Consider the following 57,671-nt stretch of genomic DNA (forward strand, 5'->3'; position numbering starts at 1 on the left):
ATCGCATCGTGCAGCCCCTTGGCGCGCTCCGCCTTTTGCGCGGCGCGGCGGTCCTGCTCGGGCATGTCCAGCCCGGCGACCTGCGCCAGTTCCTTGACCGCGTCGATGAAGGGCAGGCCGCGCTGGTCGGTCATCCAGCGAATGGCATCGCCATGCGCCGAGCAGCCGAAGCAATGGTAGAAGCCCTTGTCGTCGTTGACGTAGAAGCTGGGCGTCTTCTCGTTATGGAAAGGGCAGCAGCCCTTATATTCCCGGCCCGCCTTTTGCAGCTTCACCGTCTTGCCGATCAGCGCCGACAGACTGGTCCGAGCGCGAAGCTCGTCAAGGAATTGCGGGGTCAGGCTCATGGCGTCCGCGCGATTATAATGTGTAGCGGGATGGGGGTGTTTTGGCAAGGGTGTAGGAGGTGTGGATAGTCCGGGATTGCCCTCCCCCAGCCCCTCCCGCCTGCGGGAGGGGAGCCTGCATGTTGTGGGGTTAGGGCCGTCCGTGCCTCAAGCGCTTCCCCTCCCGCAGGCGGGAGGGGATTGAGGGGAGGGCCTGTCCGCGAGCGCCTGCTCGATGGGTTGGACGACGCCCTCCAGGTTACGCAGAACGTCGTTGTTCCAGAAGCGGATCACACGCCGGCCTTGCGCTTCGAGATAACGGGTTCGCGCTTCGTCATAAGTGGCGCGTTCGTCATGCTGGCCGCCATCGACTTCGACGATCAGTTTTTCGGAGCGCGCGGCGAAGTCGGCGATGTACGGGCCGACCGGGACTTGCCGGTTGAATCGAACGCCTGCCACTTGGCGCCGCGATAGCGCCCGCCACAATCGCCGCTCGGCATCGGTCGGATTGAGGCGCAATTCCCGCGCTTTTCTCGTAGGCCGGTTTTCGCGGAAGGGCCGGGGGCCCTCCCCTCGGTCCCCTCCCGCCTGCGGGAGGGGATGCGCGTTGGGTGGAGGACAGTTCTCTCCGCCGAGCGCTACAGGCTCCCCTCCCGCTGGCGGGAGGGGTTGGGGGAGGGGACTACGCTCGCGATCGAAATCCCGCACCAGCCCCACTCCCCAACAGCAACTACGCCAGCGAAGCCTTCACCAACCCGCTCGCCTTGCTCATATCCAGCACCGCCGCATGCCGCGCCTTCAGCTCGGCCATGACGCGCCCCATGTCCTTCATGCCCGAAGCCCCGATCTCCGCCTTGATCGCCTCGATGGCGGCCTTGGTCTCGTCCTCGCTCAGCGTCTGCGGCAGGAAGCGCTCGATCACCGTGACCTCGGCCTTTTCGGCATCGGCCAGTTCCTGGCGGCCGCCCTGTTCGTACATGGCGATCGATTCGCGGCGCTGCTTGACCATCTTTTGCAGCACTTCGATCACGACCATGTCGTCATCGGCGGGCGCGGTGCCGGTGCGGAGTTCGATGTCGCGGTTCTTGATGGCGGCCTGGATCAGGCTGATCGCCGCGCGGCTTTCCTTGTCGCCCGCTTTCATGGCGGCCACCTGCGCGGCCTTGATGTCGTCGCGAATCATGTTTTGTCCGTCTTGTCTGAAAGGCGGGGACGATAGCGCAGACAAGCATTTCCGTGAACCGGTTGACGGATGGTCCCATGGGGTCTAGCGGACGCCACTTAGCGACATTGCAGACATTTTAGCAGGAGTGCCCGCCGATCATGGCCGACGCCAAGCCATTCGCCATGCCCGAAAAGCCTGAAGGCGCCACGGGTGTTCTCGTTCTGGCGAACGGAGACGTGTTATGGGGGCGCGGCTTCGGCGTCGAGGGTGATGCCGTCGGCGAGGTGTGCTTCCACACCGCGATGACCGGCTATCAGGAGATCATGACCGACCCGTCCTTTGCGGGCCAGATCATCACCTTCACCTTCCCGCATATCGGCAATGTGGGCGCGAACCCCGACGATATCGAGGCGGACGCACCGCACGCGCTGGGCATGATCGTCCGCGAGGACCCGACCGCCCCGTCGAACTTCCGCGCGATGGAGAACTTGGGCGGCTGGATGGCGCGGCACAATCGCATCGGCCTGGCGGGCATCGATACCCGTGCGCTGACCCGCCGTATCCGGGCCGCCGGTGCGCCCAACGGCGTGATCGCGCATTCGGCTTCGGGCGAGTTCGACATCGCCGCGCTGCTCGAAAAGGCGAAGGCCTGGCCGGGTCTGGAGGGCATGGACCTCGCCAAGGACGTGTCGACCGAGCTGCATTATGGCTGGGGCGAGACGCGTGAGGGTGGGTTGTGGCGGCTGGGCTTCGGCTATGCCGGGGCCGAGGGCACGGATCGCCCGCACGTCGTCGCGATCGATTATGGCAGCAAGCACAACATCTTCCGCAACCTGGTTCAGGCGGGCGCGAAGGTGTCGGTGGTCCCCGCCACCGCGTCCTATGAGGATGTGATGGCGCTGAACCCGGACGGCATCTTCCTGTCCAACGGCCCCGGCGATCCGGCGGCGACGGGCGAGTATGCGGTGCCGGTGATCCGCCAGCTGCTCGACACCGGCAAGCCGCTGTTCGGCATCTGCCTGGGTCACCAGCTTCTGGGTCTGGCGGTGGGCGCCAAGACCACCAAGATGCACCAGGGCCATCGCGGCGCGAACCACCCGGTCAAGCGCCTGTCCGACGGTCTGGTCGAGATCACCAGCATGAACCACGGCTTCGCGGTCGAGCGCGAGACGCTGCCCGCCAACGCGCGCGAGACGCATGTGTCGCTGTTCGACGGGTCGAATGCGGGTCTGGAACTGACCGACCGCCCGGCCTTCTCGGTCCAGTACCACCCCGAAGCCTCGCCGGGGCCGCAGGACAGCTTCTATCTGTTTGAGCGGTTCGTAGGGGCGCTGCGGTGAAAATTCGGGTCGTTCCAGATGCCCGGAACTATTATCCCCAGTGGATTGAGCTTGCAAAAGTTCTGACCGAAGACGACGTTGTTGATACCTTAACATTCAAGGTTCGGTCTACGGCCGAGATGAGCATCGAAGATGCGGGCGATGCTCTACTTGCTCTGTACGCTTGGCGCTCTGTAACCGGTAATACATTATTGGCTGAGAGCGGTGCTATGTCAGGCATGCAGGACATGAGTGAACTGGCAACGAGGTTGGGGCTTGATTTGGCGCTAGGAGGCGTTGCGTCTATTTGCGTGCAATTGGAAGCAGAAGACTACATCCTTAATGATATCCCGCCATCTGAGGTTACGTCTCCGGGGTATTACGCCTTTTTGAATGGCGGGGGATTGGAACGCGGCTTGTCCGTCTTGGGGCGCATGTATGAGGAGAGGGTTTACCCGGCCAACTCTTTTGCCCTTTCTGCCTCCGGTCCCGTTCCCCTTAATCATAATAACCCCGAAGTTGCACAGGCCATTGAACTTGCGAAGTGTGCAATCGAGGTCATTAGAACGTCGAACACGATTTCAGCAGACGACAAGGAAACGTGGATTTCGCATCTGCAAGCCGGTGTTTCGTTGTTGTCGAAGCCAAAAGTGTATTTGTCCGCAATATCGCTTCTCATATGCCAGCCGCTGTACAGCGCGTTTTCGTCTGTCATTGAGGATAGCGCAAAGCCGGTAATTCAGGCGGCGCTAAATGCGATTAGAGCTCTGGTAGGTTTATAATGCCAAAACGCACCGACATCTCCTCCATCCTCGTCATCGGCGCTGGCCCGATCGTCATCGGTCAGGCGTGCGAGTTCGACTATTCGGGCACGCAGGCGATCAAGGCCCTGAAGGAAGAGGGCTATCGCATCGTCCTGGTCAATTCCAACCCGGCGACGATCATGACCGACCCCGAGCTGGCCGACGCGACCTATGTCGAGCCGATCACGCCCGCGGTCGTCGCCAAGATCATCGAGAAGGAGCGCCCCGACGCGGTCCTGCCGACCATGGGCGGCCAGACCGCGCTGAACACCGCGCTGGCGCTGTTCGAGGACGGCACGTTGGACAAGTTCGGCGTCCAGATGATCGGCGCCGATGCCGAGGCGATCGACAAGGCCGAGGATCGCCAGAAGTTCAAGGTCGCGATGGAGAAGATCGGGCTGGAATCCGCTCGCTCGGCGATCGCGCATAGCGAGAAGGAAGCGCTGGAGGGGCTGGAGAAGGTCGGCCTGCCCGCCATCATCCGCCCCAGCTTCACGCTGGGCGGCACCGGCGGCGGCGTGGCCTATAACCGCGAGGAGTTCATCGCGATCGTCCGCGCCGGGCTCGACGCCTCGCCGACGACCGAGGTGCTGATCGAGGAATCGCTCCTCGGTTGGAAGGAATATGAGATGGAGGTCGTGCGCGATCGCAACGACAATTCCATCATCATCTGCTCGATCGAGAATATCGATCCGATGGGTGTCCACACCGGCGACTCGATCACCGTCGCGCCCGCGCTGACCCTGACCGACAAGGAATATCAGATCATGCGCAACGCCAGCCTGGCGGTGTTGCGCGAGATCGGCGTGGAGACGGGCGGCTCGAACGTGCAGTTCGCGGTCAACCCGAAGGACGGCCGCCTGATCGTTATCGAGATGAACCCGCGTGTGTCGCGCTCCTCGGCACTGGCATCGAAGGCGACCGGCTTCCCGATCGCCAAGGTCGCGGCCAAGCTGGCGGTCGGCTATACGCTGGACGAGATCGAGAACGACATCACCGGCGCGACCCCGGCCTCGTTCGAACCGACGATCGACTATGTCGTCACCAAGATCCCGCGCTTCGCCTTCGAGAAGTTCAAGGGCTCGGAGCCGGTGCTGTCGACCGCGATGAAGTCGGTCGGCGAGGTCATGGCGATCGGCCGCAACATCCACGAGTCCATGCAAAAGGCGCTGCGCGGTCTGGAAACGGGCCTGAGCGGCTTCAACGATGTCGAGCATCTGGTGGGTGCGCCGCGTGCCGAGATCGAGGCGGCGCTGGCCAAGGCGACCCCGGACCGGCTGCTGGTCGCGGCCCAGGCGCTGCGCGAAGGCTTCACCGTCGCCGAGGTCCATGCGATCGCGAAATACGATCCCTGGTTCCTGGAGCGGATCGCCGAGATCGTCGCCGCCGAGGCCGAGGTCATGGAGAACGGCCTGCCGCAGGACGCGGCCGGTATGCGTCGCCTGAAGGCGATGGGCTTCTCCGACAAGCGGCTGGCCTATCTGGCGCTCCAGTCGGCCAATCTGCGCGGCATGGATCGCGGCATCGCGCGTGGGTCGGGCCTGATCCACGAGGTCGTCAAGATGATGACCGGCGGCGTCACCGAGCAGGAGGTGCGCGAGCATCGTCACAAGCTGGGCGTGCGTCCGGTCTTCAAGCGCATCGACACCTGCGCCGCCGAGTTCGACGCCAAGACGCCGTATATGTATTCGACCTACGAGGCCCCGACCTTCGGCGAGCCCGAGGACGAGGCGGTGCCCAGTGACCGCAAGAAGATCGTCATTCTCGGCGGCGGTCCGAACCGGATCGGGCAGGGGATCGAGTTCGACTATTGCTGCTGCCACGCCTGCTTCGCGCTGGCGGATGCGGGCTATGAGACGATCATGGTCAACTGCAACCCGGAAACGGTCAGCACCGACTATGACACCTCGGACCGGCTGTATTTCGAGCCACTGACCGCCGAGGACGTGCTGGCGATCCTGGACGTCGAGAAGACCAACGGCGAGCTGGTCGGCGTGATCGTGCAGTTCGGCGGCCAGACCCCGCTGAACCTCGCCCGCGCGCTGGAGTCGGCGGGTATCCCGATCCTGGGCACCAGCCCCGACGCGATCGACCTGGCCGAAGATCGCGAGCAGTTTGCCGCACTGGTCGACAAGCTGAAGCTGCACCAGCCCAGGAACGGCATCGCGCGCAGCCGCGAGGAAGCCCTCATCGTCGCCGAGCGCGTCGGCTATCCGGTGCTGATGCGCCCCAGCTTCGTGCTGGGCGGCCGCGCCATGGAGATCGTCGACGGGCCGCAGCAGCTCGAGGATTATATCCAGACGGCGGTGCAGGTGTCGGGCGACGCGCCGGTGCTGATCGACCAGTACTTACGCGACGCCATCGAGGTGGATGTGGACGCGATCTGTGACGGCGACCAGGTCGTCGTGGCGGGTGTGCTCCAGCATATCGAGGAGGCGGGCGTCCATTCGGGCGACTCGGCCTGCTCGCTGCCGCCCTACAGCCTGTCGGCCGAGATCATCGCCGAGATCGAGCGTCAGGCGGAAGCACTCGCGCGTGGCCTGAACGTGCGCGGCCTGATGAACATCCAGTTCGCGGTGAAGGACGGCACGGTCTACCTCATCGAGGTCAACCCGCGCGCCAGCCGTACCGTGCCCTTCGTCGCCAAGGCGATCGGCACCCCCATCGCCAAGATCGCCGCGCGCGTCATGGCGGGCGAGAAGCTGGCCGACTTGCCGCAGATCGATCGGCACATCGATTATTATGCGGTCAAGGAAGCGGTCTTCCCGTTTGCGCGCTTCCCCGGCGTCGATCCGGTGCTGTCGCCCGAAATGAAGTCCACCGGCGAAGTCATGGGCATCGACCCCGACTTCACCACCGCCTTCGCCAAGGCGCAGCTGGGGGCGGGCACCGTCCTGCCGACCGAAGGCGCGGTCTTCATCAGCGTGAAGGACGGCGATAAGGAACAGATCGTTCCCGCCGCCCGGATGCTGTCGGAAGCGGGCTTCGCCATCGTCGCGACGGGGGGCACCGCCGATTATATCGACCGGGCCGGTGTCACGGTCGAGAAGATCAACAAGGTGGCGCAAGGGCGCCCGCATATCGTCGACCGGATCAAGGACGGCGGCATCACCCTGATCTTCAACACGACCGAGGGGTGGCAGAGCCTAAAGGACTCCAAGCCGATCCGCGAAGCCGCGCTGGGACAGAAGATTCCGTACTTCACCACGGCGCCCGCCAGCGTCGAAGCGGCGAAGGCGATTGCAGCTGCGGGCACCCGTGGTCTTGAAGTACGTCCCCTGCAATCCTACTATTCGCGTTCGCACAACTGATCCCGACATGAGAACATGATGTGCTGGCGGACCGCTCTCCCGGTTTGGGAGGGCGGTCCGTACCGGGAATGCGTAAGAATTGGGGACTAGGAATATGGCGACCGTCGAAAAGATGCCGATGCTCCAGGAGGGCTATGACAAGCTCACCCAGGACCTGCGGCGTCTGAAAGAGGAACGGCCGCAGATCGTCGACGCGATCGAAGAAGCGCGTGCGCATGGCGACCTGTCCGAAAATGCCGAATATCATGCGGCCAAGGAGCGGCAAGGCCAGATCGAGGCGTCGATCGCCGACATCGAGGACAAGCTGAGCCGCGCGCAGATCATCGATCCGAAGGACCTGTCGGGCGACAAGGTCGTGTTCGGGGCGACCGTCACGCTGCTCGACGAGGACGACAAGCCGGTGACGTACCAGATCGTCGGCCAGACCGAGGCGGACGCCAAGACCGGCCGGATCAGCTATAACTCGCCGCTGGGCCGTGCGCTGATCGGGCGCAAGGTCGAGGAAGAGGTCGAGGTGACGGTGCCGTCGGGTGACCGCTATTACCTCGTCAACAAGATCGAATTCATCTGATCCGATGAACTGGACAGCGGCACGGGCGACGACGGCCATCGCGGTCGTCACGGCGATCGTGTCGCTGATCCTCATCCTGACCGGCATGGTGCCGGATGCGGCGGTCGCGGCGGGGTTCATCCCGCTGCGGTTCGAGGGCGCGGCGCTGCCCCCTGATTTCGGCTTTGCCGTGCCGACGCTGCTGACCCCGCTGAGCGCGACGCTGGTCCATGGCGGCTTTGCGCATATCGCGTTCAATCTGGTGATGCTGGTCTATTGCGGTGCGCAGACCGAGCGCGCGCTGGGCCCTCGTGGCATTGCGGTCCTGTATGTCGTCGGGGCCTATGCCGCCGCGATGGCGCAATATTTTCCGGACCCGTCCTCACCCATGCCGATGATCGGGGCGAGCGGCGCGATTTCGGCGATCGTCGGGGCCTATGCGCTGCTGTTCGGACGGCGGCGGGCCACCAAAGGCATCGCCGGGCTGTCGGCCGAGTTCACCCATGTCCTGTGGCTGGCGGCCGGATGGATCGGCATTCAGCTGTTGCTCGGCTATGCGGGCATGGGGATGGGCGCGATCGCCGTCGCCGCCCATATCGGCGGGTTCATCGCCGGGCTGGTCTTTGCCAAGCCGTTGCTGCTGTGGCGCTATCGCAACGCCTGAGGTCGGACGCGACTTTACTGGCCGTCCGCAGACCATGTCTTTGCGGGGAAACGGGGGGGCAACTCGCCGCCCCCAGGCGAAGTCGAAGGCCAAGCCCCCGACCTCGCCCGCGATCGGATCAACCCAGCGTCGGCTCGAGCAGGCGGTGCAGGTGCACCACCACGAACTTCATCTCGGCGTCGTCCACCGTGCGCTGCGCGGCGGCGCGCCAGGCCTTTTCGGCGCTGGCATAGTCGGGGAAGATGCCGACGACTTCGAGCGCCGAGGGGTCGGCGAAATCGAGGGTCTGCGGGTCGCTGACGCGGCCGCCGAACACGAGGTGCAGCTTGCTCATGGTGTCTCCTGAGGATTTACGCTTTCCCCTAGCGGCAAGTGGAGCGCGATTGAAGACGCTCTTTCGCCACTGCAACGCTTTGTCATGCGCATTGGCAGGTGCCGTCTTTCCATCCTAGGGAAACCGGATGAACCATATCGCCCATTCGTCTTACGACATCGTTATCGTCGGCACCGGCCATGCGGGCGCGCAGGCCGCGATCGCGCTGCGTCAGGAAGGGTTCGGAGGCAGCATCGCGATGATCGGCGAGGAAGCCCATCCCCCCTATGAGCGCCCGCCCTTGTCCAAGGAGTATCTGGCCGGGGACAAGCCGTTCGAGCGTATCCTGATCCGGCCCGAACGCTTCTGGGACGAGCGCGCGATCACCCTGCGGCTGGGCGAGCAGGTCGTCGCGGTCGATGCCGAGGCGCGGTGCCTGACCACGGAAGCGGGGGCGGTGATCGACTATGGCACGCTGGTCTGGGCGGCGGGCGGTCATGCCCGGCGGCTGAGCTGTGGCGGCCATGACCTGGCGGGTGTGCACGGCGTCCGCTCCCGTGCCGATGTCGACCGGCTGATCGCCGAACTGCCCGCCGTGGAGCAGGTGGTGGTGATCGGCGGCGGCTATATCGGGCTGGAGGCCGCCGCCGTGCTGACCAAGTTCGGCAAGGCGGTGACCATCGTCGAGGCGCAGGACCGTGTGCTGGCGCGGGTCGCGGGCGAGGCGCTGTCGCGTTTCTACGAGGATGAACACCGCGCGCATGGCGTGGTGGTACGGTTGAACGAAAGTGTCGCCTGCATCGAAGGCGAGGGGACGGTCGGCGGCGTCCGGCTGGCCGATGGAGCGGTCCTGCCGTGCCAGATGGCGATTGTCGGGATCGGTATCGTACCCGCCGTTGAACCGCTGATCTCGGCAGGCGCGGCGGGGGACAATGGCGTTGCCGTCGATGCGCAAGGGCGCACCAGCCTGCCCCATATCTATGCGATCGGCGACTGCGCGGCGCACGCCAACAATTTTGCGGATGGCGCGGTGATCCGGCTGGAATCGGTGCAGAACGCGCACGATCAGGCGACCGTGGCGGCGCGCACGATCATGGGGCGCGACGTCGCCTATCATGCGGTGCCCTGGTTCTGGTCGAACCAATATGACCTGAAGCTGCAAACGGTTGGTCTGTCGATCGGCCATGACCAGGCCGTGCTGCGCGGCGATCCGGCGACGCGGAGCTTCTCGGTCGTGTATCTGCGGCAGGGACGGGTGATCGCGCTCGACTGCGTGAATGCGATGCGCGATTTCGTGCAGGGCAAGGCGCTGGTCGCTGACGGAGCCGATGTGCCGGTCGAAACGCTGGCCGATGCGAGCCAGCCGCTCAAGACCTTCTGGCCCCACGCAAAGAACTGACGCCTGCAAAACAAGCGCTTGCGGAGCGACCGCCGCCTATGTCAGACTTAATGCAAAGGTTTGCAGGAGAGGTCTGAATGCGCTGGCGGAATGCGATTCTGGCAGGGGTGGGGTTGGCTGCGCTGGCGGCGCCCGTGTCGGCGAAGGTGACGGCGCCCGCCGGGGCCAAGGTCTTCCGGCTCGATGGCGGCGGCGTCACCTATGCGATGGGGGTGGACGAGAAGGGCTATCTCCAGCCGCTTTATTGGGGGGCGGCGCTGGCGGAGGGCGATCCGCTGATCTCGGGCGATCCGGTCAAGACGGGCGACCCGATCGTGCTCAAGGCGCCGGGCGAGCTGTCCGGCTTCGACCCCGCCGGATCGGTCACGCTTCAGGAGTTTCCGGGGCAGGGCGAAGGGCTGGTCAACGATCCGGGCGTCAAGGCGCTTTTCGCCGACGGCAATCGCGACCTCGTCCTGAAATATCGCAGCCACCGGGTAAGCGGTGAGACGTTGACCGTCGAACTGGCCGATATCCGCCGGCCGCTGTTCGTCACCCTGACCTATACCATTGATCCGGTGACCGGCATCGTCGCCCGTTCGGCGAGGGTACGGAACGACGACGCGAAGCCGGTGCGCGTCGACCAGCTGGCGGCGGCGGTCTTTTCGCTGCCGGTCGGTGACGATTATCGGCTTCATTACCTGACCGGCCGCCACGCCGCCGAATGGACGCAGAAGACGGTGCCCGTGGAACCGGCCGCCACCGTGCTGGAGAGCCGTCGCGGATCGACCGGCCATGGCAACAACCCATGGTTCGCGATCGGCCGGGAAGGCCTGACCAGCGAGGAGCATGGCCCCGTCTGGTACGGCGCACTGGCCTGGTCGGGGTCGTTCCGCATCAGCGTGGCGTCGGACAATCTGGGCCGGGTGCGGATCGCGGGCGGCTATAACCCTTATGACTTTTCCTGGACGTTGAAGCCGGGCGAGTCGCTGGAGACGCCGGTCTTTTATGCCGGTTATTCAGGCGACGGGCTGGGCGGGGCGTCGCGCACTTTCCACAAGTTCGAGGTCGCCAACATCCTGCCGCATGGCACCAAGGCACGGCTGCGCCCGGTCCTGTATAATAGCTGGGAGGCGACCGCCTTCGACGTGACCGAGGCGGGGCAGATGGCGCTGGCCGAGAAGGCGGCGAAGATCGGCGTCGAGCGTTTCGTGGTCGATGACGGCTGGTTCGGCGCGCGCAACAACGACAAGGCGGGTCTGGGCGACTGGACGGTCAACCCGACCAAGTTCCCCAATGGCCTCAAGCCCCTGATCGACCGGGTGAAGGGGCTGGGCATGGACTTCGGCCTGTGGGTCGAGCCGGAGATGGTCAATGTCGACAGCGACCTCTACCGCGCGCATCCCGACTGGGTGCTGAACTTTCCCGACCGGCCACGCACCGAGGGGCGCAACCAGCTCGTCCTCAACCTGGCGCGTATCGATGTCCGCGACCACCTGCTGGCGGTGCTCGACAAGCTGGTCAGCGAAAACGACATCGCCTTTCTGAAGTGGGACTATAACCGCAACTGGACCGAGGCGGGCTGGCCCGAGCAGCCGGTCGCCGACCAGCAGCGCGTCTATGTCGATTATGTCCGCAACCTTTATCACATCCTCTCCGAGCTGCGGCGGCGTCACCCCAAGCTGGAAATCGAGTCCTGCTCGGGCGGCGGGGGGCGCGTCGATCTGGGCATCATCGGGCTGACCGATGAGGTCTGGCCCTCGGACAATACCGATCCCGCTGACCGGCTGACCATCCAGGACGGCTTCACCCGCGCCTATCCGGTTGCGGTCATGATGGCCTGGGTGACGGACAGCCCCAATTGGGCAAACACCCGCGTCACCAGCCTGGACTATCGCTTCCTGTCGTCGATGCAGGGCGGGCTGGGCATCGGCGCGAACCTCGACAAGTGGAACGACGCCGATTTCGCCACGGCGCGCAAATGGGTGGCGGCGTACAAGACCATCCGCGAGACGGTGCAGCGCGGCGCGCTCTATCGGCTGGAGTCGCCCAGCGGCGACAATGCGACCTCGGCGACCATGTATGTCGGGCAGGACAAGCGGCAGGCGGTGCTGTTCCAGATGCTGCATTCCTCGATGTGGCGCGACAATCCCGCTGCCATCCATGCGCAGGGGCTGGACCCGGCGCGGGTTTATGCGGTGCGGATGCTCGACGGCGCGGCGCGACCCGCAGGGGTGCCGGAGCGGGCATCGGGGGCATACTGGATGAACCGGGGACTTCGCGCGCCGCTGAAGGGTGATTTCGTCGGTGCGGCCTTCGTCTTTGAGGCGGTGGGCTAGGCTTGACGGGACGCCTGGCGTTGGGCGACCCTCTTGCGGCGTAAAGGGGGAACGCGACGATGGGCAGGATGATCGCGATAGCGCTGGCGGCCGTGCTTCTGACGTCCTGCGAGCAGCGGACTGTCCATAAGACGACGGAGAAGCTCCGCACCTTCGATGTCGCGGAGCCCCCGTCGGCCCCGGCCGCGCCGGGGGCCACGACCGGGCCGCAGATCGCCTATAGCTACACCGTCTCCTATGCGTTCGACCGGCCGACCGTGGCGCAGGTGCAGGGCGACCAGCTCGCACTATGCCGTCGGATGGGCAGTCGCCATTGCCTGGTGGTGCGATCGACATTGCATACGCCCGGCCCCAACGAGCATGTCGCCGCCGACGAGGCGATGCTGCTGGTCGATGCGCGGATCGTGGCCGGGCTGAACCAGCGGCTGGACGCGCTGGCGATAGCGGGCGGCGCGCGGCTGTCGGAACGGCAGCTGACCGCCGAGGATGTGACGCGCGCGACGATTGATGCCGATGCCAAGGTCCGGGCCAAACAGGCGCTGGCCGAGCGGCTGTTGGCGATCATCCGGTCGGGCAAGGGCAATGTCGGCGAGCTGGTCCAGGCCGAACGCGCCTATGCGACCACGCAGGAGGAACTGGACGCCACCCGGCAGGAGCAGGCCGGCCTGGCGCAGCGGGTCGCCATGTCGTCGGTGACGATCAACTATCTCTATGACGCCACGCCCGGTGCCCGGTCCGCCGTGTGGAACAGCGTGCGGTCGGCGGGCGATACGCTGGCCATCAGCCTGGCCGCGCTCGTCAGCGCGGTGGTGGCGGGGCTGCCCTGGCTGATCGTCGGCGGTGGTGTCGTTCTGCTCTTGCGCCGGATGGCCCGCAATCGGGGCTGGCGCCGTCCGTGGGGCAGGTCGCCGCCGCCATCGCCATCGCCATCGGGGGATCAGGTTCGCGACGACGCCATGCTATAGGCCGCGCGAGTACGGGCGCAGTGGGGATTCGCGTGACGAAACTGGCCGACGCCGAGGGGCGTCTTGTCGACCGATACGGGCTGACCAGGGCGATAAGGCGGCTGGGCCGTCGCCTGGAGCTGCGCGCGGTCAGCCTGGTCCCCGAGCATTTGAACCGTGCCGAAGGGTATCGCGCCGCGCTCGCCGTCGCGCTGCCGCTGATCCTGGCGCTCGTCACGGGACGCGTCGCATGGGGATGGGCGGTCTATGCCGCCTTCTGGACGTGCCTGTGCGATACGCCGGGGCCCGATCGCCTGCGCCGTCGCCTGCTCGCGATCTTCATGGCGAGCGGGACGGTGATCGTACTGGTCGGCTCCTGGGCCGCATGGCTCGTGCCGCAGGGCAGCCTGATCGTCGGGCCGCTGCTGGTCTTCATCGCGACGCTGGGCGCGGCGCGGCTGGCCTTTGGCGGCTTGGTCGGGACGCTGTCGGCGGTGGTCGCGGTGGTCGCGGTCGGCTTTCCGCACCCCCTGACCATGGCGTTCCCGCTGGCGATGGCGTTCCTGGCGGGGGCGGCGTGGAGCTATTTGCTGATTACCGTCTTCTGGCGGATCGATGCTTTCGACCCGCTGCACCGTGCCGGTCGGGCGGTCAGCGCACGTCTGGCGGACATGGCGGAGTATCTGGCGGGACTGGGCGACGGTCCGCACCGCGACGCGCGCTGGCATAGCGATCATGCCGAGCATCGCCGCGCGGTGCGGTTGGCGATCGAGCGCTTTCGCGATGCGCTGGTCCGCTATGAGGGCGAGGCGTCCGGCCCGGTGACGGCCGCGCGGCGGGATCTGGCGGCGGCGGAGACGATGTTCGGGGCGCTGCTCGCGCTGGATCAGGCCTGTGTCGACCGCTGGGGCCCGGTTGGGGAGCATGTGGCGCTGGCCAACGCCTGCCGCCGGGTGGTCGCAAGCGGGAGGCTTTTTGGGGGCGACGCCATGGCCGAGGTGCGCGGCCCGATACAAGGGCTCCGTGCGAGCCTGACGCAGGATGTATTCAAGGGGTGTGCGGCGGCGCTCGAAGCGGCGCTGGATATCCTGATCGATCCGAACGCGGGCCATGTTGCCGATCCGGCGCCGGGGGACGGCGCCGCGCCGCCAGCCGACCGGTCGTTCGCGATGGTGCAGCAGGGGCTCCGACAAGCGGGCGGTGTGGTCGCGGTCTATCTGGCGGCGGCGGCGTTCGGGCTCGGCTATCCCTATTGGGCGGCGATGGCGGTGATCGTCGTGTTGCAGGGCGATGTGCGGGTGACATGGTCGCGCTGTCTGGAGCGTATCGCGGGTAGCCTGTTGGGCGGCGCGCTGGCATTGGCGCTGCCCCTGCTGGGCGGCGGGGCGATCGTCCCGGCATTGGTTGCGGTCGCGCTGGCGGCGATCACCATGGCGCTGCGGTCGGTCAATTACACCATCTTCGTGATGTTCCTGACCACCTTGTTCGTCCTGGTCACCGACATGCTGCATCCCGCACTCGGCATCGCATCGGCGCGGATCGTCGACAATGTCATCGGCAGCATCGCCGCGATGCTGGCGGTGTTCGCCTTCCGGCCGGACTTTGGATTACCCTTGCCGAAGCGGATCGCGGCGGGAATCGCGGCCAATCGCCGCTATGGCGAGGCCGTGACCCATGGCGAGCCGATCGCCGTGATCGAGGCCGCGCGCCGGGCGGCGGGACGGGCCAGCGTCGATGCCGAGATCGCCCTGCACGACCTGGGCGGCTGGCTGCACCGGCTGACCCATCGTCAGGCGGATGTCGCGGCGTTGCAGGATATGCGCAACCTGGCCGGTCGTGCGGCCATGGCCTGGCATGCCAGGATGGCGAACCCGCGTCCGGGCGAGGGCGTGACCGGACCGGTGGCGTAGAACGGGGCGGGGTCAGCGCGCCAGGGCGCGTTCGGTATCTTCGCGTGCCTGTTCGACCAGTATGATCGTCGCCGCCCGCGCCGCCGCTGCGTCCGCATCCGCGATGGCGGCGAAAAGCTGGCGATGTTCGGGCATGGAGTCGCGTGGCACCCGCGCGCCGCGATGCTTGTAGAGCGTGGTCCAGCGCACCGCCGCGCCGATACTGCCCGACAGGCTGATGAGCAGCTCGTTGCCCGTCGCCTCCAGGATGATGTTATGGAACAGCTGGTCGGCGGCGCGCCCCTGTTCGGTGTGCAGGCCATGTTCGCCCATCGCCTCCAGCGCGGCGCCCATGCGCGAGAGCTGTCGCGTGTCGCGCTTGATCGCGGCCAGTTCGGCGGCGGCGGGCTCGACGATCAGGCGGAGCTGGAACAGGCTGGTGACGAACCCGGCGGGCGGCTCGCCCTCGAACATCCAGGCGAGCAGTTCGGGGTCGAGCAGATTCCATTCCAGCCGCTCACGTACCCGCGTGCCCGCCTTCGGCTTGCTGACCACCAGCCCCTTGGCCGACAGCATCCGCAGTGCCTCGCGCACCACGGAGCGGGACATGCCGCGCTGCTCGGCGATCTCGACCTCGCCGGGCAGGGTCGATCCGGTGGGAATCCGCCCGGTCACGATGGCGACACCGATGTCCCGCGCCAATGCGCTATGGGCGGGGCCGCGCCGCTTCAGGATCGTCACTCGGTTGGTTCCTCCCCAGGTGAACGGAGCCGCGCCCCGTTGTTGTCAGACCATTGTATGGAGCGAAGCGAAGAAAGGAAAGCGCGGCGGTGACATAGGCCTGACTTGCGTCGGCAATGATACCCTGTATCATTTCTCAATCCGCCAGTTGCCCCGAACCCCATGTCGCGGCACGATGCCGTATCAACCGATCCAAGAGGGGGATCTGTCTTCATGCGTTTTCGTAACCTTCTGCTCGCCGCCAGCGGGCTCGCCATCCTGACGCCCGCCACCGCGCAGCAGGCGCCCGCGACGGACCAGCCGGTCAAGGTCGTCACCAATTCGACGGTCAGCGACATTCCCGCCCATTTTACCCCGCCGACCGACGTGGCGGAACGCGATTACATAAAACGCGAAGTGATGATCCCGATGCGCGACGGGGTGAAGCTCTACACCGTCATCGTCATCCCCAAGAACGCGGTGAACGCGCCGATCGTGCTGACCCGCACCCCCTATAATGCGGCGGGCCGTGCCAAGCGCTCCGACAGCACCAAGATGATCGAGGCGTTGCCGCTGGCCGATGAAGAGTTCGTGAAGGCGGGCTATATCCGCGTCTATCAGGACGTTCGGGGTAAGTATGGCTCGGAGGGCGAATATGTCGTCACCCGCCCGGTCATCGGCCCGCTCAACGCCACCAAGGTCGATCACACGACCGACGCCTATGACACGATCGACTGGCTGGTGAACAAGGCGAACCTGCCGCAATCCAACGGTCGCGTCGGCATGATCGGTTCGTCCTATGAGGGCTTCACCGTCGTCATGGCGCTGCTGGGCCCGCACCCCGCCCTGAAGGTTGCCGCGCCCGAAAGCCCGATGATCGATGGCTGGATGGGCGACGACTGGTTCCATTACGGTGCGTTTCGCCTTGCCAATATCGGCTGGATCGGGTCGCAGACCGGCTACAAGGGCGATGGCAAGGCCCCGCCCAGCGGCGGCTATGACGATTACGAGAATTTCCGCTACGGCTCGGCGAACGACTGGGCCAGGAAGTCGGGTTACGATCAGCTGCCCTTCTGGCTGCGGATCGTGCAGCATCCGGCCTATGACTTCTACTGGCAGGATCAGGCGCTCGACAAGCTGCTCGCGGCCAACCCGTCCAACGTACCGACCATCTGGGAACAGGGGCTGTGGGATCAGGAGGACATGTACGGTGCGATCACATCCTGGGAAGCGCTGAAGGCCAAGGGCAAGCTGGGCAACAACTTCCTGGTGATGGGCCCGTGGCGGCATAGCCAGATCAACCGCACCGGCACCAGCCTGGGGCCGTTCCAGTGGAATGGCGACACCGCCAAGCAGTTCCGCGAGGACATGGTCCTGCCTTTGTTCAACCAATATCTGAAGGACGGTCCGGCAGCGAACCTGCCCAGCGCCGCCATCTACAACACCGGCGAAAATCACTGGGACAAGCTGACCCAATGGCCGCTCGCCTGCCAGAGCGGGTGCGCCGCGCCGCTGACCCCGCTATATCTTGCGGACGATAAGGGGCTGAGCTTCGACAAGCCGGGCGCAGGCGCGGACAGCTATGTTTCCGATCCGGCCAATCCGGTGCCGCATCTGTCACGGCCGGTGAATTTCAACGACGGCCGCTGGGGTGACTGGCTGGTCAGCGATCAGCGGCATGCCGATGGCCGCACCGATGTCGTGACCTATACGACGCCGGTCCTGACCAAGGCGGTGCGCGTGTCGGGCGCGCCGATCGCCGACCTGTTCGCGCGGACGACCGGCACCGATGGGGACTTCGTCGTGAAGATCATCGACGTTCTCCCGCCCGAGGACGCCATCGATCCGAAGATGGGCGGCTATGAACTGCCGATCAGCCTCGACATCTTCCGGGGCCGCTATCGCAACAGCTTCTCCAACCCGAGCGCGATCCCGGCGGGCAAGGTGCAGGAATATAAGTTCCGCCTGCCGACCGTGAACCATGTCTTCCAGCCGGGCCACCGGATCATGATCCAGGTCCAGTCCAGCCTGTTCCCGCTTTACGACCGCAATCCGCAGACCTTCGTGCCCAATATCTTCACGGCCAAGGCCGGCGATTACCGGAAAGCGACGATCACGCTGGAGCGCGGCGGCGCCAATGCCAGCCGGGTCTGGTTGCCGGTGGTGCCGGTCGACCAGTCGGCGGTCATGGCCCGCTGAACCATCGGGCGGGAGGGGGCCTGGGTCGCCTCCCGTCATATTTGCCGAAACAGGTCTTGGAGCGACGGGCGGGCGAGGTTATCTTGCCGTCCGTGGCTCTCCCACCACCTCCAGCACCGCCTTTGCCGCTGCCCGGCGAAGCGACCGGAACGGTTGCGACCGGTTCTGCCGATGCGCGACGCTATCTGTCGCTGGTGGCCGCCGCCACCGACCGGCTGATGGCCGCCGACGATCCTGGCGCGATGATCGATTCGCTGTTCGCGCTGATCCGCGACGAGTTGCAGCTCGATGTCTTCTTCCATTTTCGCCGTGACGGTGATGCCGTACGGCTGGAGACGTCCGGCGGCCTGACCCGTGCCGAGCGGCTGGCCGCGGTCGATCTGGATGTCGGCTCCTCGGCCTGCGGTCAGGTGATGCGCGAGCGTCGGACGCTGCATCTGACCGATATCCAGACGAGCGGGGCAGCGGACACCGCCTTCATGCGGACGCTGGGTGTCGAGGTCTATCTGTGCATGCCGTTGCTGCACGGCGCCGATCTGCTCGGCACGCTCGGCTTCGGGCGGCGGGCCCCGCTGCCCTTTGACGAGGAGGAGCGGCGGCTGTTGCTGCTGCTGTGCCATTATGCCGCGCTGGCGCAACACCGGCTGCGGATCGAGGAGGCGCTGCGGCATGGGATCGATACCCAGGCGCGGTTGCTGGCCGAGCTCAACCACCGCGTCCGCAACGCGCTTCAGGTCGCGATCGGCCTCGTCTCGCATGAGGGGCGCGAGGCCGCCGAGCCCGCGACGCGGGCTGCGCTGATGCGCGCGGCCGAGCGGCTGCAGGTGCTCGCGAGTGCCCACCGGCCGCTTTACGCCACCGCCGATCCGGGGCTGGTCGATCTGCCCGCGCTGTTCGGCGACGTGATCGCCCAGTTGCGCGGCGACGCGCCGATCGTGCCGATCATCGGGGAGGAACCCGTCGCGGTGCCGATCGAACGCGCGGTCGCCGCCGCGCTGCTGCTCGATGCGTTGATGGCGGAGGGGCTGGCGGTGCCGCGCATCGGCTTTGCCGTCACGGGTCAGGCCGGGAACGAAATGCTTCGCATCTCGTTTCACGCGGGCGGATGGGGACGTATCGCCGATCTGGCCGACCGCAATCGGCTGGTCGCGCGTCTTTGCCATCAGTTGCGCGCGACGTTGACGAACGAGGATGATGGGTGCCTGATCTTGGTCATGCCGCATGACGGCGGCGCACACGGCGTTCGCCACACATTCCGCTGATAATCTGTCGGATGACACGCCGCTGAACCTTCTCATCATCGAGGACGAAGCGCTGGTCGCCATGCTGGTCGAGGATGCGCTGACGCTGCACGGCCACCGGATCATCGGCATCGCCGATACCGTCGCCTCCGCGATGGAATTGGTCGAGGGGGAGCGCCCCGATCTGGCGCTATGCGACGTCAAGCTGGCCGATGGCGACAGCGGGCTGACCGCCGCGCAGCTGCTGGCCGAGCGGGGCATTCCGTGCGTATTCCTCAGCGGGAATTGCCCCGATCATGGCGGCCATCCGCTGGTGATCGGCTGCATCGCCAAGCCGTTTCGCGCAGGGACCTTGGGCACCGCCGTTCGTGCCGCCTATCGGACGGCGAAAGGACAGCGGCCCAGCGATCCGCCGCCTACGCTGAAATTCTATCACACGGGGCGATAAGCGCCTTCGGTCAAAACGGTAGATCGGGGATCAGACGGCGAAGGGGGTTCTTCTTGGGCACGGCACGACGATCATGCTCCGGAACGAACCTCGCCGGGCGGCCCCTCGATCCGCGTTTCGATCGCGAGTTCCAGCCGGTCGAGGATGCGTGCGAAATGCGCCATGTCCTCCTCGGTCAACAGGCTGAACGCCCCCTCGATCAGCTCGCGGCGCAGCGGCTCGGTCTGTTCGATCACCTGGCGGCCCTTGTCGGTGATATCCAGCCTTTTGGCGCGTCGGTCGATCGGATCGGGCACCCGCGCCACCAGTTCGTCGCGCTCCATCGTGTCGATCGCCTGGGTCACGGTGCGCGGCGCCAGATCGAACCACTCCGCCACGTCCGCCGCGCGCACCGGCGCGTTGTTCGCGATGAAATGCAGCATCTTGGTCCGCGCCAGCGATGCGCCCTCGGCCGCCATGCGCCGGTCGAGCAACCGGTGCAGGCGCATATAGATGCGGCCATAGCGGATGGCCAGTTGATCGTGATTGGGCATAATATGAGGTAACTCAATAAATGGTCTTGCCTTATTGTGCAAGGGCGAGCAAATGCACCCGTAAGTTCTATTGATTCCATCGACAGGGAGGCCTGGATGGCCGACGCTAACCAAGTGCATGAGGGGCAGGACGCCGGGCGGAATGATGCGGGCGTGACGGACGGGGCGGACGACACGCCCCCCGTTTCGCCGTCGAAGAAGCGGCGGATTCGCATCATCCTGCTGGTCGTGGCTGCGGCTGCCGTGATCGGCGGCGTGTTCTGGTACGCCAATTACAAGAGCGTCGGCCAGTATATGCAGACGACCAACGACGCCTATATCCAGGCCGATGCGGTGACCGTCGCGCCCAGGGTGTCGGGCTATGTCGACAAGGTGTTCGTCGGCGAGAACCAGCAGGTCAAGGCCGGTGATCCGCTGCTCCAGATCGACACGCGCGATTATCGCGCCCAGACCCAGCAGATCCAGGCGCAGATCGGCGTCGCCCGCGCCAATGCCGAGGGTGTCCAGGCCCAGATCAAGGAACAACAGGCGGCGATCGACCGCGCCCAGGCCGATCTTCGTGCCGCGCAAAGCGACGCCGCTTTCGCCCAGGCCGAGGTGGCCCGCTATACGCCGCTCGCCGCATCGGGGGCCGAGAGCCGCGAGCGTCTGTCGCAGCTGCAGAACCAGGCGCGTCAGGCCAATGCCCGCGTCGCCGCCTCGTCCGCCGCGCTCGCCGCCGCGCGTCGCCGCGTCGGAACGCTCGAGGCGCAGGTGCAGCAGGCCCGCTCGCAGGGGCAGGCCGCCAAGGCGCAGCTGGAGGCGGCAGACGTCAATCTGAACTCGACTCTGATCCGCGCGGCGACCACGGGCCGTGTCGGCAACAAGACGGTACGGGTCGGCCAGTTCGTTCAGGCGGGCACCCGCACCATGTCGATCGTCCCGGTCAGCCAGCTCTATATCAGTGCGAACTTCAAGGAGACGCAGCTGGGCCTGATGCGTCCCGGCCAGCCGGTGAAGATCGAGGTCGATGCGCTGCCGGGTGTCGAGATCAACGGCCATGTCGAGAGCGTGGCGCCGGGCACAGGCGCGCAATTCTCGCTGCTGCCGCCGCAGAACGCGACCGGTAACTTCACCAAGATCGTGCAGCGTGTGCCCGTCCGCATCGCGGTCGACGCCGATGCACAGACCCGTGCGCTGATGGTGCCGGGCATGTCGGTCGAGGTGACCGTCGACACCCGCTCGGCCAAGGGCGCGCTGAAGCGCATCGCCGAGCAGCAGGAGCAGCATAACGACGCGCGAGAGGGGGCGCAGGGTCGGTGAGCGCCGCCGCCGCCCCGTCCAAGGGCATGAAGGCCGGTTCGGCTGCCCCTGCGGGTGGCGCACCGGCCAAGGCCGACCTGACCGCCTGGCTCGCCGTCGCGGCGGGCAGCATCGGCGCGCTGATGGCGACGCTCGACATCTCGATCGTCAACTCCGCGCTCCCCACCATCCAGGGTGAGATCGGCGCAAGCGGGACCGAGGGGACGTGGATCGCGACCTCGTATCTGGTCGCCGAGATCGTCATCATCCCGCTTTCGGCCTGGCTGGAGCGGTTGCTGGGCCTGCGCACCTTCCTGTTGATCGCCTCGATCCTGTTCACCAGCTTTTCGGTGGTGTGCGGCCTGTCGACCAACCTGACGATGATGATTATCGGACGTGCGGGGCAGGGCATCACCGGCGGCGCGCTGATCCCGACCGCCCTGACCATCATCGCCACCCGGCTGCCGCGCGAGCAGCAGCCGATCGGCACCGCCTTTTTCGGCGTCACTGCCATTCTCGGTCCGGTCATGGGGCCGTTGATCGGTGGCTGGCTGACCGAGAATGTCAGCTGGCACTATGCCTTTTTCCTGAACGTGCCGGTGGGGGCCATCCTGGTCACCTTCCTGCTCGTCGGTTTGCCGCATCAGAAGCCGCAAATGGCGGAATTGTTGAAGGCCGACTGGCTGGGCATCGCCGGGCTAGCGCTGGGCCTGGGCGGCCTGACCGTCGTGCTGGAAGAAGGGCAGCGCGAGCAGTGGTTCGAATCGCGTGAGATCATCGAGCTGACTATCCTGTCGATCATCGGTTTCGGCCTGTTGTTCGCGGGACAGTTCGTCGCGTCCAAGCCGGTCATCCGGTTGAAGCTGCTGCTCGACCGCCAGTTCGGCAGCGTGGTCATCATGGGCATCGTGCTGGGCATGGTGCTCTACGGCACGTCTTATGTGATCCCGCAGTTCCTGGCGGCGATCGCAGGCTATAACGCGTTCCAGGCAGGCAAGGTCGTGCTTCTGAGCGGCATCCCCAGCCTCATCATGATGCCCTTCACCCCGTTCCTGATCAAAAAGGTCGACATCCGCATCGCGGTGGGACTGGGGCTGGGGATCATGGCGCTGAGCGCGGGGATCGACACGGTGCTGACCGCCGACTCGACCGGCGGGTCGTTCACTGACAGCCAGTTGTTGCGCGGCGTCGGCACGATCCTGGGCATGTTGTTTCTGAACCAGGCGGCGATTTCGTCCGTGCCCCCGTCGCAGGCGGGCGACGCGGCCGGGCTGTTCAGCGCGGCGCGCAATCTGGGCGGCTCCTTCGCCCTGGCGGGCATCGCGACCATTCAGGACCAGCGCAGCTTCCTGCACCAGCAACGGCTGGAGGAATCGCTGTCGGCCAATTCGCAGGTCGTGCAGGACTGGCTGGCCGGTCTGACCCAGCAATTCGGCAGCACCGAGGCGGCCTATCGCATGATCGGCAGCACCATTCAGCGCGAGGCGCTGGTCATGACCTATAACGACCTGTTCTTCATCCTGTGCGTCGGCATCCTGATGGTGATGCCGCTTGTCCTGTTCCTCCGCCCGCTGCCCAAGGGCGGCCCCGTGGCGATGCATTGAGAGCCATGATGCGCAAGCAGCTTTCCCTGATCCCGCTCCTCCTGCTGGGGGCCTGCACCGTCGGGCCCAACTATGCCGGACCGCCCCAGGGCGTCGGCTCGGCCGCGACGCTGCCCGCCGGGTTCGTGCGGGCGGACAATACGCTCGCGACCACCGCGCCGGCGGTCGCCGACTGGTGGACGACGCTGAACGACCCGATGCTCAATTGGCTGGAGGAGCGGGCGCTGGCGTCCAATCCGAACGTCGCGGTGGCGCAGGCGCGGTTGAAGCAGGCCCGCTCGGCCTTGCGGCTGGAGCGCGCCAATCAGGCACCCAATGCCAATGCCAGCGCGACCTATCTTCATGCCGATCTGCCCGCGCTGAACCTCGGCGGTGGTGGCGAGCAGGGGGGCGGGCAGGGTAGCGGGCAGGGCGGTGCCAATGGCGGCGCATCGGGCGGCAACTCGGGCAGCGGCACCAATGTCAACTTCTTCAACCTCGGCTTCGACGCCAGCTGGGAGGTCGACCTGTTTGGCGGCCAGCGGCGCACCGTCGAGGCGGCGCGCGCCAATGCGGCGGCGGCGGAGGCCAATGTCGCCGACGCGCAGGTGTCGCTCAGCGCCGATGTCGCCCAGGCCTATGTCGGGCTTCGCGATGCGCAGCAGCGGCTGATCCTGGCGCGCGAGGCGTCGCGGATGCAGCGCGATACGCTGAACCTGACCGAACAGCGCTTCCGCAACGGCACCGCCTCGCAGTTGGAGGTCGAGCGGCTGCGCAATCAGGTGGAGAGCACCGATGCGCAGATCCTGCCGCTCTCGGCTTCGGTCGAGACCTATCTCAACGCGCTGGCCATCCTGATCGGTGAGGCGCCGGGCACGCTCGACCAGCGGCTGACCCAGGCCGGGCCGGTGCCGTTGCCGCCCGCGCAGGTGGCGGTGGGCGACCCCACCTCGCTGCTCCAGCGCCGCCCTGACATCCGCGCCGCCGAGCGCAATCTGGCAGCGCAGACCGCCAAGATCGGCGTGGCGGAGGCGGCCAAGTTTCCGCGTCTCAACCTGATGGGGATCATCGGCATCGGCGGCACCTCGCTCGACGCGCTGACCGATCTCGACAATCTGGTGACGCTGGGCGCGCCGATGCTCCAGTGGAACGTGCTGAACTTCGGGCGCGCCAATGCACGGGTCGGTCAGGCCGAAGGCGCGCGTGATGAGGCCGAGGCGCGCTATCGCGGTGCGGTGCTGTCGGCGCTGCGCGATGCCGAGGATTCGCTGTCGCGCTTCCGGGCGCGGCGGAACACGGTGGCGACGCTGGCGCGGGCCAAGGCCTCGGCGGATCGCTCGGCGGTGCTGATGAAGCAGCGCTACCGGGCGGGCGCCGCGACGCTGATCGATACGCTGGATGCCGAGCGGCAGCGGGTCGCGGCGCAGCAGTCGCTGTCGCAGGCGGTCGCCGGGCTGACGAATGATTATGTGGCGCTGCAAAAGGCGCTCGGCCTGGGCTGGCGCGCCGCCTCTTAAATCCTCCCCATCGTCAGATGGGGAGGGGGACCGCGCCCGCAGGGCGTGGTGGAGGGGCCTGGCCGGTCCGTCGTGCCCCTCCACCATCGCTGACGCGACGGTCCCCCTCCCCAAGCGAGCTTGGGGAGGATTGGGTTACGCCCCCGCTTTCGCGATCCGTTCGCGCGCTTCGCGTTCGATCGTCTCCAGTTCGTCGACCGTCTGCACCAGCGCGGTCATCTGCTGGCGCAGTTCGTCGACCCGCTCGCGGCATCGCTCGGCCAGCACGCGCATCTGTTCGACATGCTGCGGGTCGGCGTCATACAGCCGCAGGAACTCCTCGATCTCGCGCAGCGAAAAGCCCAGCCGCTTGCCGCGCAGGATCAGCTGCATCCGCCCCGTCTCGCGCTTGGAATAGACCCGCGCGGTGCCGACCCGGCGCGGCTCGATCAGCCCGCGATCCTCATAGAAGCGCAGCGTGCGCGTGGTCACGCCCAGGCTGTTGGCGACATCCTGAATGCCGCGCAGCTCCTCTGTTTCCGTCACTTCGCCCCTTCCCCCACCGGCCGCACCGCAGCGGCCGCCGCCTTCGCCAATTCTTCCTCGACCAGTTCTTTTTTCGACAATTTGCCGATCAGGGTCTTGGGCAGGCTTTCGCGGATTTCGACCTCGCGGGGAAGTTCGATCTTGCTGACCTTGTCCTGTAAGAAGGCACGCAATTCCTCGGGCGTCGCATGATGGTCGGCGGCGAGCTTGACGAAGGCCTTGGGCGACTGGCCGCGATAGGCGTCGGGGATGCCGATCACCACGGCCTCGGCGACCGCCGGATGCTCGTACAGCGCTTCCTCGATCATGCGCGGATAGACGTTGTAGCCGCCGCACAGGATCACGTCCTTGATCCGGTCGACGATGAACAGATAGCCGTCCTCGTCCAGATAGCCGACATCGCCGGTGCGCAGCGCGCCATGGATGAAGACATGCTCGGTCTCGTTCGGTCGGTTCCAGTAGCCCGACATGACCTGCGGCCCGCGCGCGCAGATTTCGCCGACCTCGCCCGGCGGCATCAGCCGGTCGGGATTGTCGCGGTCGCGAATCTCGATGATCGTGCCGGGGAAGGGCAGGCCCGCCGATCCGCCCTTGTTCTCGCCGATCAGTGGGTTGCAGGTGATGATGGGCGACGCCTCGGATAGGCCGTAACCCTCGACCAGCTTGGCGCCGGTCGTGTTCTCGAACGCCACGCGCACCTCGGCGGGCAGGGGCGCGCCGCCCGAGATACAGGCCTTGATCGCCGACAGGTCGACCTTGCGCGCTTCCGCAACGCCCGCGATCGCATTGTAGATGGTGGGGACGGCCGGGAAATAGGTCGGCTTGCTGCGCGCGATGGTCTTCAGCACCTGATCCAGCTCGAACCGGGGGAGCAGGATCATCTCCGCGCCGACCCGGATCGCGAAGCTGAGGACCGTGGTCAGCGCAAAGACGTGGAAGAGCGGCAGGACGCCCAGGATGCGCTCTTCGCCGATCATCTCCTCGCCCCCGGTATGGACGACCATCGCATCGGCGTTCGCCACGAGGTTCCAGTGCGACAGCATCGCCGCCTTGGGGCTGCCGGTGGTGCCGCCGGTATATTGCAGCACCGCCACATCGTCGGGCTTGGCCGATACCGGGGTCAGGCCACGCCCGCGCGTCATCATCTGGGCGAAGGTCAGATGGCGGGGCGAGGGACCGGGCGCGGCGATCATCGACCGCTTGAGCAGACGATAGGCAAGGCCCTTGATGGTCGGCAGGGCATCCGCGACCGGGCAGGCGATGACGTGGCGCAGGCCCAGCTTCTCGGCGACGTGCGACACCCGTGCATAGATGTCGGGAATGTCACAGGTCGCGATGATCTCCGCGCCCGAATCCTCCAGCAGGTGGCACAGCTCGCGCTCGACATAGAGCGGGTTGACGTTGACGACGATGCCACCGGCCTTCAGCGTCGCGAAATAGAGAACCGGGTAATAGATGATGTTGGGCAGGCAGAGCGCGACCCGCGAACCGGGCTTCACCCCCAACGCCTGGAGCCCTGCCGCCGCCCGGTCGACCATCGCGCCCAGCTCGGCATAGCGGGTGATTCGTCCCATGAAGTCGATCGCGGGCCGATCGCCATGCCGCCGTACCGTAGCCTCTAACATGTCGGTCAGCAGCCGGGGTTCCGATACCAGCGGGCGTCCTGCCGCCTGGCCCGGCACCGTGCCCGTTGTGGCTTCCCCGATGGCTCCTGTCGTCATCGCGTCGCTCTCCTGTATCTTTTTCGACCATACCCGGTTGTCGATTGGGGTCGAGTTGCTTATTGTGTTGACGTATAGGGTAGGTAACGCACCTTAACGTTAGGCCGCAAGCCCATAAAGAGAGGATCGGATGACCAACATCGTAATCGCAGGCTATGCTCGCTCTCCCTTCACGCAAGCAGGAAAAGGTGCGCTGGCCCGCGTTCGCCCTGATGATCTGACCGCCCAGGTGATTCGCGGCCTGATCGAACGCACCGGCGTCGATGCCGCCGAAATCGAGGATGTGATCCTGGGCTGCGCCTTCCCCGAGGGCGAGCAGGGCATGAACGTGGCGCGGCTGATCGGCCTGCTGGCGGACCTGCCGCTGTCGGTCGGCGGCATGACGGTGAACCGCTTCTGCGGATCGTCCATGTCGGCCATCCATATCGCGATGGGCCAGATCCAGATCGGCGCGGGCGAGGCGTTCATCTGCGCCGGTATCGAGTCGATGAGCCGGGTGCCGATGGGCGGCTACAACCCGCTCCCCAACCCCGAACTCGCCGCTGCCCGGCCGGGTGCGTATATGGGCATGGGCCAGACCGCCGAAAATGTCGCGCAGAAGTACCAGATCACCCGCGCCGAGCAGGAGAAGTTCGCGGTCGCCAGCCAGAAGAAGGCGGCCGAGGCACGCTCCGCCGGGCGTTTGGCCGATGAGATCGTGCCGATCCACACCAAGACGGGCGATGTGACCGAGGACGGCCTGATCCGCGCCGACACCACCGAGGACGTTCTGGCCGGGCTGAAGCCTGCCTTCGACAAGGACGGCACCGTGACCGCAGGCACGGCCTCGCCGCTGACGGATGGTGCGGCCGCCGTACTCGTCACCTCGGAAGAGTTCGCCAAGAAGCATGGCCTGAAAATCCTCGCCCGCATCAAGGCGGTCGGCATTTCCGGCTGCGAGCCCGAGACGATGGGCCTCGGCCCGATCGGCTCGTCCAAGAAGGCGCTGGAGCGTGCGGGTATCTCCGCCGGTGATCTGGACGTTGTCGAGATCAACGAAGCCTTTGCCAGCCAGGCGATCGCCTGCATCCGCGATCTGGGCCTGAGGGACGAGACGATCAACAAGGACGGCGGCGCGATCGCGATCGGCCATCCGCTGGGCGCGACCGGCGCGCGCATCGTCGGCAAGGCGGCGGCCTTGCTGGCGCGCGACGGCGGCCAATATGCGCTGGCGACCCAGTGCATCGGCGGCGGGCAGGGCATCGCGACTGTGCTGGAGCGTGCATGATGGCTGACACGATCAACAAGGTTTGCGTGATCGGCGCAGGGGTGATGGGCGCGGGCATTGCGGCGCAGGTCGCCAATGCCGGTGTGCCCGTCCTGCTGCTCGACATCGTGCCCAAGGATGGCGCCGACCGCGACGCCATCGCCAAGGGGGCGGTCGCCAAGATGCTCAAGACCGAGCCTGCGCCGTTCATGTCGCCTGCCGCCGCCAAGCTGGTGGAAACCGGCAATATCGAGGATCACCTCGATAAGGTCGCCGAATGCGACTGGATCGTCGAGGCGGTGGTCGAGCGGCTGGACATCAAGCAGGCGCTGTATGCCCGTCTTGAGGAGCTGAAGCGCCCCGGTACGGCGGTGTCGTCCAACACCTCGACCATCCCGCTCGGCCATCTGGTCGAGGGGCGGTCGGAGCAGTTCAAGAACGACTTCCTCATCACCCACTTCTTCAATCCGCCGCGCTATATGCGGCTGATCGAGATCGTGACCTCGCAGCACACCGATGCCGGTGTCGCCGCGAAGGTCGAGCAGTTCGTCGATCACCGCATGGGCAAGCGGATCGTCCGCGCCAAGGACACGCCGGGCTTCATCGCCAATCGCATCGGCACCTATTGGCTGGCGGTCGCGATCAACGCGGCGATGGACCAGGGCCTGACCGTCGAGGAGGCCGATCAGATCGGTGGCCGTCCGATGGGTGTGCCCAAGACCGGCATTTTCGGGCTGATCGACCTGGTCGGCATCGACCTGATGCCGCTGCTCGCCAAGTCGCTGTCCTCGACCCTGCCTGAGGGCGATGCCTATTTCGACACGATCCGCCCGCTGCCGCTGGTCGACAAGATGATCGCCGAGGGCTTCACCGGCCGCAAGGGCAAGGGTGGTTTCTACCGCCTCGACCGCAAGTCCGACGGGACCAAGGCCAAGCAGGCGATCGACCTGAAGACCGGCGAGTACCGCGCCGAAAAGAAGCCCGAGCGGCTTCCGGGGCGCGCCGAAAAGGACCTAGCCGCGCTGGTCGCGACGCCGGGCAAGGTCGGCGACTATGCCTGGGCGGTGCTGGGCCCGGTCCTGTCCTATGCCGCCGGTCTGGTCGGCGAGGCGGCCGATGATGTGGTCGCGATCGATGACGCGATGAAGCTGGGCTATAACTGGAAGTTCGGCCCGTTCGAGCTGATCGACCGCATGGGGCCGGGCAAGCTGGCCGAGCGGCTGCGTGCCGAGGGCAAGCCGGTGCCTGCGCTGCTGGAGATGGCGGGCGATCGCCCCTTCTACCGCGTGGTCGATGGCAAGCGTCAGTATCTGACGGTCGGCGGCGACTATGCCGATGTCGTCCGCGCCGAGGGTGTGGTCCTGCTCGAGGATATCAAGCTGCGTTCCGAGCCGCTGCTCAAGAACGGTTCTGCGGCCGCCTGGGATGTCGGCGACGGCGTCGTGGCGTTCGAGTTCACCGGCAAGATGAACGCGCTCGACGAACAGGTCCTGTCGCTCCTCCAAAAGACCATCGCGCTGGTGAAGAGCCAGTATAAGGCGCTGGTCATCTATAATGAGGGCAGCAACTTCTCGGCCGGAGCCAATCTCGGCCTCGCCATGTTCGCGGTGAACATCGCGGCCTGGGGCGAGGTCGACAAGCTGGTTGTCGCTGGGCAGCAGGCCTACAAGGCGCTGAAATACGCGCCCTTCCCGGTGGTCGCCGCACCTGCGGGCATGGCGCTGGGCGGCGGGTGCGAAATCCTGCTCCATGCCGATGCGATCCAGGCCCATGCCGAAAGCTATATCGGGCTGGTCGAGACCGGCGTCGGTCTGGTGCCGGGCTGGGGCGGAAACGGCGAGCTGATCGACCGTCTCGCCAAGTCGCCCAAGATGCCCAAGGGTCCCATGCCCGCCGCGATGAAGGCGTTCGAGACGATCTCGACCGCGCAGGTGTCGCGTTCGGCGGCGCTGGCCAAGGACCTCGGCTATCTCCGCAAGGACGACGGCATCACCATGAACCGCGACCGTTTGCTGGCCGATGCCAAGCATAAGGCGCTGTCACTGGTCGAGGGCTATCAGCCGCCCGAAAAGCCGGTCTTCCGCCTGCCGGGCGCGGCCGGACGGGTCGCCTTCAACGGTGCGGTCGCCGACTTCGCCAAGAAGGGCGTTGCGACGCCCTATGACGTGGTGGTGGCTAGCCGTCTGGCGAACATCGTCACCGGCGGCGAGGCCGACATCATCGACGAGGTGAGCGAGGATCAGCTGCTCAAGCTGGAACGCGCCGCCTTCATGGAAAGCGTCAAGGATGCGCGGACCCAGGCGCGGGTCGAGCATATGCTCGAAACCGGCAAGCCGCTGCGCAACTGATCGGGAGAGGATAATCCCATGCAAGTCTATAACGCACCGCTGCGCGACATGCGTTTCGTCCTCCACGAACTGTTCAAGGAGGACGAGTTCGGCCCCGTCGCGGGCCAGGACGAATTCGGCCCCGAGCTGTACGACGCCATTCTCGAAGAGGCGGCGCGCGTCACGCAGGAGGTCCTGCTGCCGCTCAACGCCACCGGCGACATCGAAGGGTGCAAGCTGGAGAACGGCGTCGTCCGCACGCCGACCGGCTTCAAGGAAGCCTATAGCCAGTTCTGCGAAGGCGGCTGGGCCGCGCTCGCCTCGCCGGTCGAATATGGCGGGCAGGGGCTCCCCGAGGCGGTGAACAAGCTGGTCGAGGAGATGATCTGCGCGACCAACCTGTCGTTCAGCCTCTATCCCGGCCTGACCCACGGCGCGACCACCGCGCTGATGGGCCATGGCTCGGAAGACCTGAAGAGCTTCTATCTGCCCAAGATGATCTCGGGCGAATGGTCGGGGACGATGTGCCTGACCGAGGCGCATTGCGGCACCGATCTGGGACTCTTACGCACCCGCGCCGAGCCGCAGGAGGATGGCTCCTATCTGCTGACCGGCGGCAAGATCTTCATCTCGGCAGGCGACCATGACCTGACCGATAATGTCATCCACCTCGTCCTCGCGCGCACGCCCGATGCGCCCAAGGGGGTGAAGGGGATCAGCCTGTTCCTGGTGCCGAAATATCTGCCCAAGGATGACGGCTCGGTCGGCCCCGCCAATGGCGTCAGCGTCGCGGCGATCGAACACAAGATGGGCCTGAAGGCGTCGGCCACTTGCCAGTTGGAGTTCAACAACTCCAAGGGCTGGGTCGTGGGCGAGCTGAACAAGGGGCTGGCCGCCATGTTCACCATGATGAACACGGAGCGCGTTTCGGTCGGCATCCAGGGCCTGGGCATCAACGAGGTCGCGTATCAGTCGGCCGTCGCCTACGCGAAGGACCGTCTGCAGGGCCGTGCGCTCGGCGGCGCGGCGCGTCCCGACCTGCCCGCCGATCCGATCATCGTCCACCCGGACGTGCGGCGGATGCTGATGACCATGCGCGCCTATGCCGAGGGCTGTCGTGCGCTCGGCCAATGGGCCGCACGCGGTCTGGATGCAGAGGCGCATGCGATCGACCCGGCCGACAAGTCGCGCGCGGCGGACTTCGTGGCGCTGATGACCCCGGTCGTGAAGGCGCTGTTCACCGACCTCGCCTTCGACGCCGCGAACATGGCGGTGCAGGTGCATGGCGGCCACGGCTATATCCGCGACCATGGCATCGAGCAGTTCGTCCGCGACGCCCGCATCGCGCAAATCTATGAGGGCACCAACGGCGTTCAGGCGCTCGACCTGGTCGGTCGCAAGATGCCCGCGCATATGGGCCGCTATATGCGCCCCTTCTTCCATGCGGTGTCGGAACAGGTCGAGGCGCTGACCAAGCATGACGACAAGGCGATCACCGGCTGGGCGGCGGGCATGCAGCAGGCGTTCGGCGCGCTTCAGCTCAGCACTGGCATGATCGCGCAAAAGGGCATGAAGGACCCCGAGGAAGCGGGGGCCGCCGCGACCGACTATCTGCGCCTTCTGGGCCTGGTCGGCATGGGCCATTGCTTCCTGAAGTCGGCGCGGATCGCCACGGAGCGACTGGCCGAGGGCACCGACGAGGCGGGCTTCTACAAGGCCAAGCTCGCCACTGCCGGATTCTTCTTCGACCGTATCCTGCCGCAGGCGACGGCGGCGTTCCTGGCGATCAAGTCGGGCAAGCGCTCGACCATGGCACTGGAACTGGAGGCGTTTTGAGGTGATGCGATGCCGGTTCCGCTTGATTGCGATCAACCGGCATCGTAGGCATGACGTGTTGTTATCCTATGCGTCATATGGTGGACGTATAGGATAATTCTGGAGCGACCGGCAGACCGGCGCTCCGGCCCGAACGAACGGGCGTGGAGAGGAGAAGAGGCATGTTGTTGACCCTGACGGCGATGGCCCTTGCAGCGGCTGGCGTGAATGCGGACTCGGTGGTCGGCCGCTGGCAGACCCAGACGCGCGGTGGCGTCGTCGAAATCCAGAAATGCGGGACGTCGGTCTGCGGTCGTATCCTGACCTCGGAAAAGCTGCGCACCAATCCCGCGCTGACCGACCAGAACAACCGCGATCCCAAGCTGCGCAATCGTCCGCTCAAGAACCTGTTGATCCTACAAGGTTTTTCGCAGGATGGCGCGGCCTGGAACGGCGGCACCATCTATAATGCCGAAGACGGCAAGACCTATAGCGCCAAGCTGACGCCCGAGGGGGTCGACACGCTGAAGGTGCGTGGTTGCGTCTTCGTGCCGTTGTGCAAGACCCAGACCTGGACCCGTATCCGCTGATCCGTCTGTACCATCACAAGAAATTTCGGGGAGTAAGCTCATGATCAAGTCGTTCAAGGCCCCGCTGCTGGCCTCCGCCATCCTGTCCTCGTCCTTCGCCTTTGCTGGTGCGGCACATGGCCAGGCCTTCTACCTTCAGGAACAGTCGGCCCGTGCCCAGGGTCGCGCCTTTTCGGGTGAGGGTGCCGACACGGGCGCGTCGTCGCTCTGGTGGAACCCGGCCGCGATCGCAGGCATGGAGCGCGGCGAAGCGGCACTCAGCGCGTCGGCGATCATCCCCAAGGGCGATGTGGTCGATACTGGCACGCTGATCCGTCGTCCGGGCCAGACCTTCCAGCCGGTCGGTGGCAATCGCGTGTCGAGCGATCCGATCAATCGCGGCATCGTCCCCTCGGGCGCGGTCGCCTATCCGCTGAATGACCGGGTCGCGGTCGGCCTCGCCGTTACCTCGCCCTACAGCTTCACCACCGAATATGGCGCGAACAGCTGGGCGCGGTACAGCGCGCGCAAGACGGAACTGCGCACCATCGATATCCAGCCCTCGGTCGGCGTGGCGCTGCTCGACTGGCTGCGCGTCGGCGGTGCGCTGAACGTCGAATATACCAAGGCGGAACTGGGCAATTCGCTGCCCAACCTGTCCTCGGCGTTGCCCGATGGGTTCCAGCGGCTGAAGGGCGATGGCTGGGATCTGGGATGGACCGCCGGTGTGCAGCTGCACAATGACTGGGCCACGGTCGGCATCAGCTACAAGTCGCGGATCAAGCACCAGCTGAAGGGCAGCCTGGAAGTCGGCGGCCTGCTCGGCCCGCTTGCCGGACAGAACCGGACGATCAACGATGCGACGGCGGAATTCTATACGCCCGCGCAGATCATCGTGTCGGGTCGCTTCCGCGCTACCGACAAGCTGACGCTCAACGCGCAGGCGGTTCGTTTCACCTGGGCCGATTTCGATGCAATCCGGTTGGGCGCGCCGATCAACCAGGCGATCCCGGAGAATTACAAGAACAGCTTCTCGCTGGCGGGCGGCTTCGATTACGCCGCCAATGATCGCCTGACCCTGCGTGCCGGTGTCCAGCGTGGCATCACCCCGACCCAGAACGGCAATCGCGACGCGCGCGTGCCCGATGCCAATCGCTGGAATTACTCGGTCGGCGGTTCTTACAAGGTGACGCCGCGCTTCACGCTGGACTCGGCGGTCAGCTATATCGACTTCGCCAACGCGTCCATCGACCGCCGTACCGCCGCTTATGCGGGGACCGCCGTGCAGACGCCGATCCTCACCTCGGGCCAGGTGCAGAACGCCCGCGCATTCGTGGCATCGGTCGGCGGCCGCTTCAGCTTCTGACGGAGTTTGCTTTCATGAAGATCGTCGTGCCCGTGAAGCGGGTGTTGGATTATAATGTGAAGCCGCGGGTGAAGGCGGACGGGACGGGCGTCGATCTGGCGAACGTGAAGATGTCGATGAACCCGTTCGACGAGATCGCGGTGGAAGAGGCGATCCGGCTGAAGGAGAAGGGGGCGGCGACCGAAGTGGTCGTCGTCTCCATCGGCGAGCCCAAGGCGGCGGACACGCTGCGCACCGCGCTCGCCATGGGCGCGGACCGGGCGATCCTGATCACCGCCGACCAGCCGGTCGAGCCGCTCGGCGTCGCCAAGCTGCTGGCCAAGGTGGTCGAGGAAGAACAGCCGGGCCTCGTCATCCTGGGCAAGCAGGCGATCGACGGCGATAACAACCAGACCGGCCAGATGCTGGCCGGGCTGCTTGGCTGGGCGCAGGGGACGTTCGCGTCCAAGGTCGAGATCGACGGCGACAGCGCCAACGTCACCCGCGAGGTCGATGGGGGCCTGGAGACGGTGGCCCTCACGCTGCCCGCCATCGTGACGACCGACCTGCGCCTCAACGAGCCGCGCTATGCGTCGCTCCCCAACATCATGAAGGCCAAGTCCAAGCCGATGGCGACCAAGACCGCCGCCGACTACGGCGTCGACGTTGCGCCGCGCCTGACGATCACCCATGTCACCGAACCCGGCAAGCGCCAGGCGGGCGTCAAGGTCGGCTCGGTCGATGAACTGGTCGAGAAACTGAAAGCACTGGGAGTGGCCAAGTGAAGACGCTGGTATGGGTCGAACATGACGGCGGGTCCGTCAAGGATGCCACGCTGGCGACCGTCACGGCGGCGTTGAAGCTGGGCGAGGTGCACCTGATCGTCGCTGGTCAGGGCGTCGACGGCGTGGCGCAGGCGGCGGCGAAGATCGCGGGCGTAGGCAAGGTCCATGTCGCCGACGACGCGGCCTATGCCCATGCGCTGGCGGAAAACGTCGCGCCGCTGATCGCCCAGCTGATGGACCATCACGATGCCTTTCTCGCGCCCTCGACGACCACCGGCAAGAACATCGCCCCGCGTGTCGCTGCGCTGATCGACGTGATGCAGATCAGCGACATTCTGTCGGTCGAAGGGCCGGACAGCTTCACCCGGCCGATCTATGCGGGCAACGCGATTGCCACGGTCAAGACCAGCGACACCAAGCTGGTGCTGACCGTGCGCACCACCGCCTTCGAGAAGGCAGCGGCTGAGGGCGGCTCGGGCGCAATCGAGGCGGTCGCCTCCACCGGCGACGCCGCCAAGTCGCGCTTCGTGGGTGCCGAAAAGGCGGAGAATGCCCGCCCCGAGCTGACCAGTGCGAAGATCATCGTCTCGGGCGGGCGCGCACTGGGTTCGGAGGATCAGTTCCATGCGCTGATCGACCCGCTCGCCGACAAACTGGGCGCCGCCGTCGGCGCGAGCCGTGCAGCGGTCGATGCGGGCTATGCTCCCAACGACTATCAGGTCGGCCAGACCGGCAAGATCGTGGCGCCGGAAGTCTATGTCGCGGTCGGCATCTCGGGCGCGATCCAGCATCTGGCGGGGATGAAGGACTCCAAGGTCATCGTCGCGATCAACAAGGACGAGGACGCGCCGATCTTCCAGGTCGCGGACATCGGCCTGGTCGGCGACCTGTTCACCGTGGTCCCGGAGCTGACCGAGAAGGTCTAACCCTTGTTCGCGCAGAGGCGCGGAGGACGCAGAAAAGATTCCTTCTTCTCCGCGCGCTCTGCGCCTCTGCGCGAACCAACATTCCTCTCTGCAAGGGGGGAATAGACTCGATGGCGATCCACTGCCAAGCGAGGGGGAATTTTAAATCTGCATTAAGATTTAGGGCGTAACCCTCCGCGCGCTTTCGTGGAGTGCCGTATGAAACCAGCCGAGCCCCTCGCGCTGAACCATAGCTGGCCCTTGTTCGAACGCGGCTTACGTTTCGACCTGGGATGTCTGGATGCGCCTGATCTCACCCCGGCGGGACCGACGATGCGTGGCTGACCGCGCATGGCATCGGGCGTTGGTCTTGCGATCTGCCATCCCAAAGATTGGACTGGTCGACGGGGGTCTTTCAACTATTCGACTGGCAACCGGATCGATGCCCGGAGCGGCCCGGCGTGTTGCCGCTCTATCGTGCGGAAGCCCTGTCGGCGGTCGACCGGCTGCGCGCCTATGCGATCCGGCATCGCCGTGGCTTTACGATCGATGCGCAAATTCATGGCCCGGAGGGCTGGCGCTGGATGCGGATCATGGGCGTGCCCCACTGTCGGGGGAAGCGGGTGGTAGCGCTACATGGCCTGAAGATGGACGTAACGTCCGAATATCGTTGATCTATGTGAGGAACGCGCCGGAAAACGCGTTGGCTGCTTGTGAGGGCGGCATGGCTCCGGTTAGCGTCTGCACATGACAGACAATATCATGGGAGGGGGCGATCGTCGGGTCCGGACGATCGCGGATCTGGCGGACATGGCGGGCGTGTCGCCCGGCACCGTGTCGCGCGCCTTGGCGGGCAAGTCGCTGGTCAACGCCGAGACGCGGGCACGTATCCAGGCGCTGGCCGACGAACACGGCTTTCGCCCCAATCAGATGGCCAGCCGGTTGCGCACGCGGCGGACCGGCGTGATCGGCATCGTCGTGCCCCTGGGCCATGATCGGCGCCAGCATCTGTCCGACCCGTTCTTTATGACGATGCTAGGCCACCTCGCCGATGCCCTGACCGAGAATGGCTATGACGTGATGTTGTCGCGCGTCATTCCCGACGCACCCGACTGGCTGGACCGGGTGGTGGATAGCGGGATGGTCGATGGCGTGCTGCTGATCGGTCAGTCGAACCAATATGAGGCGATCGAGCGGGTTGCGCGCCGCTATCGCCCGTTGGTCGCCTGGGGGGTGACCTTGCCCGATCAGGTCCATGCAGCGGTCGGCACCGACAATGCGGGCGGCGGTTATCTGGCCGGGCGGCGGCTGATCGAGCGGGGATGCCGCCGCATCGCCTTTTTGGGCGACATCCGCGCACCCGAGATCCGTCAGCGTCATGACGGCGTCGCCCGCGCCATGGCGGAGGCGGGGCTGGATGGTCCGGTGCAACTGCCCACCCATCTCGCCTCTGAGGTGATGGAGCAGGAAATCGCCGCCCATATCGACACGCTGCTGGCACAGGGCGGCGGCACGATGCCGATCGACGGCATCGCCGCCGCCTCCGACATGATAGCGATAACGGCGGTGCGTGTGCTGGCTGATCGTGCGATCGCGGTGCCGGACGCCATATCCGTCATCGGCTATGACGACCTGCCGCTCGCCGCCCAGGCGGTGCCGCGCATCTCCACCATCCGACAGGATATCGCGGTGGGCGCCCAGGCGATGGTCGAGGCGCTGTTCGCGCGCATCGGCGGTGGCGAGGCGGGGTCGGTGGTGCTCGACCCCGAACTGGTCCTGCGCGAAACCGCTTGAGCCAGCACCCCTGGATTCCTCCCCTATCAGGGGAGGAATATCGTCAGGCGATCGTCACCCGGTCGCCGTCGAAGGTCAGGCGGAACCAGGGGGCGGCCGTCCCACCGAAGCGGGCACGGCGCAGGGCGACGTCCCCGCTGGCATCGCGGCCTTCCATGCCCCAATAATCGACGAAGCTGGTGACATCACCTTCGCCCGTCACCCACCAGCAATAGGCCTGGGTCGGTTCCGCAACCGGGTTGCCCGCGACCAGCCCGGTGCCGTTGACTGGTCGCCACGGTCCCGCGAAGCGATCCGCGACCATCGCATAGAGCCCAGTCGGCGCGCTCAGGCCGGGGGCGAAGCGCTTCCCCTGCGTCGACCAGAAGCAATAATAATGGCCGCCCTGCACGACGATATGCGGCCGCTCCAACTCGGCATTGACGCCAAGCGCCTCGATCAGCGGCGGCTGGATGACCCAGCGATTGCCCTCGCGCTTGGCGACGCCGACCACACCGTCGATATCCTGCCTCACCCAGCCTGCCGAGCCGACGAAGAGCAGATATTCCGCGCCGTCCGCAGGATCGCGGAAATAGCCCGGATCGCGGAAACCCTTGATGCCGCCATTTTCCGGCTCGGACTGATTGGCGACGATGTAATGATGGCCATCTGCCGCGACGCTTTCGACCGGTTCGCACCAGCCCTCGGTGCGGGCGTCCTCGCCCTCGACGATGAAGCGGCCTTGTGTCTCGAACAGGCGCTGCTCGAAGGTACGGGGCTGGCCACGCCGTCCGGAGGCGGTGAAATACATGGTCAGCGTCGTGTCGTCCTCGCCCAGGACCGCCGAGCCCGACCATTCGCGGCTGCCGGGCGTAAAGCCATCAGCAAAGGTCACGCCGTGATCGCGCCAGCCGTCCGCGCCATAGCTGGTCAGGCGGATACGCGCTTCGTCATGGCGCAGTTCGGGGTCGGCGAGGCGCGGCGTCGCGAGGAAGAACCACCAGCTCCGCCCGCCGAAAAAGGCGGTGCGGCCATCGGCATAGGCGATCTGCCACATGTCCCAGAAATCATGGTCGGGCAGGATCGGCACGACATCGGCGGCGGTGAAAACCGGCAGGCGCGCATCGGCTTGATGAGCAATCCCGGCCAGCGCGTCGGCCGACCAATGGGCAGGGGCAGGGGTGTCGGTCATGATACCTCAGGGCAAACAGGAAAGGGTCAGGCTTGGGGCGCCGCGCCGAGCGGCAGTCCCTGGGGATTGCGGGCGCGGACCGAATAGACCGACACCGCCGCCAGCAGCATCAGCACGCCGCACAGCGTCAGCACGTTGCGCGGGTCGCCGCCCAGCCCGCTTTGGTAGAAGAGCGGCAGCGTCACACCGAAGATCAGCATCGGAATGACGATCATCATGTTGAAGATGCCCATATAGACGCCGGTCCGCTCCGGCGGGATCGAGCCTGCGAGAATGACATAGGGGTTGCCCATCATGCTCGCCCAGCCCAGCCCGATGCCGATCGCGGGCAGGAACAGCATCGCCTTGCTGGTCATGTGCGGCATCACCATCATGCCGATGCCGGTAACGACCAGGCACAACGCATGCAGCGGCGCCGCGCCGATCCGCCTGGCGAGCGGCACCATGGCGAAGGCCGCGACGAAGGCGACGCCGTTATAAAAGGCCGCCATCTCGCCATTGGTCAGCACCGCGGCGTGGAACCCCGACGAGGTCGGGTCCGCCGTGCCGTAAACCGACCGCCCGATGGCGTAGATGACGTAATTCCAATAGGCCATCATCGCATACCATTGGAACAGGCTCATCAGTGCCAGTTTGCGCATCGGCAGCGGCATGGCGCGGATCGCCTCACCGATCTCCTTCAGCGTCGCGCCGATGCCCTTGGGCGCAGCGGCGATACGGGCGCGGTCCTCGGGCGTCAGCGGCAATTCGGGCACCCGCCGGATCGACCAGACGATGGTGATGAAGGACAGCGCCGCGCCGATCATGAAGACGACCCGCGTGGTGTAGGGAATATTATGCCCATCCACCCAGTCCGGGTTCATCCCCGCCCAGACCAGGATCGAGGGGGTGAGAAAGGCGAGCATCTGCGCCAGGCCGGTAAAGGCGCTCTGAGTCAGGAAGCCGATATTATGCTGCGATCCGTCCAGCCGGTCGGAGACATAGGCGCGGTACGGCTCCATCGTGATGTTGTTGCCCGCGTCGAGAATCCACAGCAGCGATACCGCCATCAGCAGCGACGAACTCAGCGGCATGAAGAACAGTCCCAGCGCGCATAGCACCGCGCCGATCAGGAAATAGGGCGTCCGCCGCCCCCAGCGGCTGTCCGTCCGGTCGCTCATCGCGCCGATCAGCGGCTGGATCAGCAACCCCGTCATCGGCCCGGCCAGCTGCAACAGCGGAATCTGCGCCTCCGACGCGCCGAGATAGCTGTAGATCGGCGCCATATTTCCCTGTTGCAGCCCAAAGCTGAATTGCAGGCCGAGAAAGCCCAGATTCATCTCCAGGATACGGACCAGCGACAGGCGTGGCTTGAACGGCACTCCGGTTCCGGCGGCGGGGGTGGACGGGGTCATGCAAGTCCTCTCGCACGCGGGGGGTAGGTCCGTATCTAGCGCCGGTTCTGCCGCGTTGGGAGCATCATGGCGCTAACAGATACGGATTGCAACAAACGATTGCAGGAGTATTTTCCCAGCGTGCGTTCGCAAGCTTTTATGCCGGGATGGGTATTATAGTCCGTGGATTAATAGTCCGCTTTCTCGGATGATCCGGATGTGAACAGCCAAGATCTTCTAACGCTCGGAGAGCGGTTGCGGCAACGTCGGAAGGATCTTGGCTGGACGCAAGAGGACTTGGCGCATCGTGCGGAAATTGACCGGTCCTATATCGGCGGTGTGGAGCGGGGTTCGCGCAATCTCACCTTTACCATGTTGTGCCAGCTATGCCGGGCACTGGGCTGCGACGTGGCGACGGTGACGGGTGGGCTGCCGGAGAAGTCATCATGAAGTGGGATCGTACGCTCATCCTGTTCGACCAGGGTGGCATCGTTTATAGTCCCGACTGGAAAGCCTTGCACGATAGCTATGTGCGTTCAATCCAGAGCATCGAACATCCCGTCGGATCAGGGCGGTTGATCATTCGGCGCAAGGAACGGACGCCCGATCGCAAATGGCGTCGCAACGGTGTCGGCTATCTGCGCAATGCCTTTTTGCGTCATATCTGCGATGTCGAGGGCTGGCGGCCGGAGGGGAGTGTCAATCTCGCTCGCGATCGTGAGCAACCGTTGATCAAAAAATATCCATCAATGGCCGATTATCGTGAGCCGATCACGTCGGATTTTGGCGGCTTTGATCTCGAAACCGTTGGCGACAATGATACGCGTATCGCTGTCGAATGGGAAACCGGTAACATATCATCGTCGCATCGCAGCATGAACAAGCTGGCTATCGCTCTGGCGGCTGGAGTTATCGATGTCGGCGTGTTGATTGTCCCCAGCCGGGCACTTTATGAGCATCTGACCGATCGGATCGGCAATATCGGAGAACTATCAGGCTATCTTGCAATGTGGGAGGGGCTGAAGCACAGTGTTAAGCATGGCCTGCTTGCTATCACGGTCGTCGAGCATGACGAACTCTCGACCAATCCGGGCATCCCGTATTTGAACGTCGGTAATGACGGTCGTGCGGCGCAGGGGCGCGGTGAGGTTTAGAACGCATCGGCGTGCGACGTTTCGTCCGGGCAGGAGCAGGATGGATCGTCTTTTATTCGATAGGCCGAAGGCAAAGGTTTGCCATTCTTGCGCCGGCGTTCCAGATCGGCCCTTGTAAACAGCGTGTTCTTTGTCGCCTGTATATCCGCAAGATGTTGACGATCGCCCTCCAGATCGTTGAGACGATCGGAGATCGTCGAACAATCAAGTTCTGATCCTATCCATCGTCGTCCGGTCAGTTCCGCTGCGACATAGGTCGTGCCTGAACCACCAAATGGGTCCAGCACCAGCGAACCGGGATCGGACGCCATGCTTACGATACGGTCCATCAGCTTTAGCGATAGAGCATTGGCATCGCGCTTCTTGTACTTGGCGTGTCGAACGGGGGGGATGTCGGTCCATACGTCGGACATATTTACCCCTAGAGGATTCATCTTGTCCTTATAGCCGCCATAATCCCGCAACTCACCGCCGCAGTGGCGACAGCACGGAGTCGGCAATCGATCGGGATGAAATATGGCGGGCTTTTTACCTTTGACAAAATACAGCAGTGCATAATGTGATGGATAGAGCCGGCCACGGATCGGCAGGGAATATTTGATGTCGACGCTGATCCAGTGTCGAAACGTCATTCTCTCTCCGACATAGGCGCCCAGGGGCAAGTTCCACTTGGGCAGATTCCACAGGAACAGCGAACCCCCCGGTTTCAAGACGCGGATCATCTCATCGATCCACGCTTTGCACCAGGCAAGGTAATCACCTTCGTCGCGATTGTCGTTGAAGCTAGCAGTATAGGCTTTGTCGAGGTTGAACGGCGGGTCCGCAAAGGCGAGGTCGACGGAGTTGTCCGCGATTGTCGGCAGGAATTCCAGGCAATCGGTTTGATGCACCTCGCCGAGGGACGTTCTCACAATGGGTACCATAGGCATCATTAGTCACAATGGACCCTCGAATGCAATCCCAATCCCGATCCAGAAAGACGTGCCTCCCCGGCTCACCGCCCACCCGGCGGCAGGTTCGTCTCCAGATAGCGGGTCATCAGCGAATAGAGGTGGATGCTGGTGTTCTCGCCCTCATAGATGCCGTGGCTGCGGTCGGGGTAGGCCATCATCGTGAATGGCTTGTTGAAATGGATCAGGCGGTCGACCAGCTGATCCTGGTTCTGGTAATGGACATTGTCGTCCAGCGTGCCGTGGATCAGCAACAGATTGCCCTTCAACCGGTCGGCGAAGGTGATCGGTGAACCGTTCTTATAGCCTTCCACATTGTCCTGCGGCAGGCCCATATAGCGTTCCTGATAGATGGTGTCGTAGAGCTTCATGTCGGTCGGCCCGGCGACCGCGATGCCGGTCTTGTAGAGGTCGGGGTAGCGGAACAGCGCGTTCTGCGTCATCGCGCCGCCGCCGCTCCAGCCCCAGATGCCGATCCGGTCGGGATCGATATAGGGCCGGGTGCCGAGCATCTTGCGCACCCCCGCCGCATAATCGGCGGAGGCGAGGATGCCGACCTGGCGATAGATGCTCTTGCGCCAGTCATGGCCACGTGGCGTGGCGGTGCCGCGCGGATCGAGGCTGGCGACCAGATAGCCCTTTTGCGCCAGCATCCGGTGCCACAGCCCCTGCGACCCGGCCCAGCGATCCGCGACCGTCTGGCCCCAGGGTTCGCCATAGACGAAATAGAGGATGGGATAGCGCTTGGCCGGATCGAAGCCCGGCGGCTTGATGAGCCAGCCGTCGAGCTGCGTGCCGCCGCCGATATCGACGCGGAAGAACTCGGTGGCGGGCAGGCCGGTGTCCTTCACGACCTTGGCGAGCGGGGCATTGGCGGCCAGCGTGCGCAGCGGCTGCTGGCGGGTCATGTCGAGCATGTCGGTCACCGGCGGCGCGTCGAAGCGCGAGACGGTGTGCAGCGCCCAATGCTCGCCCGGCGCGATGTCATAGCTGTGCGTGCCCGGCTGGTTCGCCGGGGTCAGACGTTCGACCTTCGGCGTGCCTGACAGGGTGGTGCGGTACAGATAACGCTGGGTCGGGTTGTCGGGCGACGCGATGAACCAGGCATAGCCCGCCTTTTCATCGACGTTCAGCAACTCGACCACATCGAACTTGCCCGGCGTGCGTAAGTTCGCCCGGCCGGTCGCGCGGTCGATGGTGTAAAGGTGGCGCCAGCCGTCGCGCTCGGAGAGCCAGGTAAAGGCATGGCCGCTCTTCAGCCATTCCGGCGCGGCATTCGCCTCGACCCAGGCGGCGTCCTTTTCGACCATGATCGGCTTGACCGCGCCGGTCGCCGGATCGCCGAGCAGGACGTTGTACGTGTTCTGGAGCCGGTTGGACTGCTGGATGAACAGCGCGTCGGGTCCGCCCGCCCAGCTGATCTGCGGCACGTAATTCTGGCGCGGATCGCCCGCCAGCTTGAACCAGCGGGTGGCGCCGTCGCCCATGTCGACCACGCCGACCGTCACCGCCGAGTTGGTCGTCCCCGCCTTGGGATATTGCAGCGGGATCACCTGCGAATATTGGCCGCCGGTGTTCTTGATCATGTCGAAGGTGCCGACGCCCTTCGTGTCGAAGCGCATGAATGCGATACGCCGGGAATCCGGGCTCCATTCGAAGGCGCGGTGGACGCCGAACTCCTCCTCATAAACCCAGTCGGCCAAGCCGTTGACGACATAATCGTCGCCGTCCCTGGTCAGCGCGGTCGCGGCACCGCCCTCGATCGGCTCGACATAGATGTTGTTGCCGCGGACATAGGCGATGCGGCGGCTGTCGGGGGAGATGGTGGCGTAGAGCAACGTCGACGGCGCGGCGTCGACGCCGATCTTGTGCAGGCGCTTGTTGGCGACATCGTACAACCAATAATCCGACAGCGCATGGGTTCGGCGGAAGCGCTTGCCATTGGTCTGGATCAGCAGCCAGCGATCATCGGGCGACCAAGCATAGCTGTCGATGTCGAGCGGTGCCTTCGCGCCAGGGGGCACCAGATCGGCGGCGGCGACCAGCACCTGTCGCTTTCCGTCGGCAATCGCATAGCGGACGATATCCTGTCCGCCCGTGGGCGCATTTTCGAGCGCGAGATAGCTTTCGCCGTCCTTGCCCCAGCGGCTTTCGCGCACCGCCTCGGTCCGGACCGCCTTGGGGCCGAAAATCCCCTCGACCGACAAGGGGATGGGCTGGGCGCTGGCGGGGACGCTGGTCTGGGCTGTAACGGGGGCCGTCCAGAGGAGCGGCGAAATGGAGAGAAGAAGACCCGAAATTCGCCGACCAGACCGCATCGAACCATCCATGTGATATCGTAAAGTAGGCAGGGTAACGCGGTCATTTAGGATCGTATACTGAAATCTCGGTGGAGATCGTTTCCAATGCGACTATTGGAGGCGGGCAGGTGGCGATGGAAAGGAACGACCGGATCATGTCATCGGGAATCGACCATGTCGCGATCATCGGCGGCGGCTTTGCGGGAACGTTGCTGGCGATCAATCTGGTTCGCCATGGCGGCCCGCGCGCGACCCTGATCGAGCGGCGCGCCAACCAGCTGGCGCGCGGCGTCGCCTATAGCGCGGCCCATGCCGAGCATCTGCTGAACGTGCGGGCGGGCAATATGAGCGCGCTGCGCGACGATCCCGATCATTTCGTCCGCTGGCTGATCGCGCGGGGGGCGGGGGACGCGCGGACCTTCGTGCCGCGCCGCGTCTATGGCGACTATCTGCGCGACCTGTTGATGGAGACGATCGCGGCCGACCCCGCGCGGCTGACGCTGGCGAGCGGCGAGGTCGTGGCGCTGGAACAGGTGGGGCGGGGCTATCGCCTGGACCTAGCCGATGGGGCGGCGGTGGTGGCGGATGCGGTGGTGCTGGCGCTGGGCAATCTGCCGCCGCATACGCCGCCGGGTATCGACGCGGGCGCGCTCGCGGAAGGCTGTTACCGCGAGGACCCCTGGGCGGGCGACATTGCCGAGGGGCTTGGGGCCGACGACAAGGTGTTGCTGGTCGGCAGCGGGCTGACCGCGATCGACGCCGCGCTGCTGCTCGACGCCAGCGGCTTTGGGGGGCGGACGATCGCGATGTCGCGGCGCGGGTTGGCACCGCGCCGTCATGCCGATGCGCCGCCGGTTGCGCCTTTACGCGAACGACCCGCCGCCAGCCTGTCGGCGCTGGTCCGGCATGTGCGCTGCGCAGCGGAGGAGCAAGGTTGGCGCGGTGCGGTCGACGCGCTGCGGCCGGTGACCCAGATGATGTGGGGTGCGGCCGATGGCGCGACGCGGGCACGCTTCCTGCGGCATTTGCGGCCCTATTGGGATGTGCATCGCCACCGGCTTGCACCGTCGGTCGCCGACCGGGTCGATGCCTTGATGGAGGCGGGGCGGCTGTCGGTGACCGGCGGCAAGCTGGTTCGGGTCGAGCCGGACGGTGCGGGCGCGGTCGTGCACTGGCGCCCGCGCGGGAGTGATACGGTCGAGACGCTGCGGGTGGCGCGGATCGTCAACTGTACCGGGCCACAGGGCGACCTGCTTCGGTCGCAGGAGCCGTTGATCCGGCAGTTGCTGGCGGCGGGGATGATCCGGCCGGATGCGCTTCGCATCGGGCTGGAGGTCGATGCGCAAAGCCATGTCGTGGCGGCGGACGGGAGCGTCGACGACCGGCTCTATTGCATCGGCCCGATGACGCGCGGCGGCCTGTGGGAAGTCGTGGCGGTGCCGGACCTGCGGCAACAGAATTGGGAACTGGCGCGGCGGCTGGCGCATGCGCAATGGGTCGGCGGCGAGGGGCTGTAATCCCGGTAAAGCCGCATCTGCCCTCACCCTTCCGGCGCTCCGCGCCTCCCTCCCTCTCCCGATGGGAGAGGAGTGTCGGGGCGTCCATGCCCCCGGTATGGACTAAACAGCGCGGGGCGCTGTTTACCCGACACTGGGCCCGCCCGCGATAGCGGGTGGGAAGGGTGAGGGTAGAGGCGGCCCTAGGCGGTCGCCCCGATCTTCTTCAGCCAATCCGCATGGCTTGGCATGGATTCTGCCATCTGCCCGATCGCGCCTGCCAGTTTCGCCACGAAACCACGGCTCTGCGCGGTGTCGCCGTAAGCCAGTAACGGGTCAAGCCCCTCGGGCACGTTGAATTGCCCGATATGCACCGCCGCCCAGCTGGCCGGGCCGAACAGGTCCATGTCGCGCGCGACCAGCCGACCGCTTTCGCGGAAATGCGCGATCTTCATCGCCAGCGTGTCGGGGATCGGCATCGCCGCGCATTCGCGCCACAGCGGGGCATCCGCCCGTTCGGTCAGCTTATAGTGCAGGATCAGGAAGTCGCGGATACGCTCATATTCGGTGATCGCGACGCGGTTATATTCCGCGATCCCGGCGGGCGCGAAGGCCCGTGTGGGGAAATAGGCAAGCAGCTTGGCGATGCCCGCCTGGATCAGGTGGATGCTGGTCGACTCCAGCGGCTCCATGAACCCGCTCGACAGGCCGATCGCGACGACATTGCGGTTCCACATCAGCCTGCGCCGCCCGGTGGTGAAGCGCAGGAAGCGCGGATCGCCCAGTACCTTGCCGTCGAGGTTCGCCAACAACGTCGCCGCGGCCTCGTCGTCCGAGAGATGGCGGCTGCAATAGACATAGCCATTGCCAGTGCGGTGCTGGAGCGGGATGCGCCATTGCCAGCCCGCCGCCCGCGCGGTCGAGCGGGTATAGGGCGTCAGCCCGTCGCTGCCGGTTTCGCACGGCACCGCCACCGCCCGGTCGCAGGGCAGCCAGTGCGTCCAGTCCTCATAGCCGGTGCCCAGCGCCTCCTCGATCAGCAGACCGCGAAAGCCCGAGCAGTCGACGAACAGGTCGCCCGCCAGCGCCCGGCCATCGTCGAGCGTGACCGAGGCGACATGGCCGCGCGCGCCTTCCAGCGCATGGTCCGCGATCTTGCCCTCGACCCGCACCACGCCGCGCGCCTCGGCATAGCGGCGCAGGAACCGCGCATAGAGCCCGGCATCGAAATGATAGGCATAGTCGAAGGTCGAGGCGACGCTGCGCGGATCGGCCATCGGTGCGCCGAACCGTCCGCGTTTGCCTGCGCCCCACGCCATGGACAGGTCGTCGAACGCGATGCCGCTGTCCGGCCCGCCTGCCGCCAGCCAATGCTGATGCACCGCGACCAGATCGAAGGATTTGCCGTGCGTGCCGAAGGGATGGAAATAGCGATGCCCCTCGCGCCCCCAGCCGATGAACTCGATACCCAGCTTGAAGCTGCCCTTGGTCTCGCGCAGGAACTCGGTCTCGTCGATGCCGAGCGTCTGGTTGAACAGGCGGATCGGCGGGATGGTCGCCTCGCCGACGCCGACCGTCCCGATCGCATCCGACTCGACCAACGTGATCGACAGGCCACGCGGCATCGCATGGGCGAGCGCGGCGGCCGTCATCCATCCTGCGGTGCCGCCGCCGACGATCACGACCGATCGGATCGCATCGGGGGAAGGGGTCGTCATCGCCATCTCTCCTTCGGGCGCTTCGGCCTCAATATATCTCTAGCCGGTCGGGGCGATGCGCGCCGCTGTGCTTTCTCGATCACAGAGAGGTAAATTTCTTTGCAATGGTTTGCAATGCATCGTTGCAAACGATTGCGAGTGTGATACCCAGACTGCACGACATCCCGGACACCGGGGCGAATCAGGAGAGGGTTATGACGACGAGCGTTCTGCGGTCCTGCGGATCGATGGCAGCCATGGCGATGGCGCTGGTCAGCGCACCGGCCTTTGCACAGACGGCGCAGGCTCCGACCCCTGCCACCCAGGAAGGCGCGACCCCCGATGCGGGCGCGTCCAGCGAGGACATCGTCGTCACCGCGACCAGCGGCGAGCGGTCGCGCTTCCGCAGCTCGATCTCGGTGTCGCAGGTCAGCCAGGAGGCGATCCAGAACTTCACGCCCCGCTCGACCGCCGAAATCCTGCGCAACATCCCCGGCCTCCAGCCCAGCGATACGGCGGGTCCGGGCGGCAACGCCAATATCGGCGTGCGCGGCATCCCGGTGTCGACCGGCGGTTCGGAATATGTCTCGCTGCAGGAAGACGGCCTGCCCGACGTCCTGTTCGGCGACATCAACTTCGGCAACAACGACTATTGGCTGCGCTTCGACCAGAACATCAAGACGGTCGAGGCGGTGCGCGGCGGTTCGGCCTCGACCTTCGCCAGCCAGGCGCCGGGCGCGGTCATCAACTTCATCAGCAAGACCGGCGAGACCAAGGGCGGTCAGATCGCCTATTCCAACGGCCTGGGCTTTCGCGAGCACCGCGTCGACTTCGACTATGGCGGCCCGATCGACGACACGACGCGCTTCCACATCGGCGGCTATGCGCGCAACGGCGGCGGCTATACCAACGAGAATTTCAACATCCTGCGCGGCTATCAGATCAAGGCGAACATCACCAAGGATCTGCCCGACAATCGTGGTTTCATCCGCCTGTATTTCAAGCGGCTGGACGAACAGGCCCCGACCAACACCACCACGCCGACGCTCGCCACGCTGGACGGCAACCGGGTGACGGGCTTCTCGCCGCTGCCCAATTTCGACGGGCGGTCGGGGTCGGCCTATACGATCTACAACCGCAACTTCCAGTATCTGGACTATGACAATGGCGGCGTGAAGACCGCCGAGGTGCAGGGCATCCACCCGCGCGTCACCGGGATCAGCGGCCAGATCCATTACGACTTCACCGACAATATCTCGCTGGACGACACGATCCGGTATCAGTGGATCAGCGGCAACTTCACGACCCAGTTCATCAACGTCCAGACGCTGACCGGCAATGGCGGCCTGATCGGCTCGACGGTGAACGGCCAGACGGTCGGCTCGGTCCGCTATGCGGCGGGTCCGCAGACGGGCCAGCTCTTCACCGGGCCCTATGTGAACAACAACCCGAACATCAACGTGTTCATGAAGAACATGGACAATTTCGCCAATAACCTGACGCTGAACGGCAAGTTCGACGTCGGGCCGGGCAAGGCGCGGCTGACCGCCGGCCTGTTCGTGATGCGGCAGAACATCGTCCAGGACTGGCACGTCAACCGTCAGTATAGCGAGCTGAAGGGCGACAATGCCGCGCCGCTCGACCTGTTCTCGACCACCGGCACGCAGCTGACCGCGGCGGGCCAGGCCGGGTTCAACGACAATTGGGGCAGCTGCTGCGCGCGCCGGGTCGATTTGACCTACACCGATGTCGCGCCCTTCCTGCAGGCGGGCTACGAGGTCGGCGGCCTGAACCTCGACGCCTCGGTCCGCTATGATAGCGTGCATGGCGAAGGCACCGCGCAGGGCGGTGTCGCTGGCCCCACGACCCGCGTGTCGGACGCGCTGGGCTCGGCGCTGATCCCGTCGCTGGTGCTCAGCCCGACGGCGGAGAAGATCAACTACACCGATGGCTATTTCAGCTGGTCGGCGGGTGCGCTCTATGCCTTTGACAGCCATACCAGCGTCTTTGCCCGCGCCAGCCGTGGCGGCCGCTTCAACGCCGACCGCCGTGTCCTATCGGGCAATTTCAACGCCGACGGCTCGCTGAATGCGCAGGGGCAGGCGACCTCGGTCAACTTCCTCAACCAGCAGGAAATCGGCCTGAAGCAACGTGGCGGTCTGTACGGCGCGTCCTATTCGGTCGAGATCACCGGTTTCCACTCGACGCTGACCGAGAACAACTACGACTTCACCCGGATCAACAACCCGGCGCCGAACAACAATCCAAACATCTCGAACGGCTATCGCTCCTACGGTATCGAGTTCACCAGCCGCGTGACGTACGGCGACTTCCACCTGGCGGTCGATGCGACCTATGCGAATTCGAAGATCACCAGCAGCGCGACACCCGCGCTGGTCGGCAACAAGCCCGGCGGCCTGCCCGACTTCCTGTTCGTCGTCTCGCCCTCCTATGATGCGGGTCCGGTCGCGTTCGGTGTCAGCATGAACGGCCAGACCAGCACCAAGTCGGACGATTTCAACCTCTACACGATCAAGGGTTCGACCTTCTTCAACGGCTTCATCACCGTGCGGCCGATGGACAAGCTGGAGCTGGGCCTGAACGCCAACAATATCTTCGACAAGCTGGGCTTCCGTGGCGGCGGCGGCATCTTCCCGGTCCTGTCGGCGACGCAAGGGGTGTTCAACAACACCGCGCTCTACGGGCGCACGGTGACGGCCTCGGTTCGCTACCGCTTCTGATCCACTCCCCTTGGGGCGGGTGCCGCTTGGCATCCGCCCCGTTTTTCGTTCAGGAGGACGGCCATGACCCAATCGGCTCCGCCCGCCCGAACCCTGAAGGACATTGCCCGGCTGGCGGGCGTGTCGCCCGGCACCGTCAGCCGCGCGCTGGCGGGCAAGAGCGTGGTCAATGCCGAGACGCGGGCAAGGATCGAGGCGCTAGCCGCCGAACATAATTTCCAGATCAACCAGATGGCCCGCCGCCTGCGCGCGCAGCGGACCGGCGTGATCGGCGTCGCCATTCCGCTGGGCCATGAACGCCGCCAGCGCCTGTCCGACCCGTTCTTCATGACGCTGCTCGGCCATCTCGCCGACGAACTGGCGGCGCGCGACCATGACGTGATGCTGTCGCGGATCATCCCCGACGATGACGACTGGCTGTTGCGGATCACGCGTTCGGGCATGGTCGACGGCGTGTTGCTGATCGGCCAGTCGGACCAGCTTTCGGTGATCGAGGCGGTGGCCGAGGACTATCTGCCACTCGTTGTCTGGGGCAGCACCATGCCGGGTCAGCGCCACTGCGCGGTCGGTGTCGACAATCGGCTGGGCGGGCAGCTGGCGGGCGAGCATCTGATCGCGACGGGGCGCCGCCGCATCGCCTTCATGGGCGAAATCCGCACGCTCGAACTGGCGCAGCGCCATGCCGGGCTGTGCGACGCGATGGCCGATGCCGGACTTCCGCCACCGCAGCAACTGGACGTCGCGCTCGCACCCGAGCTGATGCCCGACCAGATCGAGGGCAATCTTAACCGAATGAAGCGGGACGGGCAGAGGATCGACGGCATCGTCGCGGCGTCCGACATGATCGCCCTGGCGACGACGGCGGCACTGGTCGCCGGGGGGCAGTCGGTGCCCGGCGATGTCGCGGTCACGGGGTTCGACGACCTGCCGCTGGCCGAGCGCGCCATTCCCCGACTGACCACGATCCGGCAGGATCTGGAGGCGGGGGCCAGGGCGATGGTCGAGGCGCTGTTCAGCCGGCTCGACGGGCGGGCGGCGCCGGGACTGGAAATGCCGCCGCGCCTGATCGTCCGCGATTCCGCCTGACAAAAAATCGGCGCGGTCTTTAGGGAGATCAGACCGCGCCGGTGAGGTTCAGGGAGTATGGAGGGAGGTCAGGCCAGGGTCAGGCCGACATCCACATTGCCGCGTGTCGCGTTCGAATAGGGGCAGATTTGATGCGCGGCCTCGACCAGCTTCTCTGCCTCGGCCCGGTCGATGCCGGGCAGTTCGACGGTCAGGTCGGCGGTGATCCCGAAGCCCCCGGCTGCGCGCGGGCCGATACCGACCTTGGCCGACACGGCGACGTCGTCGGGGACCTTCACCTTCAACTGCTGTCCAGCGACCTTGAGCGCGCCGATGAAGCAGGCCGAATAGCCCGCCGCGAACAGCTGCTCCGGGTTGGTGCCGTCACCGCCCGCGCCGCCCAGTTCCTTGGGCGTGGAGAGCTTGACGTCGAGCACCCCGTCGGTGCTGTTGGCATGGCCGTCCCGGCCACCGGTCGCGCGCGCCTGGGTCTGGTACTTCACATCGATCGTCATGGTGTCATCTCCGATAATATTTATCGCGATACATATATGCGACGGTCGAACGGGCTTGTCCAGCGGTTCTTTTATCGCGATATGTATTTCGCTCTAACGGGAGATGGTGCATGTCGGCCCCCTGGCCGCTCGACGAACAGCTGTGCTTTGCGGTCTATGCCGCCAATATGGCCATCCAGCGCACCTATAAGCCGATGCTCGATCAGCTCGGCCTGACCTATCCGCAATATCTGGCGCTGCATGTGCTGTGGGAAGAGGACGGGCGGACGATCGGTGCGATCGCGCAGCGGCTGTCGCTGGAGTCCAGCACGGTCACGCCGCTGGTCAAGCGGTTGGAGGCCGCCGGACTGCTGGTCCGCGAACGCGATCCGCAGGATGAGCGACAGGTGCGGGTGCGACTGACCCCCGCCGGGCGCGACATGCGCGATCGGTGCGGCTGCCTGGGCGAGGAACTGATCGGGCGGTCCGGCATGGCGGTCGACGATCTGCGGGCGCTGAAGGCCGAGATCCAGGGCCTGCGCCACGCCCTGGAGCAGCGCGAGGGCGGCGCGGCGTGATCCTCTACGACCACCCGCTGTCCTCCTATGGGCAGAAGGTGAAGATCGCGCTGCGGGAAAAGGGCATCGCCTTTACCCGCATGTTGCCGGACGATTTCGGGACGGGGCGGCAGGACACGGATTTCGCCGCCGCCAATCCCCGGACCGAGGTTCCGGTGCTGATCGTAGAGGATGGGGAGGCCATCTTCGATTCGACGATCATCCTCGATTATCTGGACGAGCGCTGGCCCGAGACGCCGCTCATGGGCCCCGATCCGCTCTCCCGCGCCCGCCAGCGCGAGATTGAGGACATTGCCGACAGCCAATATGAGGCGGTCAATTGGGGCTATGGCGAAATCCTGTGGTTCCGCCGCGCGGAAGGCGCGCTGGCCCAGGACCTGCGCCACGTCGCGGCGACCGATACGCGGGTCCTCCAGGACTGGCTGACCAGGAAGCTGGGCGATGCGCCTTGGTTCGGCGGCGAGACGTTCGGGCGGGGCGATGCGGCGGTGGCGCCGATGGTCAACCGCTCGGTCCATTACGGGCTGGGCCCGGTGGCGGGGACGCCGCTGGCCCTATGGCATGCTCGCCTATCGGCACGGCCCGCCGTCGCCCAGACCTTTGCCGAGTTCGACGCGGCGGCCGCCCACATGGCCGAGGCCGCCGATCATTATCGCAGCGGCGGTCGGCGGCGCGAATATCGCGACCACCGGCTGGAATGGATGATCCGCTCGGGCGGCGTGCCGGTCGTGCTGGAGGGGCTGCGCGACGACACGATCCGCTTTTCCTGGCCGGGCTGATCAGCCCCCCGTCGCCAGCGTGAACGGCACGGTCGGTGCGTCGCGCAACGTGACGAAGAGCGTTCCGGCTTGTGGGCTGGGCACCGTCAGCCGCGCCGCCGTATAGCCGGGCGGAACGCTGCTCGCCCCCGCCATGTCCGCACTCGCGGCGACCCGGTCGATCAGGAACAGGTCGCGGCCGGTCATCTGGCAGCCGTCCGCCGTGCACGTCACCGCGTCGATCCGCGGCAGGCGGACCAGCGTGGCGAGTGGGCTCCAGTCGCCCTTGATGCTCCCGCGCACGATCCGATAGCGCAGCGCACCCGCCGCCGCCGGGCCCAGTCGTGCCGGATCGAGCGTGGCGACCGCGATCTCGGGCGAGGACAGGCGCACATCATGTCCGCCCTCCAGCGTGACCGAGGCACTACTGTCGGCGGTCGCCACCTCGATCGCATCGCTCGGGGTCAGGCGCGTGCCGTCGGCCGCACGGACCGAGAAGGTGAGGCGGCTATTGTCGGGCAGGATCGTCTCGTCACGCGTGGCGAGCGCGACCGCAGCGGTCGCTCCCTTGGGCGTCAGGCTGCGCGCGATCAGCGTCGCGGCCGGGCGCGGCGGGGTGGCGGTGATCGGCACCGACAGCGTGCGCCCATCGGTCAGCCGAATCTTCGCCGTCGTTCCGCTCGGTACGCGGCCATCGGCGGCGGTGGCGATCAGCCGGTCGGTATCGCCCTCGCGGGTCAGTCCATCGGGGGCCAGGCGGACATCGCCGATTTCGACCCCGGCAATCTCGTCCAGCCGCTGGCCGGTCAGCGTGACGAACCGGTCGCCCTTGGCCAGCGTCACCGTGTCGACCCGGCTGGCGGGGGAGAAGGCGCGCAAGGTCAGGGTACGCGGTGCGGCATCGCCGACCTGCTGGACCTCCAGCGTCACGTCCCCGGCGCGCGCGGCCTTCAGCGGCAGGGTGACGGTGATCCCGTCCGCGCCGCGCAAGGTGAAGGGCACCGATTGCGGCGCGGCGGACCCCGCCCGCATGGTCACGCCCGTCACACAGGCGGCGGCCGGGCCGGTCAGCGCGACGCTGTTGTCCCGTCCGACGACCAGGCTCTGTCCGCTGTCCTCGGCACGCCAGTCGCCGCCGCCGGGGAATTGCAGGGTGAAGCTCGGCCCCTCGAAACGGTCGAAGCCCCATTCGCCGTGCAGCTTGGCCGAAACCTTGCCCGACAATGCGCCTACAGGCAGCGGCTCGGTCAGGACATAGCCGCCGCGATCGGCGCGGGCGCGGACGGGCAGGTCGATCCGCTTGCCGTCGGCGGTGGTGATCGACACCATCATGTTGCGGGCAAAGGCGGTCGAATAGATCAGCGGCGCGCCCTCCACCGGCAGGACCAGGCCGGGCCGCGCGCCACAGAGCGGCGCGTCGCCGGTCACGCGCAGGCGCGGCGGGCTGACCGCGTCGATCGCGGGCATGGCGGCGACCAGCACGGACTTGGGCTTGGCAAAGGACGGTGCGGCGTTGAGCAGCAGCGACATCCGGTCACCATCGCGGGTCGCCAGCGTCGGCAGATAGCCGAATTGGGGATTGCCGAACGCCCCGAACACGCGGGCGATGTCGCGGATCACGCCGATATAGGGGCTGTAATAGCCCAGCCCGGCCTCGCGCGTGTAGCTGACCTGCAAGGCCAGATCGGTCGGCGCCCCGACCAGCGTGTCGGTCATCGAACTGCTATGGATGTCGGCGAGGACCAGGCTTTCCTGATTTTCGAGCAGACATGCGGCCTGCAATTCGATCACCTTGGCCAGGCAGTCGGGGTTCAGCTTGATCGCTAGACTGTTGGACAAGGCAGGCGCGAGCGTGCGGAGAAATTCGGGATGGCTGTTTTCCTGCGCGCGGATCGCCGCGACAAAGGCGTTGAGCCGTGACCGGTCGAGCGAGGCCTGGTTCAGGTCCTGCACCGCGCGGACGAATTCGCCGGGCCGGTCGCGCACCGCATCGACGATGGTGCCAGACGCGCCGCCCGTCTCGGGCACCAGGAACAGCGCCATCTGCCGCGCGCCCTTGGGCACGGTCAGGGTCAGGCGGCGATCCTTGTCCTTGGGTTTCCAGGTTTCGGCCGACTGAACCCAGTTCTTCGGCGGCGGATTGGTCGCGCCGCTCAGAAAGGCCGAAAACAGGATGTAGCGTGCCCGCTGGTCGCTGGGTAGGTCCGCCTCGATCGTCAGCCGGTCACCGGCGGCGAGGTTGGGGACCTGGGCGATGGGCAGCGTCCTGTCGCCGCGCGTCACCGCAATACGCAGGCCCGGACCCGGCAGGTCGAAGGGGGCGGGATCGGCGGCGCATAGCGGGCTTTCGACCAGGGCAGCCGCTGCGAGCGCAAGCGCCAGCAACGGGCGTGAAAGGAGGGGGCGGGGGAGCATGACCCGACTTAATGCCCAGACCGGCCCGGCGATCAAGCCGTTCGCGACAGATGACATGCGGGCGTCATCTGTGTTTCCAAATTCCTCCCCTGCAAGGGGAGGGGGACCAGCAAAGCTGGTGGAGGGGTATCCCCGCTGCTGGCTACACCCCTCCGTCAGCCCTTTGGGCTGCCACCTCCCCTTGCAGGGGAGGATGACTTTTAGCCCAGTTTATCCGCCGTCTTCGTCTCGAAATCGCTGGCGTCATGGCGTTCGCGGAGCTGTTCGGACGGCTCGCCGAAGGTGCGGTTGACCATCCGTCCGCGCTTCACGGCAGGTCGGGCGTCGATGTCGCGGGCCCAGCGTAGGACATGGGTGTATTCCTGCACCTGAAGGAATTCGGCCGCATCATAGAGGCGGCCGAGCACCAGCTGGCCGTACCAGGGCCAGATCGCCATGTCGGCGATGCTATATTCATCGCCCGCGACGAAGGCGTTGTGTTCCAGCTGGCGGTTCAGCACGTCGAGCTGGCGCTTTGCCTCCATGGCATAGCGATTGATCGCATATTCGATCTTCACCGGCGCATAGGCATAGAAATGGCCGAAGCCGCCGCCCAGGAACGGCGCGCTGCCCATCTGCCAGAACAGCCAGGACATGACGCGCGCCCTGGCGGCCGGTTCGGTCGGCAGGAAGGCGCCGAAGCTCTCCGCCAGATGGGTCATGATCGCGCCGGATTCGAAAATCGCGAGCGGCTCGGCCCCGCGCCGGTCGACCAGCGCCGGAATCTTCGAATTGGGATTGACCGCGACGAAGCCGCTGCCGAACTGGTCGCCTTCGCTGATGCTGATCAGCCAGGCGTCATATTCCGCACCCCCATGCCCGGCGGCGAGCAGTTCCTCCAGCAGGATGGTGACCTTCACCCCATTGGGCGTGCCCATCGAATAGAGCTGAAGCGGATGCTTGCCGACCGGCAGTTCCTTGTCATGCGTCGCGCCCGCAATGGGGCGGTTGATGGCGGCGAAGCGTCCGCCGCTCTCCTTGTCCCAGGTCCAGATGGCGGGCGGGGTATAGGCGTCGTCGCTCATATGCTTGTCGCTCCAGCATGATCCGGCGCGGGAGATGGGGCGGGCCGGACGCTAAAACAACCGCGACCGTGCCTTTTATTTCGACGGCGGAACGGGCAGGTCGCGGCGGACGTAGAGCACCTCGTGACGTCCCTCGCGCGGTGTCGCCATGACCGGGCGATAGTCGCGGGCGAGCGCCTTTTCCATCTGCCCCTGTGTGGCCGCATTCCAGGGCGAGAAGGGATCGTCCAGCGTCACGATAGCAGGCGGGCGGCCTGCCAGGATGCGCGCGACTTCCGCCGCCTCGTCGATCCCGATCGCGCCGCGCTCCGCCTCGTAAGCGAGCGAGGAGGGAAAGGCATAGGCGGTGGGCACGCATCCGCCCGACAAATGGTAAAGGCTGGAATCGCCCGCAAAGACATACGGGCATTCGCGTCCGTCGACCGCCGCCATCGCCTTCGCCATGCGGCGGATGCCGTCGCCCTCGCTCGGGTCGTTGGTGACGGAATGGAAGACGAACAGTCCCGCGCCGATCGCGAACACCGCGACCACCGCCTGGCGGCGCAGCGCAAAGGCGGGCGCGGCGGAGAGGGCGAGCGGAGCGATCAGCGGCAGCGCATAATGGTCGAAAAACGCCCCGATCATCGCAAAGGCGACCAGCGCGAAGCCGAGCCAGATGCGGGTCAGCGTCATCGCCTGGCTCTTCGGTCCCTTGGCAAAGGCGAAGACGGCGCAGGCGATCAGCGGCAGCAACTGCCCCCCGATCCCGGCGAGCCGCCCGATGATCTTGGCGGCCGGATAGCCGCGCCGCAGCGTGATCGAGGTGAAATTGGCGAACCAGAAGGCATCGAACGCCGCCGGGCCCCTCCACCAGAAATAGA

Annotated in this window: 48 protein-coding genes (2 of these 48 cut by a window edge); 31 read left to right on the forward strand and 17 right to left on the reverse strand. The window is 65.8% G+C overall.

What is annotated here, in order from left to right; genetic code table 11:
* The 3 genes from dnaG to U1H82_RS02560 form a co-directional block, all read right to left on the reverse strand.
* A protein-coding gene (gene dnaG / locus U1H82_RS02550; RefSeq protein WP_322963366.1) for a DNA primase crosses the window boundary here: on the reverse strand, window positions 1–347 show its beginning. Its footprint begins 1,501 nt before the window's first position; 347 of the gene's 1,848 nt are visible here — the first part of the coding sequence; the start codon lies at window positions 345–347; the stop codon falls past the left edge of the window.
* Between the two features lie 147 nt (window positions 348–494).
* A complete protein-coding gene (locus U1H82_RS02555) occupies window positions 495–845 on the reverse strand; it encodes an endonuclease domain-containing protein (protein WP_322963367.1) in 351 nt (116 codons plus the stop codon).
* Between the two features lie 211 nt (window positions 846–1,056).
* The gene (locus tag U1H82_RS02560; protein WP_322963369.1) at window positions 1,057–1,509 is read right to left on the reverse strand and encodes a GatB/YqeY domain-containing protein; all 453 of its coding nucleotides are present in this window, start codon (window positions 1,507–1,509) and stop codon (window positions 1,057–1,059) included.
* Window positions 1,510–1,649: 140 nt separating this feature from the next.
* Between U1H82_RS02560 and carA the strand changes: the two genes are divergently transcribed.
* The 5 genes from carA (at window position 1,650) to U1H82_RS02585 (ending at window position 8,138) form a co-directional block, all read left to right on the forward strand.
* Window positions 1,650–2,831: a glutamine-hydrolyzing carbamoyl-phosphate synthase small subunit gene (gene carA, locus U1H82_RS02565; protein ID WP_322963370.1), complete on the forward strand. Its 1,182-nt coding sequence runs from the start codon at window positions 1,650–1,652 to the stop codon at window positions 2,829–2,831.
* Entirely contained in the window at window positions 2,828–3,592 is a 765-nt protein-coding gene (locus tag U1H82_RS02570) for a hypothetical protein (protein ID WP_322963371.1), read from the forward strand. Before carA ends, U1H82_RS02570 begins: the two co-directional genes overlap by 4 nt.
* Window positions 3,592–6,924 carry a carbamoyl-phosphate synthase large subunit gene (gene carB / locus U1H82_RS02575; protein ID WP_322963373.1) on the forward strand — a complete coding sequence of 1,111 codons (3,333 nt, stop codon included), beginning with the start codon at window positions 3,592–3,594 and terminating at the stop codon, window positions 6,922–6,924. Before U1H82_RS02570 ends, carB begins: the two co-directional genes overlap by 1 nt.
* 94 nt (window positions 6,925–7,018) lie before the next feature.
* Complete coding sequence (gene greA, locus U1H82_RS02580; protein ID WP_322963374.1) at window positions 7,019–7,495, forward strand: transcription elongation factor GreA; 477 nt, start codon at window positions 7,019–7,021, stop codon at window positions 7,493–7,495.
* A gap of 4 nt (window positions 7,496–7,499) precedes the next feature.
* Window positions 7,500–8,138, forward strand: coding sequence for a rhomboid family intramembrane serine protease (locus tag U1H82_RS02585; RefSeq protein WP_322963375.1), 639 nt, complete (start codon window positions 7,500–7,502; stop codon window positions 8,136–8,138).
* A 118-nt stretch (window positions 8,139–8,256) separates the two neighbouring features.
* Here U1H82_RS02585 and U1H82_RS02590 read toward each other — a convergent pair whose 3' ends face one another.
* Window positions 8,257–8,472, reverse strand: a complete 216-nt coding sequence (locus U1H82_RS02590) for a DUF4170 domain-containing protein (protein ID WP_322963376.1) — start codon at window positions 8,470–8,472, stop codon at window positions 8,257–8,259.
* A gap of 127 nt (window positions 8,473–8,599) precedes the next feature.
* On the opposite strand from U1H82_RS02590, the gene U1H82_RS02595 reads away from it, so the two are divergent.
* From U1H82_RS02595 to U1H82_RS02610, 4 genes are all read left to right on the forward strand, one after another.
* Window positions 8,600–9,850: an NAD(P)/FAD-dependent oxidoreductase gene (locus tag U1H82_RS02595; protein WP_322963377.1), complete on the forward strand. Its 1,251-nt coding sequence runs from the start codon at window positions 8,600–8,602 to the stop codon at window positions 9,848–9,850.
* Window positions 9,851–9,927: 77 nt separating this feature from the next.
* Window positions 9,928–12,168, forward strand: coding sequence for an alpha-galactosidase (locus tag U1H82_RS02600; RefSeq protein WP_322963378.1), 2,241 nt, complete (start codon window positions 9,928–9,930; stop codon window positions 12,166–12,168).
* A 59-nt stretch (window positions 12,169–12,227) separates the two neighbouring features.
* The gene (locus tag U1H82_RS02605; RefSeq protein WP_322963380.1) at window positions 12,228–13,133 is read left to right on the forward strand and encodes a DUF4349 domain-containing protein; all 906 of its coding nucleotides are present in this window, start codon (window positions 12,228–12,230) and stop codon (window positions 13,131–13,133) included.
* Window positions 13,134–13,165: 32 nt separating this feature from the next.
* Window positions 13,166–15,022 carry an FUSC family protein gene (locus tag U1H82_RS02610; protein ID WP_322963381.1) on the forward strand — a complete coding sequence of 619 codons (1,857 nt, stop codon included), beginning with the start codon at window positions 13,166–13,168 and terminating at the stop codon, window positions 15,020–15,022.
* A gap of 12 nt (window positions 15,023–15,034) precedes the next feature.
* Here the strand turns inward: U1H82_RS02610 and U1H82_RS02615 are convergent, their stop codons facing one another.
* Window positions 15,035–15,742, reverse strand: a complete 708-nt coding sequence (locus U1H82_RS02615) for a FadR/GntR family transcriptional regulator (RefSeq protein ID WP_322963382.1) — start codon at window positions 15,740–15,742, stop codon at window positions 15,035–15,037.
* A gap of 213 nt (window positions 15,743–15,955) precedes the next feature.
* Here U1H82_RS02615 and U1H82_RS02620 point away from each other — a divergent pair, with 213 nt between their 5' ends.
* The 3 genes from U1H82_RS02620 (at window position 15,956) to U1H82_RS02630 (ending at window position 19,609) form a co-directional block, all read left to right on the forward strand.
* Window positions 15,956–17,920 (forward strand): CocE/NonD family hydrolase, encoded by a 1,965-nt coding sequence (locus U1H82_RS02620; protein ID WP_322963383.1) that lies wholly within the window; start codon window positions 15,956–15,958, stop codon window positions 17,918–17,920.
* A gap of 122 nt (window positions 17,921–18,042) precedes the next feature.
* Window positions 18,043–19,182: a GAF domain-containing protein gene (locus U1H82_RS02625; RefSeq protein ID WP_322963384.1), complete on the forward strand. Its 1,140-nt coding sequence runs from the start codon at window positions 18,043–18,045 to the stop codon at window positions 19,180–19,182.
* Window positions 19,142–19,609 carry a response regulator gene (locus tag U1H82_RS02630; protein ID WP_322963385.1) on the forward strand — a complete coding sequence of 156 codons (468 nt, stop codon included), beginning with the start codon at window positions 19,142–19,144 and terminating at the stop codon, window positions 19,607–19,609. The genes U1H82_RS02625 and U1H82_RS02630 overlap by 41 nt, the downstream gene beginning before the upstream one ends.
* Before the next feature lie 71 nt (window positions 19,610–19,680).
* Here the strand turns inward: U1H82_RS02630 and U1H82_RS02635 are convergent, their stop codons facing one another.
* Window positions 19,681–20,142 carry a MarR family winged helix-turn-helix transcriptional regulator gene (locus U1H82_RS02635; protein WP_322963387.1) on the reverse strand — a complete coding sequence of 154 codons (462 nt, stop codon included), beginning with the start codon at window positions 20,140–20,142 and terminating at the stop codon, window positions 19,681–19,683.
* A 96-nt stretch (window positions 20,143–20,238) separates the two neighbouring features.
* Between U1H82_RS02635 and U1H82_RS02640 the strand changes: the two genes are divergently transcribed.
* From U1H82_RS02640 to U1H82_RS02650, 3 genes are read left to right on the forward strand one after another with little or no spacing between them, the layout of a single operon-like run.
* Window positions 20,239–21,444 carry an HlyD family secretion protein gene (locus U1H82_RS02640; protein ID WP_322963388.1) on the forward strand — a complete coding sequence of 402 codons (1,206 nt, stop codon included), beginning with the start codon at window positions 20,239–20,241 and terminating at the stop codon, window positions 21,442–21,444.
* Between the two features lie 26 nt (window positions 21,445–21,470).
* The gene (locus tag U1H82_RS02645; RefSeq protein ID WP_322963765.1) at window positions 21,471–23,027 is read left to right on the forward strand and encodes an MDR family MFS transporter; all 1,557 of its coding nucleotides are present in this window, start codon (window positions 21,471–21,473) and stop codon (window positions 23,025–23,027) included.
* A gap of 8 nt (window positions 23,028–23,035) precedes the next feature.
* Window positions 23,036–24,523 carry an efflux transporter outer membrane subunit gene (locus tag U1H82_RS02650; RefSeq protein ID WP_322963766.1) on the forward strand — a complete coding sequence of 496 codons (1,488 nt, stop codon included), beginning with the start codon at window positions 23,036–23,038 and terminating at the stop codon, window positions 24,521–24,523.
* A 135-nt stretch (window positions 24,524–24,658) separates the two neighbouring features.
* Here U1H82_RS02650 and U1H82_RS02655 read toward each other — a convergent pair whose 3' ends face one another.
* Both U1H82_RS02655 and U1H82_RS02660 read right to left on the reverse strand, forming a co-directional pair.
* Window positions 24,659–25,048: a MerR family transcriptional regulator gene (locus U1H82_RS02655; protein WP_322963389.1), complete on the reverse strand. Its 390-nt coding sequence runs from the start codon at window positions 25,046–25,048 to the stop codon at window positions 24,659–24,661.
* A complete protein-coding gene (locus U1H82_RS02660) occupies window positions 25,045–26,769 on the reverse strand; it encodes a long-chain-fatty-acid--CoA ligase (protein WP_375339479.1) in 1,725 nt (574 codons plus the stop codon). The genes U1H82_RS02655 and U1H82_RS02660 overlap by 4 nt, the downstream gene beginning before the upstream one ends.
* Window positions 26,770–26,899: 130 nt before the next feature.
* On the opposite strand from U1H82_RS02660, the gene U1H82_RS02665 reads away from it, so the two are divergent.
* The 9 genes from U1H82_RS02665 to U1H82_RS02705 all read left to right on the forward strand — a co-directional run bounded on the left by U1H82_RS02665 (window position 26,900) and on the right by U1H82_RS02705 (window position 37,555).
* Window positions 26,900–28,036: a thiolase family protein gene (locus U1H82_RS02665; RefSeq protein WP_322963390.1), complete on the forward strand. Its 1,137-nt coding sequence runs from the start codon at window positions 26,900–26,902 to the stop codon at window positions 28,034–28,036.
* Window positions 28,036–30,363: a 3-hydroxyacyl-CoA dehydrogenase/enoyl-CoA hydratase family protein gene (locus U1H82_RS02670; RefSeq protein ID WP_322963768.1), complete on the forward strand. Its 2,328-nt coding sequence runs from the start codon at window positions 28,036–28,038 to the stop codon at window positions 30,361–30,363. Before U1H82_RS02665 ends, U1H82_RS02670 begins: the two co-directional genes overlap by 1 nt.
* Before the next feature lie 18 nt (window positions 30,364–30,381).
* Window positions 30,382–32,178, forward strand: a complete 1,797-nt coding sequence (locus U1H82_RS02675; RefSeq protein WP_322963391.1) for an acyl-CoA dehydrogenase C-terminal domain-containing protein — start codon at window positions 30,382–30,384, stop codon at window positions 32,176–32,178.
* Between the two features lie 161 nt (window positions 32,179–32,339).
* On the forward strand, window positions 32,340–32,747 hold the full coding sequence (locus tag U1H82_RS02680; RefSeq protein WP_322963392.1) for a DUF2147 domain-containing protein: 408 nt from the start codon (window positions 32,340–32,342) through the stop codon (window positions 32,745–32,747).
* Window positions 32,748–32,787: 40 nt separating this feature from the next.
* Window positions 32,788–34,092: an OmpP1/FadL family transporter gene (locus U1H82_RS02685; protein WP_322963393.1), complete on the forward strand. Its 1,305-nt coding sequence runs from the start codon at window positions 32,788–32,790 to the stop codon at window positions 34,090–34,092.
* A gap of 14 nt (window positions 34,093–34,106) precedes the next feature.
* Window positions 34,107–34,856 (forward strand): electron transfer flavoprotein subunit beta/FixA family protein, encoded by a 750-nt coding sequence (locus U1H82_RS02690; RefSeq protein WP_322963394.1) that lies wholly within the window; start codon window positions 34,107–34,109, stop codon window positions 34,854–34,856.
* Entirely contained in the window at window positions 34,853–35,782 is a 930-nt protein-coding gene (locus U1H82_RS02695; protein ID WP_322963395.1) for an electron transfer flavoprotein subunit alpha/FixB family protein, read from the forward strand. The genes U1H82_RS02690 and U1H82_RS02695 overlap by 4 nt, the downstream gene beginning before the upstream one ends.
* Before the next feature lie 440 nt (window positions 35,783–36,222).
* Window positions 36,223–36,435 carry a hypothetical protein gene (locus U1H82_RS02700; RefSeq protein WP_322963396.1) on the forward strand — a complete coding sequence of 71 codons (213 nt, stop codon included), beginning with the start codon at window positions 36,223–36,225 and terminating at the stop codon, window positions 36,433–36,435.
* A gap of 73 nt (window positions 36,436–36,508) precedes the next feature.
* Complete coding sequence (locus U1H82_RS02705) at window positions 36,509–37,555, forward strand: LacI family DNA-binding transcriptional regulator (RefSeq protein ID WP_322963397.1); 1,047 nt, start codon at window positions 36,509–36,511, stop codon at window positions 37,553–37,555.
* Between the two features lie 43 nt (window positions 37,556–37,598).
* On the opposite strand, the gene U1H82_RS02710 is transcribed toward U1H82_RS02705, so the two are convergent.
* Together U1H82_RS02710 and U1H82_RS02715 are read right to left on the reverse strand one after the other, a co-directional pair.
* Window positions 37,599–38,726, reverse strand: coding sequence for a glycoside hydrolase family 68 protein (locus U1H82_RS02710; RefSeq protein WP_322963398.1), 1,128 nt, complete (start codon window positions 38,724–38,726; stop codon window positions 37,599–37,601).
* A 26-nt stretch (window positions 38,727–38,752) separates the two neighbouring features.
* Window positions 38,753–40,120 (reverse strand): MFS transporter, encoded by a 1,368-nt coding sequence (locus tag U1H82_RS02715; protein WP_322963400.1) that lies wholly within the window; start codon window positions 40,118–40,120, stop codon window positions 38,753–38,755.
* Between the two features lie 198 nt (window positions 40,121–40,318).
* Between U1H82_RS02715 and U1H82_RS02720 the strand changes: the two genes are divergently transcribed.
* Window positions 40,319–40,549: a helix-turn-helix domain-containing protein gene (locus tag U1H82_RS02720; protein WP_322963401.1), complete on the forward strand. Its 231-nt coding sequence runs from the start codon at window positions 40,319–40,321 to the stop codon at window positions 40,547–40,549.
* Window positions 40,546–41,253 (forward strand): BglII/BstYI family type II restriction endonuclease, encoded by a 708-nt coding sequence (locus tag U1H82_RS02725; protein ID WP_322963402.1) that lies wholly within the window; start codon window positions 40,546–40,548, stop codon window positions 41,251–41,253. The genes U1H82_RS02720 and U1H82_RS02725 overlap by 4 nt, the downstream gene beginning before the upstream one ends.
* Here the strand turns inward: U1H82_RS02725 and U1H82_RS02730 are convergent.
* Both U1H82_RS02730 and U1H82_RS02735 read right to left on the reverse strand, forming a co-directional pair.
* The gene (locus U1H82_RS02730) at window positions 41,250–42,164 is read right to left on the reverse strand and encodes a DNA-methyltransferase (protein WP_322963403.1); all 915 of its coding nucleotides are present in this window, start codon (window positions 42,162–42,164) and stop codon (window positions 41,250–41,252) included. The two genes, U1H82_RS02725 and U1H82_RS02730, sit on opposite strands and share 4 nt — an antisense overlap.
* A gap of 83 nt (window positions 42,165–42,247) precedes the next feature.
* Window positions 42,248–44,521: a S9 family peptidase gene (locus U1H82_RS02735; protein ID WP_322963404.1), complete on the reverse strand. Its 2,274-nt coding sequence runs from the start codon at window positions 44,519–44,521 to the stop codon at window positions 42,248–42,250.
* Between the two features lie 137 nt (window positions 44,522–44,658).
* Between U1H82_RS02735 and U1H82_RS02740 the strand changes: the two genes are divergently transcribed.
* On the forward strand, window positions 44,659–46,020 hold the full coding sequence (locus U1H82_RS02740) for an FAD/NAD(P)-binding protein (RefSeq protein ID WP_322963405.1): 1,362 nt from the start codon (window positions 44,659–44,661) through the stop codon (window positions 46,018–46,020).
* A gap of 182 nt (window positions 46,021–46,202) precedes the next feature.
* On the opposite strand, the gene U1H82_RS02745 is transcribed toward U1H82_RS02740, so the two are convergent.
* Window positions 46,203–47,717 carry a tryptophan halogenase family protein gene (locus tag U1H82_RS02745; protein ID WP_322963406.1) on the reverse strand — a complete coding sequence of 505 codons (1,515 nt, stop codon included), beginning with the start codon at window positions 47,715–47,717 and terminating at the stop codon, window positions 46,203–46,205.
* Between the two features lie 194 nt (window positions 47,718–47,911).
* Here U1H82_RS02745 and U1H82_RS02750 point away from each other — a divergent pair, with 194 nt between their 5' ends.
* A complete protein-coding gene (locus tag U1H82_RS02750) occupies window positions 47,912–50,437 on the forward strand; it encodes a TonB-dependent receptor domain-containing protein (RefSeq protein ID WP_322963407.1) in 2,526 nt (841 codons plus the stop codon).
* A 63-nt stretch (window positions 50,438–50,500) separates the two neighbouring features.
* Window positions 50,501–51,523 (forward strand): LacI family DNA-binding transcriptional regulator, encoded by a 1,023-nt coding sequence (locus U1H82_RS02755; RefSeq protein ID WP_322963408.1) that lies wholly within the window; start codon window positions 50,501–50,503, stop codon window positions 51,521–51,523.
* A gap of 68 nt (window positions 51,524–51,591) precedes the next feature.
* Here U1H82_RS02755 and U1H82_RS02760 read toward each other — a convergent pair whose 3' ends face one another.
* Complete coding sequence (locus tag U1H82_RS02760) at window positions 51,592–52,017, reverse strand: organic hydroperoxide resistance protein (RefSeq protein WP_322963409.1); 426 nt, start codon at window positions 52,015–52,017, stop codon at window positions 51,592–51,594.
* Between the two features lie 110 nt (window positions 52,018–52,127).
* On the opposite strand from U1H82_RS02760, the gene U1H82_RS02765 reads away from it, so the two are divergent.
* Together U1H82_RS02765 and U1H82_RS02770 are read left to right on the forward strand one after the other, a co-directional pair.
* The gene (locus tag U1H82_RS02765) at window positions 52,128–52,574 is read left to right on the forward strand and encodes a MarR family winged helix-turn-helix transcriptional regulator (RefSeq protein WP_322963410.1); all 447 of its coding nucleotides are present in this window, start codon (window positions 52,128–52,130) and stop codon (window positions 52,572–52,574) included.
* A complete protein-coding gene (locus U1H82_RS02770) occupies window positions 52,571–53,353 on the forward strand; it encodes a glutathione S-transferase family protein (protein WP_322963411.1) in 783 nt (260 codons plus the stop codon). Before U1H82_RS02765 ends, U1H82_RS02770 begins: the two co-directional genes overlap by 4 nt.
* Here the strand turns inward: U1H82_RS02770 and U1H82_RS02775 are convergent, their stop codons facing one another.
* From U1H82_RS02775 to U1H82_RS02785, 3 genes are all read right to left on the reverse strand, one after another.
* The gene (locus tag U1H82_RS02775; protein WP_322963769.1) at window positions 53,354–55,747 is read right to left on the reverse strand and encodes a hypothetical protein; all 2,394 of its coding nucleotides are present in this window, start codon (window positions 55,745–55,747) and stop codon (window positions 53,354–53,356) included.
* Window positions 55,748–55,947: 200 nt separating this feature from the next.
* On the reverse strand, window positions 55,948–56,811 hold the full coding sequence (yghU, locus tag U1H82_RS02780; protein WP_322963412.1) for a glutathione-dependent disulfide-bond oxidoreductase: 864 nt from the start codon (window positions 56,809–56,811) through the stop codon (window positions 55,948–55,950).
* A gap of 75 nt (window positions 56,812–56,886) precedes the next feature.
* A protein-coding gene (locus tag U1H82_RS02785; protein ID WP_322963413.1) for an ArnT family glycosyltransferase crosses the window boundary here: on the reverse strand, window positions 56,887–57,671 show its 3' portion. It continues 730 nt past the right edge of the window; only the last 785 of its 1,515 coding nucleotides appear in the window; the start codon falls outside the window, past its right edge; the stop codon is at window positions 56,887–56,889.

The sequence above is a fragment of the Sphingomonas fuzhouensis genome, from assembly GCF_034659795.1.
GTDB classification, from domain to species: domain Bacteria; phylum Pseudomonadota; class Alphaproteobacteria; order Sphingomonadales; family Sphingomonadaceae; genus Sphingomonas; species Sphingomonas fuzhouensis.

What these genes read in the sequence shown, in the direction of transcription:
- U1H82_RS02635 (WP_322963387.1), bottom strand. Translation starts at nt 20,142, where the DNA reads ATGCCCAATCACGATCAACTGGCCATCCGCTATGGCCGCATCTATATG.
- U1H82_RS02665 (WP_322963390.1), top strand. Translation starts at nt 26,900, where the DNA reads ATGACCAACATCGTAATCGCAGGCTATGCTCGCTCTCCCTTCACGCAA.
- U1H82_RS02560 (WP_322963369.1), bottom strand. Translation starts at nt 1,509, where the DNA reads ATGATTCGCGACGACATCAAGGCCGCGCAGGTGGCCGCCATGAAAGCG.
- U1H82_RS02600 (WP_322963378.1), top strand. Translation starts at nt 9,928, where the DNA reads ATGCGCTGGCGGAATGCGATTCTGGCAGGGGTGGGGTTGGCTGCGCTG.
- U1H82_RS02660 (WP_375339479.1), bottom strand. Translation starts at nt 26,769, where the DNA reads ATGACGACAGGAGCCATCGGGGAAGCCACAACGGGCACGGTGCCGGGC.
- U1H82_RS02735 (WP_322963404.1), bottom strand. Translation starts at nt 44,521, where the DNA reads ATGCGGTCTGGTCGGCGAATTTCGGGTCTTCTTCTCTCCATTTCGCCG.
- U1H82_RS02690 (WP_322963394.1), top strand. Translation starts at nt 34,107, where the DNA reads ATGAAGATCGTCGTGCCCGTGAAGCGGGTGTTGGATTATAATGTGAAG.
- U1H82_RS02715 (WP_322963400.1), bottom strand. Translation starts at nt 40,120, where the DNA reads ATGACCCCGTCCACCCCCGCCGCCGGAACCGGAGTGCCGTTCAAGCCA.
- U1H82_RS02760 (WP_322963409.1), bottom strand. Translation starts at nt 52,017, where the DNA reads ATGACGATCGATGTGAAGTACCAGACCCAGGCGCGCGCGACCGGTGGC.
- U1H82_RS02585 (WP_322963375.1), top strand. Translation starts at nt 7,500, where the DNA reads ATGAACTGGACAGCGGCACGGGCGACGACGGCCATCGCGGTCGTCACG.
- U1H82_RS02705 (WP_322963397.1), top strand. Translation starts at nt 36,509, where the DNA reads ATGACAGACAATATCATGGGAGGGGGCGATCGTCGGGTCCGGACGATC.
- greA (WP_322963374.1), top strand. Translation starts at nt 7,019, where the DNA reads ATGGCGACCGTCGAAAAGATGCCGATGCTCCAGGAGGGCTATGACAAG.
- U1H82_RS02605 (WP_322963380.1), top strand. Translation starts at nt 12,228, where the DNA reads ATGGGCAGGATGATCGCGATAGCGCTGGCGGCCGTGCTTCTGACGTCC.
- U1H82_RS02595 (WP_322963377.1), top strand. Translation starts at nt 8,600, where the DNA reads ATGAACCATATCGCCCATTCGTCTTACGACATCGTTATCGTCGGCACC.
- U1H82_RS02675 (WP_322963391.1), top strand. Translation starts at nt 30,382, where the DNA reads ATGCAAGTCTATAACGCACCGCTGCGCGACATGCGTTTCGTCCTCCAC.
- U1H82_RS02620 (WP_322963383.1), top strand. Translation starts at nt 15,956, where the DNA reads ATGCGTTTTCGTAACCTTCTGCTCGCCGCCAGCGGGCTCGCCATCCTG.
- U1H82_RS02650 (WP_322963766.1), top strand. Translation starts at nt 23,036, where the DNA reads ATGCGCAAGCAGCTTTCCCTGATCCCGCTCCTCCTGCTGGGGGCCTGC.
- U1H82_RS02645 (WP_322963765.1), top strand. Translation starts at nt 21,471, where the DNA reads ATGAAGGCCGGTTCGGCTGCCCCTGCGGGTGGCGCACCGGCCAAGGCC.
- U1H82_RS02775 (WP_322963769.1), bottom strand. Translation starts at nt 55,747, where the DNA reads ATGCTCCCCCGCCCCCTCCTTTCACGCCCGTTGCTGGCGCTTGCGCTC.
- U1H82_RS02725 (WP_322963402.1), top strand. Translation starts at nt 40,546, where the DNA reads ATGAAGTGGGATCGTACGCTCATCCTGTTCGACCAGGGTGGCATCGTT.
- U1H82_RS02750 (WP_322963407.1), top strand. Translation starts at nt 47,912, where the DNA reads ATGACGACGAGCGTTCTGCGGTCCTGCGGATCGATGGCAGCCATGGCG.
- carB (WP_322963373.1), top strand. Translation starts at nt 3,592, where the DNA reads ATGCCAAAACGCACCGACATCTCCTCCATCCTCGTCATCGGCGCTGGC.
- yghU (WP_322963412.1), bottom strand. Translation starts at nt 56,811, where the DNA reads ATGAGCGACGACGCCTATACCCCGCCCGCCATCTGGACCTGGGACAAG.
- U1H82_RS02590 (WP_322963376.1), bottom strand. Translation starts at nt 8,472, where the DNA reads ATGAGCAAGCTGCACCTCGTGTTCGGCGGCCGCGTCAGCGACCCGCAG.
- U1H82_RS02640 (WP_322963388.1), top strand. Translation starts at nt 20,239, where the DNA reads ATGGCCGACGCTAACCAAGTGCATGAGGGGCAGGACGCCGGGCGGAAT.
- U1H82_RS02680 (WP_322963392.1), top strand. Translation starts at nt 32,340, where the DNA reads ATGTTGTTGACCCTGACGGCGATGGCCCTTGCAGCGGCTGGCGTGAAT.
- U1H82_RS02745 (WP_322963406.1), bottom strand. Translation starts at nt 47,717, where the DNA reads ATGACGACCCCTTCCCCCGATGCGATCCGATCGGTCGTGATCGTCGGC.
- U1H82_RS02765 (WP_322963410.1), top strand. Translation starts at nt 52,128, where the DNA reads ATGTCGGCCCCCTGGCCGCTCGACGAACAGCTGTGCTTTGCGGTCTAT.
- U1H82_RS02670 (WP_322963768.1), top strand. Translation starts at nt 28,036, where the DNA reads ATGGCTGACACGATCAACAAGGTTTGCGTGATCGGCGCAGGGGTGATG.
- U1H82_RS02710 (WP_322963398.1), bottom strand. Translation starts at nt 38,726, where the DNA reads ATGACCGACACCCCTGCCCCTGCCCATTGGTCGGCCGACGCGCTGGCC.
- U1H82_RS02630 (WP_322963385.1), top strand. Translation starts at nt 19,142, where the DNA reads ATGACGGCGGCGCACACGGCGTTCGCCACACATTCCGCTGATAATCTG.
- U1H82_RS02755 (WP_322963408.1), top strand. Translation starts at nt 50,501, where the DNA reads ATGACCCAATCGGCTCCGCCCGCCCGAACCCTGAAGGACATTGCCCGG.
- U1H82_RS02740 (WP_322963405.1), top strand. Translation starts at nt 44,659, where the DNA reads ATGTCATCGGGAATCGACCATGTCGCGATCATCGGCGGCGGCTTTGCG.
- carA (WP_322963370.1), top strand. Translation starts at nt 1,650, where the DNA reads ATGGCCGACGCCAAGCCATTCGCCATGCCCGAAAAGCCTGAAGGCGCC.
- U1H82_RS02685 (WP_322963393.1), top strand. Translation starts at nt 32,788, where the DNA reads ATGATCAAGTCGTTCAAGGCCCCGCTGCTGGCCTCCGCCATCCTGTCC.